A 57,671-nucleotide genomic window follows, 5' to 3' on the forward strand; every position below is an offset into this window, starting at 1 on the left:
CGGGCCTCGGCCAGCTGGGCACCGGCCAGGACGTCGTGGGCAAGACCCTCGCGGGCCTGCCGGCGGTCGTCGAGGGCGCGGGCGCGACGGTCTCGACGACCGGCGTCGCGCTCGCCTCGATCGCCGAGGGCACGCCCCTGGGCAGCGTCACGGACGTGGCCGGCAACGTGCTGGGCCGCGTGGGCGATGGCGTCGGCGTCCTCGCCGACCGGCTCGACACCGTGACCGGCGCCGACGTGGTGCGCCAGATCACGGGCGGCGCGAGCCAGGTCGTCGCGCGCATCGACAGCGTGCCCACCCTCACGCAGCGCCTGGGCGACGCCACGGGCATCGGCCAGCCGGTGGACGGGCTGCTCGACGGCGTGGGCAACCGGCTCCAGCAGCTGCCCGTGGGCGGGCTCACCGCGCTCACCCAGCCCGTGGGGGCGACGGTGGCGAGCGTCGGGGGCCTCGTGACCGCGACGGGTGCGGGCGGCGCGGGTGGTATCGGTGGCGCGACGGCCGGCGGCCTGGTCGGCGGCGCGGTCGCCGGGCTGCCGACGGCCATCGGCACGGTCGCGGGCCTGGGCGGCGCCGGTGCGGCGAGCGGCGCGGGCGCGCTGGTGGGCACGGTGGGCACGGCCGCGGGCGTGGGCACCGGCGTGGCCTCGGGCGTGGTCGGCGGCGCGCTGGCCACGGTGGGCGGCATCGCCGGGGGCGTGCTCTCGGGCGGGGCGGGCGCGCCGGTGAGCCAGATCGCCTCGGGCGTGGCCGCGGTGGTGTCGCCAGTGGTGGCGACGGTGGCTTCGGTGCCGGTGGCCGCGACGGTCGCGAACGTCGCGGGCGGCGTGGGCACGGCCGTGGGCCAGACAGTGGGCACCCTTGGCACGGCCGTCGGAGGCCTCAGCGGGGGCTCGGCCACGGGCGGGGCCACCGGCGGCGGCCTGCTCGTGGGCGTGGGCGCCACGCTCGGCCTGGGCGGCCGCACGGTGTCGAGGTAAGCGACAGCATCGACCGGTCCTGCGACAAAACGCTTCTGAATCGAGGACCGGTCGTGCGTCGCGAACCCGAGCACCATCGACCGTGGAGCAATCGACAGTCTGCGACCGTGGCAGACGATCCTGTGGACCGAACGTGCCGATCAAGGCACCCTGACCGACGGTCCTGCGTCCACAGAGAATTTCCCTGCCAATACAAGATGATTTATGTTAACAGTCTTCTAAGCCGAAGGGTGTTCTGAACTCGTCCCTCGAAGGACGGCATCCCAAAAAGCCTCGCCAGCCTTACCCAGCGGCATGCTCGAGCGATAGAGCCGGATCTCGGTGGGAATGTCGAACCTGCCGTCGGTCGATGCCCTGACAAGGCGTCCGGAGGCCAAGTCGTCCTCGACGAGCGACAGGGGAAGCCAGGCGATGCCGCGTCCGTCGATGGACATCGTCCGGAGCACCGATGCGAGGTGCGCAGTCACCACGACGCGCGTCTTCAGAAGCGCGAGTTGCTGTCCCAGCACCGCCCGCATGATGCGCCCGATGCCGGAGTCGGTGCTGTATTGAAGGACCGGCACGGCATCGCTGCCTTCGTGCGCCAGGGTGAACACGGGATTTCCGTGTCGGTCTCCCGAACAAACTGGAACCAGGGTGTCCGTGCCCACACGACATGACACATAGGCCTCCGTCGGGAGCCCGCCTCTGCTCATCGGATGGGCATGACTCAGCAAGAACTGCGTCTTGTTCTGCTGAATCAAGGCTTCGCAGCGTTGAAGCACGTCGGACATCAACTGGACGGGGCGAACCGTCGTGTGCATTTCGAGCGGACGGAGCCAACGGGGCAGGAACGTGAACGACAGCGCGTGCGTGGAAGCAATCCGCAGGGTGGCCGAATGCGCCTCCGAAATGGCATGTGCTTCCTCGGGAAGGACTGCGAGTCGCTCCATGAGCTCGTCCGCGACATCGCTGAACCACTCGCCACTGATGGTCAACTTGGCCGGCTGAGAACTGCGATCGAACAGCTCGACCCCCAGCCAAGCCTCCAGCGCCCGGATGCGGCGGCTGAAGGCAGGCTGGGTCACGTTTCTTTCCTGCGCGGCTCTGGAAAAGCTCCCGGTCGCGGCGAGTGCCTTGAAGTCGGCGAGCCACAGAAAGTTCATGTCGGTGCTTTCAAAGCATGGATAGCGAGAAAAAGAGCATTGGCCGCGAAGTCCGAAACATCGGACGATCGTTCGACCCAATCACTCAAGAGGCACAAACATGAAGATCGTCGAGATCCGCGAGAAGACCCTTCCCATCAGTTCGCCCATCCGCAATGCCTACATCGACTTTAGCAAGATGACCCTCAGCCTGGTCGCCGTGATCACCGACGTGATCCGCGACGGCAAGCCGGTCGTGGGCTACGGCTTCAACTCCAACGGCCGCTACGGACAGGGCAAGCTCATGCGCGAGCGTTTCATCCCGCGCATCATGGAAGCCGACCCGGCTTCGCTGGTCGACGACGCCGGCACCAACCTCGATCCGCACCGGATCTGGAACACGATGTTCACCAACGAGAAGCCCGGCGGCCACGGCGAGCGCTCGGTGGCCATCGGCACGATCGACATGGCGGTCTGGGACGCGGTCGCCAAGATCGAGGGCAAACCGCTGTTCCAGCTGCTGGCCGACCGCTACGGCAATGGCACCGCCGACCGCAAGATCTTCGTCTATGCCGCCGGCGGCTACTACTACCCGGGGCAGGACCACAAGAAGCTGCAGGACGAGATGCGCAGCTACATCGACCGGGGCTACACGGTGGTGAAGAAGAAGATCGGCGGCGCCTCGCTCGACGAGGACCTGCGCCGCATCGATTCGATCATGGAGGTGCTGCAGGACGGGCAGAAGCTGTGCGTGGACGCCAACGGCCGCTTCGACCTGGAGACCGCCATCGCCTACGCCAAGGCGCTGTCGCAGTACGACCTGTTCTGGTACGAGGAGCCGGGCGACCCGCTGGACTTCGAGCTGCAGGCCGCGCTGCGCAACTTCTACAAGAACCCCATGGCCACCGGCGAGGACCTGTTCTCCATGCAGGACGCGCGCAACCTGATCCGCTACGGCGGCATGCGGCCCGACCGCGACTGGCTGCAGTTCGACTGCGCGCTCAGCTACGGCCTGGTCGAGTACCTGCGCACGCTGGACATGCTCAAGGAGCACGGCTGGTCGGCGCGCCGCTGCATCCCGCACGGCGGCCACCAGATGTCGCTCAACATCGCCGCCGGCCTGGGGCTGGGCGGCAACGAGAGCTACCCCGACCTGTTCCAGCCCTTCGGCGGGTTCCCCGACGGCGTGAAGGTCGAGAACGGCTTCGTCACGTTGCCCGAGCTGGCGGGCATCGGCTTCGAGGGCAAGGCCGACCTGTACCGCGAGATGCAGGCCCTGTCGGCCTGACATCCAGCGCGCCACGACAAAAAACGGAGACAAGACATGAACCTGCTTTGGCGTTACACCGCCGGCCTGGCCCTGGCTGGCGCTGCCACCCTGGCGTGCGCCGAGTTCCCGGACAAGCCGGTCACGCTCGTCGTGCCCTTCGCCGCCGGCGGCCCTACCGACAAGATCGCCCGCGACCTGGCCGAGGCGCTGCGCAAGCCGCTGGGCCAGACGGTCGTGGTGGACAACGCGCTCGGCGCGGGCGGCACCATCGGCGCGGCCAAGGTGGCGCGGGCCACGCCCGACGGCTACACGCTGCTGGTGCACCACATCGGCATGGCGACGGCGCCGGCGCTCTACCGCAAGCTCGGCTTCAAGGTCCCGGACGACTTCGAGCCGCTCGGCCTCATCAACGAGGCGCCGTCCGTGCTGATCGGCACGCCCGGCCTCAAGGCCGCCAACTTCGCGGAGCTGCGCCAGTACCTCGCGGCCAACGGCAACAAGGTCAACCTGGCCAACGCCGGCCTGGGTTCGGCGTCGCACCTGTGCGGCCTGATGTTCCAGAACGCGCTGAAGGTCACCCTGACCCCCGTGCCCTACAAGGGCACCGCGCCGGCCATGACCGACCTCATCGGCGGCCAGGTGGACCTGATGTGCGAGCAGGCCGTCAACGCCGTGCCGCAGATCGAGGGCGGCAAGGTCAAGGTCTACGGGATCACGAGCCTGCAGCGCCTGCCCCTGCCGGCACTGAAGGACACGCCCACCCTGTCGGAAGCCGGCCTGAAGGATTTCAACGTCCAGGTTTGGCACGGGCTGTACGCGCCGCGCGGCACGCCGCCGGCCGTGCTGGCTAAGCTGAACGCGGCGCTGCGCGCCGCGCTGAAGGACCCCGAGCTCATCAAGCGCGAGGAAGCCCTGGGCCTGACGGTGGTGACCGACGAGCGACTCGACCCGGCCGTTCACCGGAAGTTCGTCGAGGCGGAGAAGACCCGCTGGGCCCAGGTGATCAAGGACGCGGGCGAGTACGCCGACTGAGCGTTCATCGACGTGAAGAATCCGCAGGCCGCGAGGCCTGCGTTTCGCGCCGGCTTCGCTCCCACGGCACAGCTTGAAGATCCGCCGAGCCAGCCGTGGTGATCGGCGATCGCTTCGTTCATCCAGACCTTGGGCGTCAATTCGAACTCAGACCCGGCGAGCGGACCTGCACGCCAAGGCGCAGCCAACGGCCTTTCAGTTTCCCCGGATCACTTTCACGTCCACTTCCGAAGCGAATGCGCAGCATCGCTTCTCCCGCGAAAGGCGGGCGACCGACCTCACGACGGCACCCCGAGGCGGATCACCGATGCCCGCCGTCCGCCCGCACCCGTGCCACGTCCTTCTCCAAGTCTTTCCACGGCCCGGCCTGCGGCGCGAAGCGCGCACGCATGTAGCCGGCGAGTTCGGCGATCTGCGCATCGTCCAGCGCGTCGCGAAAAGCCGGCATGAAACCGATGTCCTTCGTTGCCGGCGCACGCACGCCGTCGAGGATGGTGCGCAGCAGGTTGTCGGGGCGGTCGCTCGTCAGGTTGCCGTTGAGCGCGAGCGGCCGGTTGACGCCGAGCAGCGTGGGGCCGTCGCCGTCGTGGTGGCAGGCGGCGCAGGCGCTGTCGAACATGCGTTGCGCGGGACCGAGCAGCCGGTCTTTCGTGACGGCGGCGGCCTGCACGCGCTGGGACGCCCGGGCCGCCATCGCTGCCTCCGTGATCGCGGGCGCGGATGTGGATGCGGACGAAGCCTCGCCGCCGGTCGTGCCGACCGACGCCAGGTAGGTCGCCATCGCCCGCACGTCCGCATCGGGCACCTGCTGGAGTTCGCGCACGACGTCCGCCATCGGCCCGCCCGCGATCCCATGCCATTCGGTGTGGCCGTCGCGCAGGTAGCGGTAGAGCGCGTCCGCGTTCCACGGCACGGCGGACTTCGACAACCCGCCGAGCGCCGGCGCCTCCCAGCCGTCGGCGACGGCGCCCGACAGGAACGCGGCGCCGCCCTGCTCCGCACCGAGCCCATTGCGCGGCGTGTGGCAGGCACCGCAGTGGCCGAGGCCGTTGACGAGGTAGGCGCCACGGTTCCATTCGGCGCTCTGCGCGGGGACGGCGGCGTACGGCGTTGCGTCGTGAAAGAGCGCATTCCAACCCGCCATCAGCGGGCGCATGCCGAACGGGAATTTCATGTCCGGCTTCGGCGTCTCGGCACGCACGGCCGGCTGCGACATGAAGTACGCATAGAGCGCCTGCAGGTCGTCGTCGCCGGTCTTGGCGAACGCGGTGTACGGAAAGGCCGGATACAGGTGATGGCCATCGCGCGAGATCCCTTCGCGCATCGCGCGCTGGAAGGCGCTGAACGACCAGCGGCCGAGGCCGGTGTCGGCATCGGGCGTGAGGTTGGTGGTGTAGACCGTGCCGAAAGGCGTCGCCATCGCACGGCCGCCTGCGTTGGGCGGGCCGCCTTCGGCCGTGTGGCAGACCGCGCAGTCGCCGATGGCGGCGAGCACGCGGCCGCGTTCGACGGTCGATGCGCTGTAGGCCGGCGTGGTGAAGGCGACGGGCGCGATGGTGGCGCGCCAGCCGAGCAGCCCGGCGACGACGCCCAGACCACCGATGGCGAGCGCGCTGGCGACGGCCCAGGCGCCTCTTGCCTTCGACCCTGTCCCTGTCCTGCTCCGCTTGCTTTCGGCGGGAAGCTGGGAAGGAGACGCCCCGATCTGCGCACCCGCTCCGTCGTCGCGCGCCTGCGGTTTCCCGCCCCCGCCCTCGCCCGGAGAGGACGTGAGCGGATTCAGCGCCGCGCGCACGACTTCGGCCGTGAAGGGCGGCGCACGGAACCGAACCCCCGTCGCATCGAAGATCGCATTCGCGATCGCTGCCGTCCCCGGCACCGACGACGACTCGCCCGCCCCCAGCGGCACTTCGCCCTGGCGCGGCATGTGCACCACCTCGATGACCGGCACCTGCCGGAAATTCAGGATCGGATAGCCACCCCACTCGCGGCTCGCGACCGCGCCCGGGGCCGGCCGTCCCGCGACCACTTCGCCGCCGGGCGCACCGCCGGCGCGCTGCGGCGTGAAACGCACCTCCTCCATCAGCGCGCGGCTGGTGGTCTGGATCACGTTGCCGTGCACCTGGTGCTCGACACCGGCGGGGTTGACCATCAGGCCCGCATCGTGGCCGACGACCACGCGCCGCACGTGCACTTCACCGGTCGTGCGGTTGACTTCCACGTCGGCGACCCACGCCGCCCAGGCCGCCCCGTAGCCCGGCCATTTGCTGTGGACGTAGCGCGCATACGCGAAGCCCTGCCCGAACAGGATGTCGCCGCCCGCGCCCAGCCCGCCGTCGGCGTTCTCCTTCGGCCCGGTGCGCGGGCGCCAGCCGGCCTTCCGCGCCGTCGCCTGCACCAGCTCGATCGCGCGCGGATCGCTCAGGTGCCGCAGCCGGAAAGCCACCGGATCGACGCCCGCCGCCGTCGCCAGTTCGTCGACGTAGGACTCGTGCGCGAACGAATTCGGCAGCGCCGAGACGCCGCGCAGCCACGACGCGCGCACGATCGGCGCCATGTCGTTGACCTTCACGCGCAGGTTCTCGTAGGCGTAGGGCGGGCGCGCCGTGCGGTCGCCCATCTCGTAGGCGTGCGGCACCGGCTCGACGGTGCGCGTGAGCAGCAGCGCGAGCGTCGGCGCGCCGTTCGACGGGTAGGAGGTCTCGAAGTCGTAGGCGGCGACCTGACCGTCGGCCGTCAGGCCGCCGTCGATCTCCATCAGCTGCGCCGCGCCCTTCGGTTCCCACGCATGCTCCTGCTCGCGCGACAGTTGCACGCGCACCGGGGCACCCACCGCGCGCGACAACAGGGCCGCGTCGGCCGCCACGTCGTCGGCGCCATTGCGGCCGTAGCAACCGGCGGCCTCCATGCGCACCACGTCGACCTGCAGTTCGTCCAGCGCCATGAGCCGGGCCAGGTCGGCACGCAGCACGTGCGGGCTCTGCGAGCCGGCCCAGACGCGCAGTTGCTTCCCGTCGACCGCATCGCCCTGCCAGTCGGCCAGCGCGCACGACGGCCCGATCGACGCATGCAGCTGGTAGGGCCAGACATAGGTGCGGCGCATCGGCTGCGCGACCCCGCGCATCGCGCCGTCGACATCGCCTTCGTCGACCAGCAGCCGCTGCGTCGACGGGTTGTCGCGCAGCGCCTGCGCCAGGTCCGTGAGGTCGGGCATGCCGGGCCACGGCTTCCAGCTCACGCGCAGTTCGCGCATCGCCTGCTCGGCATGCTCTTCGCGCTCGGCGACGACGCCGACGAAGTCGCGCAGCACCACCACTGCGCGAAGGCCGGGCACATGGGCGACCGACGATTCGTCGACCGACTCCAGCGTGTTGCCGATGAAGTCGCCGTGGTCCGCGCCCGCGTACGGCGGCCGCACCACGCGGCCGTGCAGCATGCCGGGCACGCGCATGTCGTGCACGAAGACGAGTTCGCCCGCGAGCTTGGCCGGGATGTCGACGCGCGGCTGCGGCCTGCCGACCAGTCGGTAGTCCGCCGCCAGCTTGGTCGGCGTGAACGGGTCGAGTCGCATCACGACGCGCTGGCCGGCGACCAGCGCCCCGACGGCGACGTGCCGCGACGGATCGTCGCGCTGCGACACGATGCCGCCGTCGATGCGCAATGCTTCAGGCGATGCACCGAGCACGGTCGCGGCCCGCGCGAGCAGCCAGTGCCGCGCCTGCGCCGCTGCCGCGCGCAGCGGCACCGCGTGCACCTGGATCGACGCACTCGCGATCGTGCCGCCCTGGTTCGGCGCGCGTGCCGTGTCGCCGAGCACCATGTTCACCGCATCGAAGGCGACGTCGAGTTCCTCGGCGGCGATCTGCGCGAGCGCGGTGCGGATGCCGGTGCCGAGGTCGACGTGGCCGTGCAGCGCCGTGACGCTGCCGTCGTCCCAGACCGCGATCAACACCTCGTCGCCCTCGGCCGGATTGCCCGACACCGCGACCGGCTGGCCGCGCACCGGTGCGGGCGGCGGCGGTGTCGGGCGCACGACGACCAGCACGCCGTCGGCCGAGAGGAAGTCGCCGCGCGTGCGCGGCAGGTCGGCGCGGCGCAGGGTCATCGCCGGCTCATTCGGTCGCGGCTGCAGCGGTGCCGCCGGCCAGCCGCGACGCGGCCAGCTGCACGGCGCGCACGATCTCGACATGCGTGCCGCAGCGGCACAGGTTGCCCGAGAGTTCGGCGCGGATGCGGGCCTCGTCGGGCTGCGGGTCGCGCGCCAGCAAGGCCGCCGCCTGCATCACCATGCCGTTCAGGCAATAGCCGCACTGCGCGGCCTGCGTGTCCTCGAAGGCCTGCTGCACGGGATGCCAGTCGCCGCGCGACCCGAGCCCTTCGAGCGTCGTGATGCTGCGCCCCGCCACGCCGTGCGCCGGGATCACGCAACTGCGCGCCGCGATGCCGTCGACCCACACGGTGCAGGCGCCGCACTGACCCAGGCCGCAGCCGTACTTCGGCCCGTTGAGGCCCAGGTCGTTGCGCAGCAGGTGGAGCAAGGACGCCTCTCGCGACACGGCGCACTCGGCCGCGCGACCGTTGACCGTGAGCGCGAGAGCGGTGGCTGCGGACACGGTCTCAGGCGCCCGGGATGTCCGTGGATCGGATGCGCCTGATCCTGGTGGCCGCGAAAAGCCCGGACGACGGTGCGGCCGGACCGAGCGCGACGCCGGCGCGAAGGAGGGTTCTGCGATGCATGGCAACGTCCTCGTCCGTGGTGATGTCAGACGGAGAGATAGGCCCGGCGAACCTCGTCGTTGGCCGCGAGGTCGGCCATCGACGCCTGGTAGCGGATCTGGCCCTTCTCCAGCACGTAGGCCCGGTCGGAGACCAGCTCGGCGAAGTGCATGTTCTGCTCCGACAGCAGGATGCTCACGCCCTGCGCCTTGAGCTCGAGGATCATGTTGGCCATCTGCTCGACGATGACGGGAGCCACGCCCTCGGACGGCTCGTCGAGCAGCACCAGGTACGGGTTGCCCATCAGCGTGCGCGCCACGGTCAGCATCTGCTGCTCGCCCCCGCTCATGCGCCCGCCGGGGCGCTGCGGCATCTCGCCGAGGTTGGGGAAGAGCTTGAACAGCCGCTCGGTGGTCCACACCGGCGCGTCGGTGCCGTCGCTCCAGCGCCGTGCGGGTTGCCTGCCGACCTCGAGGTTCTCCATCACCGTCAGGTCGGTGAACACCCGCCGGTCTTCCGGCACGAAGCCCAGGCCGAGTCGGCCCGCGACGTGCGGCTCGCTCCTGGAGATGTCCTGGCCCATGAAGTGCACCGCGCCGCGCCGCTTCGTCAACATGCCGATCAGCGCCTTGAGCGTGGTCGACTTTCCGGCGCCGTTGCGGCCCATCAGCGCGACGACCTCGCCGCGCTGCACCTTCAGGTCGACGTCGTAGAGGATCTGCGCCGCGCCGTACCAGGCGCACAGGCCCTTCGCGTCGAGCAATGTGCCCTGCGCGCTCATGAGGACGCTTCCAGGTTCACGGCCGCATTCACCTGCGCCGCCTTCCGCGCGATCTTCTCGAAGGTCTTTCCGCTGCCGAAATAGACCTCCTGCACCTTCGGGTCGTCGCGGATCTCCAGCGGCTTGCCCTGTGCGATGAGTCGTCCGCGCGCCAGCACGATCATGCGATCGGCATAGGCGAACACCACGTCCATGCTGTGCTCGGTGAAGAGCACCGCCATGCCGCGGTCGATGACCAGCTGCTTGGTCAGCGCCATGAGCGAATTGCGCTCCTTCGGCGCCATGCCGGCGGTGGGTTCGTCCATGAGCAGCAGCTTCGGGCTGTTGGCCATCGCGATGGCGAGTTCGACGCGCTTCACGTCGCCATAAGCCAACACGCTGCAGGGCCGATCGGCCTGCGCCTTCATGCCGACCTGGTCGAGCAGCGCGAGCGCGTCGTCGCGCCGATGGTCGGCGGCGCGGTGCCAGGTCGAGAACAGCTTGCCGTCGTGCGAGAGCAGCGCCATCTGCACGTTCTCGATCACGGTCAGCGAGGCGAAGGTCTCGGCGATCTGGAAGGTGCGGCCCACGCCCTGGCGCCAGATCTCGCGCGGCCTGCGGCCGACGAGTTCCTGGCCGTCGAGGAGGATCGAGCCCTGGTCGGCCTTGAGCTGCCCGTTGACCATGTTGAAGGTCGTCGACTTGCCCGCGCCGTTGGGCCCGATCAGCGCCAGCAGTTCACCGGCCGCGAGGTCGAAGGTGATGCCGTCCACGGCCTTCACGCCGCCGAACGATTTGCCCAGGTTGTGGACTTTGAGCAGGCTCATGATTTCACTCCGACACGCAGGCGCTCGGCCATCAGCTTGACGGACCCCGCGATCCCCTGCGGGAACAGCAGCACCAGCAGCAGGATGATTCCGCCGAGCATCGCGCGCCAGTAGTCGGTGTTGCGCGCCACCGTGTCGTGCAGCCACGTGAAGGTCACCGCGCCGACGACGGGCCCGGCCAGCGTCTGGATGCCACCCAGGAGCACCATCACCAGGCCGTCGACCGACTTGCCCACGCTCATGCTCTCCGGCGAGATGCTGCCTTTGGAGAACGCATACAGCGCACCCGCCATCCCGGCCGCCGTGCCGGCGATCACGAAGGCCGCCCACTGCATGCGCTTCACGTCGATGCCGATCGCGTCGGCACGCAGCACCGAATCGCGGCCCGCGCGCAGCGCATAGCCGAACGGCGAGAACAGCACGCGGCGCAGCCACAGCACGCCCGCGCCGACCAGCGCCAGCGTGAGCCAGTAATAGATCCGCTTGTCCGACAGCCACTCCGCCGGCCAGACCCCGGTCAGCCCGTTGCTGCCGCCCGTGAAGGCATCCCACTGGTAGGTGATCGCCCAGGTGATCTGCGCGAAGGCCAGCGTGAGCATCGCGAGGTAGACGCCCGACAGCCGCACCGCGAACCAGCCGTAGACGAAGGCGCCGAGGGCCGCCACCAGCGGGGCGAGCACCAGCGCGGCTTCCATCGGCAGGCCGCTCGCCCGCACCAGCAGCGCGGCCCCGTACGCACCGAGCCCGAAGTAGGCGGCATGGCCGAACGAATGCATGCCGGCCGGTCCCATGATGAAGTGCAGGCTGGCCGCGAACAGCGTGGCGATCAGCAGGTCGATCATCAGCACCGTGGTGTAGGGCGAGCCGGCCGTGAGCAGCGGCATCGCCACCAGCACCAGGCCGAACACGGCGGCGGCGATCAGGTACGGCTTGCCGGCACGGCGCAGCGGTTCCTCCTGCATGCCCACGTGGCGGCTCGGCGCCTGCGGCTTGCCGAACAGGCCCCACGGACGCCAGACCAGCACGATCGCCATCACCAGGAAGTCGACCACCAGGGTCAGCTTGGAGAACGACACGCTGTAACCGAAGACCTCCACCACGCCGAGCCAGATGCAGATCGCCTTGATCTCCGCGATCAGCAATGCGGCCGCGTAGGCGCCGGGAATCGAGCCCATGCCGCCGACCACCACCACCACGAAGGCCGAGCCGATGGTGTTCAGATCCATCTCCAGCGTGGCCGGCTCGCGCGGCAGCTGCAGCGCGCCGCCGAGCCCGGCCAGCAGCGCGCCGAGTCCGAACACCGCCGTGAAGAGCCAGGCCTGGTTGATGCCCAGCGCGCTGACCATCTCGCGGTCCTGCGTCGCGGCGCGCACCAGCGTGCCGAAGCGCGTGCGCGTGAGCAGCAGCCAGACCAGCGCCAGCACGACCGGGCCGACGACGATCAGGAACAGGTCGTAGCTCGGAAACTGGCGCCCGAGGATCTGCACCGAGCCCGACAGCCCCGGCGCGCGCGGGCCGAGCAGCTCGTCCGGCCCCCAGAGCCACAGCACCGCGTCCTTGATGACCAGCACCAGCGCGAAGGTCGCGAGCAGCTGGAACAGCTCGGGCGCCTTGTAGATGCGCCGCAGCAGCACCACCTCGATCAACGCGCCGAGCACGCCCACCCCGACCGCCGCGAGCACCAGTGCGGGCCAGAAACCCAGACCGGTGCCGAGCTTCTCGACCAGCGTGTACGCCAGGTAGATGCCCACCATGAAGAACGAGCCGTGCGCGAAGTTGACGATGCGCGTGACACCGAAGATCAGCGACAACCCCGCCGCCACGAGGAACAGCGAAGAGGCACCGGCCAGCCCGTTGAGCAGCTGGACGATGAAACCGGAAAAACTCATGGTGGCTGGGTCCGCGTGAGGCTGGCGAACGGTCAATCCGCGCTGCGCGACTTCTTCACGTCGGCGGGCGATGGCTGGAACTTCGCGCCGTCGAAGTACGTGTAGTCGACCATCACGCCGCGGCCGTTGTCGTTCTTCGTCTTCCCGACGAAGGCGCCCATCGTCGACTGATGGTCTTCGGCGCGGTAGGTGATGCGGCCGAACGGGGTGTCGACCTGCAGACCCTTGAACGCTTCGGCCAGCTTCGCGCTGTCGGTGCTCTTCGCCTTGGCGATGCCCGCTGCCGCCGACTTGATCATCGCGTAGCCGACGACCGAGCCGAGGCGCGGATAGTCCTTGTATTTGCCTTGATACGCGAGGAAGAAGGCCTTGTGCTCGGGCGTCTGGATGCCGTACCACGGGTAGCCGGTGACGATCCATCCGTTGGGCGTCTCGTCCTTGAGCGGGTCGAGGTATTCGGGCTCGCCGGTCAGCACGCTGACCACCGCGCGGTCCTTGAACAGGCCGCGCGTGTTGCCCTCGCGCACGAACTTCGACAGGTCGGCGCCGAACAGCACGTTGAAGATCGCGTCGGGCTTGGCATCGGCCAGCGCCTGCGCGACGCTGCCGGCATCGACCTTGCCCAGCGGCGGCGCCTGCTCGGCGACGAATTCCACGTCGGGTTGCGCGGCCTTCAGCAGCGTCTTGAAGGCCGCGGCGGCCGACTGGCCGTACTCGTAGTTGGGGTACACGACCGCCCAGCGCTTCGCCTTGAGCTTGACGGCTTCGGGCACCAGCATCGCAGCCTGCATGTAGGTGCCCGGACGCAGGCGGTAGGTGTAGGCGTTGCCGCCCTGCCAGGTCAGCTTGTCGGTCAGCGGTTCGCCGGCCAGGAAGAAGAACTTCTTCTGCTTGGCGAAGTCGGCCACGGCCAGCCCGGTGTTGGACAGGAACGTGCCGGTCAGCACGTCGATCTTCTCGCGCGACACCAGCTCCTCGGCCACGCGCACGGCATCGCCCGGGTTGGCGTTGTCGTCGCGCGTGATCAGCTCGACCTTCCGGCCGTCGATGCCGCCCTTGGCGTTGATCTCCACGACCGCGAGCTCCATGCCCTTCTTGTAGGGCTCGAGGAACGCGGGCTGCGCCTTGTAGCTGTTGATCTCGCCGATCTTGATCGTGCCCTGCGCGTGCGCGGGGACGAGCACGACAGCGAGCGAGGCGACCGCGGCGGCGGTGAAGACGTGACGCATGGGATTCATCGACAAACTCCTTGGAATTGCTGGGACTGGATTGAAAGGACGATGTTGCGGACGCTCAACGCAGCCCGTCTTCACCCTTGACCGCGCCATGCTGCAGGCCGCCGATGCGCGCCAGCGGACGTCCGCTGTCGGTCACCGCGACCGCGACGACGATCTCGTTGGCGCGCGGCGCATCGGACACGCGCGCTTCGATCGCGTCGAAATGGCTGCGCACGAAGGCCGCGTCCTTGTGGCCGAGCGGCACGTCGATGGCGGTCCCGAGCGTGCCGCGCTTCTTGGCCGACGGCACCAGCGCCGCGCCCTTCTCCACCGCCGTGCGCAAGGGCGCGCCGAGCTTCGGGTGCAGGATCGCCGCCGCATGCTCGAGCTCGCCGTTCTCGCCGACGATCGCGGCCTTGCCGTAGCTCTGCGCCTCGGCCGGCGCGATGCCGAGCGCCGCGACCGCCTTCTGCCCGAGCAGCGCGCCGAGCTCCTCGCCGATGGCGATCAGCGCGTCGAGGTTCTCGCTGTAGCGGCCCGCGTACGGGTTGTCGATGACGGCGATGGCGACGGCGCGGCGCGCCGGCGGCTCGATGGTCTGGCCCATTTCCTTGCGGACCTCGTCGACCTGGACGATGAGTTTGCGGATGTTGGCTGGCATGGTGTCGGTTCCTTCTTGTCGGGGATTCAGCGCAGGCCGTCCCACTTCGAAATGTTCTCGGCGAGCAGCCCGCCGACGCGCGCATGCACGCGGTAGCCGGTGCTCATCGCGAGGATGAAGACGATCTCGTCGGCGGCGGGCGCGCCGGGCACGCGCACTTCGATGGCGTCGAACTGGCCGCGCACGTAGCTGGCGTTGATGTTGGTCATCGGCACGTCGAGCGCGGCGCCGGGCGGGCCGACCTTCTTGGTCGATGGCACGATCGACAGGGCATTGCCGGGCTGGTTCTCGGCCTGGCCGGTCTTGGCCTCGCCCTTGCCTTGCGCATAGGCCGCCCGGTCGCCCTTCCAGCCGAGCAACTCGCGCATCGCGTAGCCGCCGGGCACGTGCCACAGCGCGCCGTGCTCCAGTTCGCCGGCCGCGCCGACGATGGCGCCCTTGCCGTAGCCGGCGATGCGTTCGAGCGGCACGTCAATCGCCGCGTGCAGGCGGCGTGCCATGTCGACCCCGACCGCGTCGAGCAACGTCATCATCGGCAGGATGTCGGGTTCGTAGCGCCCGGCGAACGGGTTGGTCAGCACCGCGCCGATGGCGCCGCGCACCAGCGGCGTCTCGGCGCGCGGACCGAATTCGTGATGGATGTGCTCCACATGCGTGAAGACGCGTCGTATGTCGATCATGGGAATTGAACCTCAGGCAAAACAGGCCGCATGGGCGGTCGGGTGGATCGGCGCCGCGCCGATGGCGAAGGTACACGCCGACGGTGGCTCGACCCGTCGCCACCGGCCCTGGCACACCAGCGCCACGGCCCACACGTGGCCGGCGCGCTGCAGCGCGCGCGCGCAGGCGGCGCCCGCATCGAGCGCATCGTGCACCGCGCCGGGCGAGAGCGATGGAACGTCGCGCGTCACCGGCAGGTCGCCGAGGTCACTGTCATCCTTGCATTCGCTCGCGGGGCGGCGAACGATCGCCGCGTCGTCGGTGTTCACCGCATTGGCGATCACGGTGGCGGCGGCATCGGCCTGCGCGGCGGTTGCGGCCAGCACCGTGACGCTGTCGGCGATGCCGAGCGAGAAACTGCGGCCGCGCCAGCCGCTGGTCGCGATGCCGCGCACCGGCTGCGCCGCATCGACGGTGAATTGCGCATCGGTGTCGAGCGGCGCGCCGCTGCCGATGTCGAAGCGCGCGAGGTCGGCGAACAGTCCGACGCGCGCCGAACGTCCGGGCGCGAGGTGCAGCGCGATGTCGCCACCGTTGTTGATCCAGGCGCGTTCGACGCCGGGACGTTCGTAGCAGGCCACGAGCTCCTGCGCCACCGCGCCGGCCACCGCCGCCATCGGCGTGATGAACTGCGCGCTCGCGAACGGTGCGCAGGCATGCCACATGCGGCGCGCGACCGGCCCATGCAATGCATGGCATGCCGATCCGTCCGCCGTCACCGGTCGACGCAGCAGCGCGAGTTCGCCGACCAGCGCGTCGAGCACGCCGTCGAAGCACCGCCACGCGTCGCGGTGCGCATCGGCCACGGCATCGGCGTCACCTTCCGCCGAGATCAGCACGTCGATCGGACCGTGGCTGAAGTGCCAGCGTCCATCGCCGAGGAGCGTGCGTTGCGCGCGCATGGATCAGCCCAGCATCGGCGGTTGGCCGAGCGGCCACGGATTGGCATCGTCGGCACGCTGCCACCGCAATGCGAGCGGTGCGCCGTCGTCCTGCCAGGCGCCGCGTGCGAGCGCCTGCGCGAGCGGGAACACATGGTCGACGTGGCCGCCCAGCGCGGCGTAGTCGGACAGCCGCATGCTGAACTCGATCGGCGCGACGATGGCCGGCGTCGGCACGGTGCCGAAGCTGTTGTCGGGCATGCGCATGACGTCGGCCATCACCGTGATGCCGCCACCGGGCCACACGTAGGCCGGCGCGCCGCCACAGGTCACGTTGACCAGCGCGCGCTTGATGGCGCGCGTGAGCAGCACCGGATTCTCGGTGACGCCGGCGCGCAGGCTGCCCCCGGCACCGCCGAGGAACAGCACGCTGCACAGCGACGGCTCGCAGTTCTCGCCGATGCGCTCGACGATGCGGCGCACCTCCTCGGGCATCGGCTGCTCGACCGGGCGCAGCGCTTCGTCCAGCACGTACCACTGCGCATGCTCGCCGGTGGTCGATGTCATCAGCAGGCGCAGGCCGGGCCGGGCGACACCCTCTTCCCAGCTTTCGATGATCGACAGCGGATCGGCGATGTCGGTGCCGCCCCAGCCGTCACCCGGATTGGCGACCTGGAAGTAGCGGCCCGGCGTCGACTTGCGCCCATGCATGTGGATGCCCGAGGGCGGCATGTCCAGGCAGCGGCCGGCCTGGTGCTCGGTCAGCACGCCGGTGATGTGGTCATCGACCACCACCACCTCGTCGGCCACGCCCGCGAACTGCCGCGCGAAGATGCCGACCGCCGCCGAACCGCAGCCCACGCGCATGCGCTGCTCCTCGACGCCGTTGACGATCGGCGCGCGGCCGGCCTGCACGACCAGGTTCGCGCCGCCGTCGATGGTGCATTCGACCGGCTGCTTGTTGCCAAGCTTCTGCATCAGCTCGACCGTCATGCGGCCTTCCTTCTTGCTGCCGCCGGTGAGGTGGTGCACGCCGCCGAGCGACAGCATCTGCGAGCCGTATTCGGCCGTGGTCACGTGGCCGACGACCTCGCCGCGGTAGCGCACGTTGGCCTGTTCGGCGCCGAGGAAGCGGTCGGTGTCGATCTTCACCTTGAAGCTGCAGTAGCTGAAGATGCCTTCGGTGACGACGGTGACCATGTCGACACCCCGGGCCTGCGAGCCGACGATGAACGGCGCGGGCTTGTAGTCGGGATAGGTGGTGGACGAACCGACGCCGGTGACGAAGACCCCGTCGGCATGCAGCAGGTCGCCGCGCCAGGCCGGCGCGTCGCCGTCGCGCGCCTCCTCGCCGCCGGCGCGCAGGAACGGCACCAGCGCCGGTTCATCGGCGGCGAGCTCGCGGCGCAGCAGCACGACCGGGTCGACGCGCACCAGCACACCGTCGCGGTTCGCATAGCGGTCGCAGGCGCCGGTGCGCCCGTCCGAGATCTGGCAGAGCACCGGGCAGGCATTGCACTCGACCTTGGCGACGCTCATGCGGTCGTTGCGCGGCGGTGCCTTGCCGAGGCCGATGTCGGCGTTCGGCGGCAGGTCCATCGCTGGCAATCCGTCGGTCTTGGTGTGTTCGGTCATCGTGGTTCGTCGTGGCCCATCGGTTCATCGCACCTCGCGGCACACCAGACGCCTGCAACGAACATGCCAGCATCGCCCTTGTGCGCGAATTGTCAGGTGTGTAGCATCCGCTCCACGTTCATGTGGTGTTCACTACATCGGATGCCTGCAATGTAGCGGCGCGGCCCGATGCTTGCATGGGTGTTTTCCCAGTGCGGGACATTTCCCTCACGGTCCTTTTTCCTGCGAGTCGTCCATGAGTGCATTCAACGAAGAGCGAGTTCTTTCCGTCCATCACTGGACCGACCGCCTGTTCACGTTCACCACCACGCGCGACCCGTCGCTGCGCTTCTCCAACGGCCATTTCACGATGATCGGCCTGAAGGTCAACGACAAGCCGCTGCTGCGCGCCTACAGCATCGCCAGCGCCAACTACGAGGAATACCTCGAGTTCCTGAGCATCAAGGTCGACGACGGCCCGCTGACCTCGCGGCTGCAGCACATCCAGGTCGGCGACACCGTCATCGTCGGGCGCAAACCCACGGGCACGCTGCTGATCGACTACACCCTGCCCGGCAAGCGCCTGTACCTGTTCGGCACCGGGACCGGGCTCGCACCATTCATGAGCATCATCCGCGACCCCGAGACCTACGAGAAGTTCGAGAAGGTCATCCTGGTGCATGGCGTGCGCCAGATCGACGAGCTGGCCTATCACGACCTGGTGACCGATCACCTGCCCAGGCACGAACTGCTCGGCGAGACGATCGCCAACCAGTTGCTCTACTACCCGACCGTGACGCGCGAGGATTTCCGCAACATGGGCCGCATCACCGAACTGGTCGAGAGCGGCAAGCTCACCGACGACCTCGGCCTGCCGCCCATCGACCCCGCCGAGGACCGCGTGATGCTGTGCGGCAGCCCCGGCATGCTGGTCGACCTGAAGCACATGCTCGAAGCCAAGGGGTTCAAGGAAGGCAACACCTCCACCCCCGGCGACTTCGTCGTCGAGCGCGCCTTCGCCGAAAAATGAGCCGCGTCTGATCGTGGCCAGCCGCACCGCCGCCAAGCCCCAACGCAAGACCGGCGTGCGCGAGGCGTCCGCGCAGGCCACGCGCGACGCCATCCTCAAGGCGGCCACCAAGGTGTTCGCGAAGTACGGCTACGACGGCGGCAGCGTCGAGAAGATCTCGAAGGCCGCGAATTCGGTCGACCGGATGATCTATTACTACTTCGGCAGCAAGGAAGGCCTGTTCATCGCGGTGCTCGAAGGCATCTACCAGCGCATGGACGATGCCGAGGCCGCGCTGGCCATCGACGTCGCCGAGCCGCTCGAGGCCCTGACGACGGTGATCCGCTTCGTGCTCGGCTACTACCGCAAGAACCCCGAGTTCGTCACGCTCCTGAACACCGAAAACCTGCACCAGGGCCGGCACATCTCGAAGTCGCTGCGGGCGCGCCAGTACTCGTCGCAGGCCGTGACGATCGTCGCGGACATCCTGCGCAGCGGCGCACGCCAGGGCCTGTTCCGCAGCACGCTGGTCGCACGCGATGTCTACCTGCTGATCGCCGCGACCGGCTACTTCTACACGGCCAACCGCCACACGCTCACGGCCTTTCTCGGCGAGCCGATGGCGTCGCCCGAAGCCGTCGCGCACTGGCAGGATTTCGTGATCGAGACGGTGCTGCGCACGGTGCGCGCCGACCAACCGCATCCAGAAACATCCACCCACGAGGACATCACATGGCAGAAATCGCAGCCGGCGAAAAGTCGGGCAAGGTCGTCATCCGCAACATAGGACTGCTGCTCTCGGGCGACATCGACCGACCCATCCTGGACGCCGACACCATCGTCGTGCAGGACGGGCTGATCGTCGCGGTCGGCAAGGAGAAGGACTGCGACACCGAAGGTGCGAAGACCGTCGTCGATTGCCGCCGGACCTGCGTCGCGCCGGGCCTCATCGACAGCCACGTGCATCCGGTCTTCGGCGACTGGACGCCGCGCCAGAGCCAGCTCGGCTGGATCGATTCGACGATGAACGGCGGCGTGACGACGATGATCTCAGCCGGCGAAGTGCACCTGCCCGGCCGTCCGAAGGACATCGTCGGCCTGAAGGCGCTGGCCATCACCGCGCAGCGCGCCTACGACAACTTCCGCCCGAGTGGCGTGAAGGTGCTGGCCGGCGCGCCGGTGATCGAGAAGGGCATGGTCGAGAGCGATTTCAAGGAACTGGCCGACGCGGGCGTGCGCCTGCTGGGCGAGGTCGGCCTGGGCTCGGTGAAGGCCGGCTACGAGGCCAAGGAGATGGTGGGCTGGGCGCGCAAGCACGGCATCCAGAGCACGATCCACACCGGCGGGCCGTCCATTCCGGGTTCCGGCCTGATCGACAAGGACGTGGTGCTCGAAGCCGACGCCGACATCATCGGCCACATCAACGGCGGCCATACCTCGCTGCCCGAGGCGCACGTCTGCGAGCTGTGCGAGAAATCGTCCCGCGCGATCGAGATCGTGCACAACGGCAACGAGAAGACGGCCATCGCCGCCGCCCGCGCGGCGATCGAGCTCAAATGCCCGCACCGCGTGATCCTGGGCACCGACGGCCCGGCGGGCTCCGGCGTGCAGCCGCTGGGCATCCTGCGCATGGTGGCGTTCATCTCGGCGTTCGCGGACATCCCGCCGGAGCAGGTGTTCTGCTTCGCGACCGGCAACACGGCGCGCATCCGGGCGCTCAACTGCGGGCTGATCGAGGTCGGCCGCGACGCCGACTTCGTCTTCATGGACCGTGCCCAGCATTCGCCGGCCGCCGGGTTGCTCGAAAGCGTGGCGCTGGGCGACATTCCCGGCGTCGGGATGGTGATGATCGACGGGCTGGTCCGCTGCGGCCGCAGCCGCAACACGCCGCCCGCGACCGAAGTGCCCGTAGTGGTCGCGGCGACACGCTAGCCGACGACGTCGTGACGGTGCGCGGTCGTCGACCCGTGCGCCGATGGTCGGCGAAGGGGCGCTCCCGCACCGCGCCGGACGACGCCGGGCGCCGTGTCGACGACCCTCAGGACGGCCGTGGCCGGGTCGCGCCCGCGCCCGCGCCTTCGAACTGCTGGCTGATGACCCCCAGCTGCGCTTCCAGGAATTCCAGGAACATGCCCATGGCGACCGTCGTGCTCTGGCCGCTGCGCTGGTACAGGCAGTCGTGGGACCAGGCGCCGGTGTCGGCCAGGCCCTGCCACGCCAGCACGCCGGCCGCGACGTCCTCGGCCACGTTCTCGGGGATGAGGAAGCCGATGCCGACGCCGCTGCGCACCAGGCGCCGCACCATCGCGACCGAGCTGGTCTCGACCATGGGGCGCGCCTTGCGATGTTCGCGGTGGTCGATCTGGTCGACCATCGCGCGCAGTTCGGTGTCGGGTGTCATGAGGATCAGCGGGTGGTCCAGGCAGTCGCGCAGCCGTGGCACGCGTCCCAGTGCCGTGAGCGCGTGTCCGGGTGGCGTGATCACGCCCAGCTGCTGCGGAAAGCGCCGCACCTCCTCCACGCCCGGCGGCGGCTTGCGGCGCAGGCAGAAACCGATGTCGGCCTCGCCGTTGGCCACCCACTTCAGGATGTTCTCGCCACTGCCCGAGCGCACGCCGTAGGTCACGCCGGGGTAGCGCGCCACCGCGACCCGGATGACGTCGGGCACCAGCTGCTCGGCCGAGGAGTGCGACACCGCCAGGCTGACGTGCCCCCGGCGCAGCGCGCGCAGGTCCTCGACGTGCGACAGCGCGCTGTCGAAGTCGCGCTGGCTGCGGCGCACCGCGGCCACGACGATCTCGCCGGCGCTGGTGAGCTGCATGCCCCGGGGCAGCCGGTCGAACAGCGGCGTGCCCACCTGCTCCTCCAGGTTGAGGATCTGCTGGTGCACCGCGGCGGCCGTCAGGTGGAGCGCGTCGGCGGCCTTGCGGATCGAGCCGCGTCGCGCGACCTCGTCGAAGCAGCGGAAGGACTGGGAAATGGCGGCCATCCGCGCACTGTACGGATTTTGCGAACGCGGCGTTCGAAAAAATCATGTTTTCCAGACGCCGACAAGCGCCTAGATTCGACGTTCATCGACGGCCGCAACCGTGCGGCCGTCCCACCCAGGAGCGCGTCATGACCACCACCGTCGACCAGATCACCCAACGCCGGCGCGGCGTCGGCCTCATCGCCCACGACCCGGCGGCCTCGGCCGGCGGCTACACGCTGATCGCGCCGCAGACGGCCGACGGCAACGTCTACCTCGTCGCGATGGACGGCGAGGTGGTGCATCACTGGAAGATGCCGCTGCGCGCCGGCCGCCACGCGGTCATCCTGCCCAACGGCAACATGGCCTACAACGGCAACCACGCGAACTCGCCGGACCTCTACCCGGCCTGGTCGATGTGGCACGGCGGGGATTTCTCCGAAGTGACGCCCGAGGGCGAGGTGGTCTGGCACCACGAGGACCCGGCCCACCACCACGACGCCAAGTGGCTCGCCAACGGCCACCTGCTCTACGCGGCCTGCGCCCCGGTGCCGGCCGGCTTCGCCGAGCGCGTGCCCGGCGGCACGGCGCACGGCCCGGACGAGACCATGTACGGCGACGTGATCCGCGAGGTGAACCGGGCCGGCGAGCTGGTCTGGGAATGGAAGTCCTGGGAGCACCTCGCGCCGGCCGACTTCCCGATCCACCCGGGCTTCGGCCGCTACCATTGGCCGCTGGTCAACGGCCTGGACATCGACGGCGAAGGCCGCGTGCTGATGAGCCTGCGCACCACGGCCGGCATCATCGGCGTGGACCGGGCGAGCGGCGACGTGACGCTGCACATCCCGCCGAGCGTGGTGTCGCACCAGCACGCGCCGATGGCGCTGGCCAACGGTCACATCCTCGCCTTCGACAACGGCAACTTCCGCACCGGCAGCCACGTGCCGTTCTCGCGCGTGGTCGAGATCGACCCGAAGACGCAGGCGGTCGTCTGGTCGTACGCCGACGAGATGGTCAACGCGTTCTTCACCGCCTTCATGGGCAACGCCCAGCGCCTGTGGAACGGCAACACGCACGTAACCGAGTCGGCCACCGGCCGCCTGTTCGAGGTCAATCCCGAAGGCGAGGTGGTCTGGGAATACATCCTGCCGTGGTTCGCCGAATACCCCGACGCGGCCGCCCGCAAGACCGGCCCCGGCCGCCTCAACAGCGTGTTCCAGACCTGGCGCTACCAGGCGTCGCAGCTGCCGTGGCTGGGCGCCTGAGGCGACCGGCCGCGCCTTCCTCCACGCTTCCCCCGATCGGTGTCCCCATGTCCACAGCCCTCCTTCCCGCACCCTCCCCGCGCCGGCGCCGCGCCACGCTCGCGCTCCTGCTGGCGCTGCCGCTGGCGGCCTTCGCGCAGCCGGCCGCCTGGCCCGCCGAGCCGATCACCGCCGTCGTGCCGTTCTCCGCGGGCGGCAGCGTCGACGTGGCCGCGCGCATCCTCATGCCCCGGCTGGCCGAGCGGCTGCACCAGGGCGTCGTGATCGAGAACACCGTCGGCGCCTCCGGCACGATCGCGACGCAGCGCGTCATCCGCGCGCGGCCCGACGGCTACACCCTGCTCTTCGGCGTCGCCAGTCCGGTCAGCGTCGCGCCGCTGGTCTCGCCCAACGTCTACCGGTACGACGCACTGAAGGAACTGGTGCCCGTCGTTCCGGTGGCCGCGTCGCCCTTCGTGCTCGTGGGCCGGCCCGACCTGCCGGCACGCACGGCGGCCGACCTCGTCCGGCTCGCGCGCAGCCAGCCGGGCAAGCTCAACTTCGGCACCGACGGCGTCGGCACCGGCCTGCACGTGACGGCGGAGATGATCAAGCAGCAGGCCGGGCTGGACATGGTGCACGTGCCCTACAAGTCGGGGCCGCAGGTGCTGACCGAACTCGCCGGCGGGCAGATCGACCTGGCGGTGCTGCCGGTCGCGCTGGTGCAGGCGTTCGTCCGCGACGGCAAGGTCCGCGGCTACGGCGTGACCTCGCGCCAGCGCTGGGCGACGCTGCCGGACGTGCCGAGCCTGTCGGAGACGGCCGAGTTCAAGGCGCTGGACGTCGAGGCGTGGCAGGGCCTGCTGGTGCCGGCGAAGACCGATCCGGCGATCGTGGAGCGGCTGGCGCGCGAGATGTCGGCGGTGCTGGCGGAGCCGGCCACGGTGCGCCGCCTCGCCGAGGCCGGCTTCAAGCCGATGTCGATGACGCCCGCGCAGTTCGCGGCCTACCTGGCCGACGAGCGCCGCGAACTGGCCCGCATCGTCACCTCGGCCGGGATCAAGGTCGACTGAGGCCGGCGGGCCGGCCGGCCCGGCGCGTCGCGCCGGGTCGCGTGGGACCGGCAGGAGGCGACCCGCCGGCGGCCTTTCCGCGCGCGGGAAGGCGCTTCGAGGATTCGTTCACAGACGGCGCACGGGCCCCTGCCTACACTCGGCGACCGGTCCGGCGGTCGATCGCCCGTGACGCCGCGCGCACGGCGGCGGCGCCGCAGGACCGGCTTCGATCGCCCATCGACCCGCTGGATCGAGCGGGCCCGGTACCTTCCAGCCGACCGCCTCATGACCGTACTCTGCGACACCTGCCACGCGGCCAACCGGGACCGGGCGATGTTCTGTGGCGGTTGCGCCCGCCGCCTCCAGGCGTTCGTGGCGAACGGCCCGTCGATGCTCTCGACGCTGGACGTGTCGGGCTGGAAGCGGCGCCGGGAGCCCGGCGCGCGCGCCACGAACCCGCCGGGGCCGCTGGACGAACGCGCCCGTCGCCGCGCCCGGCGGCGCCGCTGGCTGGCCGGCGCGATGCTCGCCGTCTCGGGCACGGTCATGGCCACCCTCTGGCACGCGCCTCCGCCGCCGTACACGGCGGAGCCCGACACCCGGGCGCCGGCCGGCTCGCCGGCGGACGCGCCCATCGACGACGGCGCGCGAACGGCCGTGACGGCAACGGCGCCGATGGAGGCGCCACCGACCGCCGCGCCCGCCGCCGTGGACGAGCACTCCGTCAGGACCCGCCGGCCCGGCGGCAAGCCGACGGGCACGGCCATCGAGCGGAACCCGTCTCCCAGCGCGCCGAACCCGCCACCGCCGGTCCCCTCGCGGGCCCGCCCGAGCGCCGCCGTGCTTCCGCCGGCGTCCGTCGACGCACCGGACGATCCGCGCGTGGGATGCGAGCACCTGTTCTTCGCGTTCGCCGCGCGCTGCGAAGCGAACCACTGTTCGAAGGCGGCCTACGCGGGTCACCCGCACTGCGACGCCGTGCGCGCGGAAGGCCGCAGGGACGACGCCCGGCGCGACCGGATCGCCAACTGAGCAAACGGGTCGCGACCACGGGCGGGCCCCCGGCCGCCGGCCGTCCCCGCGGCTACACCACGACCGGCGTCGCCGCACCGTCTATCGACAGCACGGCACCCGAGATGTAGCTCGCGCGGGGCGAGCAGAGGAACACCGCCGCATCGGCGATCTCCTCCGGGGTCGCCGGACGGCCCAGCGGCAGGCGCTCGCTGGTGCGGGCCAGGACCTCCTCCTTGGTGGCGCCGGTCCGGCGGGCCTCGGCGGCCAGCCCCTCGTCCATGCGGTCGGTCCGGGTGATGCCCGGATTGAGGGCGTTGACCCGCACGCCCCGGCCGCCGTAGGCCGCCGCCAGCCCGACGCTCGCGAGCATCAGGGCCGCGTTGGCGGCACCGCCGGCGAGGTGCGTCGGCGTGGCCATCTTGCCGCCCATCCCGACGATGTTGAGGATCGCCCCCCGACCGCGCGCGGCCATGGCCTTGACGACGGGGTCGATGACGTGGATGTAGGTGAAATATTTGGCGTCCATGCCGTCGTGCCAGTGCTGGGGCGTCAATTCGTCCGGTGCGGTGCGTCGGGCGGCGCCGGCCGAATTGACCAGGACGTCGAGGGGCCCGAAATCCACTTCCGCCCGCGTCACCGCGGCGGCCGCGTCGTCCGCCCGCGTCAGGTCGGCGGCGACCGCCTGGACGCGCGAGGCCGGAAACGCGTCCCGCAGCCGGCCGCACTCGGCCTGCAGGCGCGCCGCGTCGCGGGCCACCAGCGTGACGTTCGCGCCCTCTTCGAGAAACGCCCGGGCGCAGGCGAGGCCGATCCCCTTGCTGCCGCCGGTGATGAGCACGTGTCGATTCTTGAGTTGCAGGTCCATGACGAGTGAAGTGGGTGGGATGCGTGGAGGAAACCGGCCGCCGCGGGCGACCGCCTAGCCGCCATGGTCGCGCATCCAGCGCCACAGCGTCGAACGGCTCACCCCGAGCTGGCGCGCCGCGACCAGGCGATTGCCCTGCCCGGCCGCCAGCGCGGCGTTCACGCGCGCCGCGCTCAGACGCCCCGCCCCGGGTGCGTCGGGCGCGCCGGGCGCGCCGGGCGCCGAGAGTTCCGGCAGCTCCTGCAGCAGGTCGTCATGGGGCACGTCCTCCAGCCGGTCGAACTGGACCAGGAACACCGCGATGCGCTCGCTGAGGTTCTCCAGCTCGCGCACGTTGCCCGGCCAGGCGTGAGCGAGTATGCGCGCCTGCAATGGCGCCAGGGCGCGCACCGGGTCGAGACCGCAGTCCAGCCGCCGCAGGCATGCGCCAAGCAGCCGTTGCGCCAGGGGCACGATGTCTTCGGGCCGCTCGCGCAGGGCCGGCAGCGGCAGGCGCAGCGTGTTGAGGCGGTAGAAGAGGTCCTGGCGGAAGCGCCGCTGCGCGATCAGGTCGGCCAGCGACCGGTGGGTGGCCGCGATCACTCGCACGTCGACCGGAATGGCCGCGGTCGCGCCGAGCCGGGTGATCTCGCGCTCCTGCAGCACCCGCAGCAGCCGCGTCTGCAGCGGCATCGGCATGTCGCCGATCTCGTCGAGGAACAGCGTGCCGGTGTGGGCGGTCTCGAACAGGCCGGGTCTGCCGCCGCGACGCGCGCCGGTGAAGGCGCCTTCCTCGTGGCCGAACAACTCGCTCTCCAGCAGCGACTCGGCGAAGGAGGCGCAATTGACCGCCACGAACGGCCGGCCCGCCCGTGCGCTCTCGTTGTGGATCGATTGGGCGAAGAGTTCCTTGCCGACACCGCTCTCGCCCATGATCAGCACCGTGAGGTCCGTGCGCGCGTAACGCCGGGCGGTCCGCACCGCGCGCAGGAACACCGGGCTCGCGCCGACCAGTTCGCCGAAACGGTGGCGCGCGGTGCCCTGGCGCCGACGCTGCTGGATCCGCAGGCGGGTGTCCGCCTCCTGGATGGAGCGGGCGTCGTAGAGCGTCAGGGCGGCACCGACGATCCCCCCGCGCTCGCGGATCGGCGTGCGGTTCACGACCCAGTCGCGTCCGGCGAAACGCTGCACCACGCCGCGCTCGACCCGGCCGTCGTCCAGCGTCGGCTGCAGCGAGAGTTCGGGCTCGATCGCCGCGAGCGACCGGCCGAGGAGCTGCGCGTGCGCCGGGCCGAGCAGTTGCTGCATGGGCGGATTGACGGCGATGACGCGGTCGTCGCGGTCGACGGCCAGCACCGCCTCCTGCAGGTTGTGCAGCACCCCGTTGAGCTGCTCGTAGCGTCCCGCCTCGAGCCTCGCCACGCGGGCGAGTTCGATCGCGTCCTCGAAGCCCTTGCGCACGCTGGCGAGCGAATAGGCCAGCAACCCCTGCAGACCGGCCTGCTCGGCCAGTTCCACCACCAGGCTCGAGCCGACGATCACCTCGAAGCCGTCGTGGCGCAGGCGCTCGAAGCGCTGGCGGGCGTCCTCGGGCGTGCGGTAGGCGTATTGCGTCACCTCGATGTTGAGCAGTTCCTTCACCTCGTCGAGCTCCGGAATGGTCTGTCCGTACATCACGACCCCCACCCGGTTGGCGAGGCGCCGCGCCCGGATCAGCGCCTGGAGCAGGTCGAAGCCGCTCAGCAGGATCGTCGCCACCGGTGCCTCGAGCCCCGCCCGCAGGATGCTGGCGTTGGAGCCGGCGCTCACGAAGGCGTCGACCTCGCCGCGCGCGAGGCGATCGCGCGCCAGCGCCAAGGCGTCGCCGAACGTGCCGTCCACGACCTCGATGCGCGCGCGTCCCGCGTACTCGGCCACCACCGGCAGGGCGAATTCGCGGATGCGGCGGTAGCTCATGAAGCACAGCCGTGGCAGTTCGCCCGGGCGCGACGGCGGGGCGGATGGGGGCGGGGCGACGGGTTCGATCACGATGCGTCATTGAAACACGGATGCGTCGCAAGAACGTTTCAATGAAACGTCCGAAGGGTGGCCAGGAAATCGATTTTCCTTACGGATCAATGACTTGGCCGTGTCGCGGCGTTTGGCACGTGTCCTGCGATGTCATGGCATCGAATCTTGTGGAGACAACGCCCATGGCCCTCGAACACATCACCGTCCTGGACCTCACGCACATGCTGTCGGGCCCCTACGGCACCATGCTGCTGGCCGACCTCGGCGCGCGCACGATCAAGGTCGAGCCCCCGGGCAGCGGGGAAGGCACCCGCCGCCTGCTCGAGCACGATCCCGAGCATTCGCGCGACGGCATGGGGGCGTACTACCTCACCCTCAACCGCAACAAGCACAGCGTGTGCATCGACCTCAAGACCGCCACCGGCCTGGCCGTCTTCCTGGACCTGGTGCGCGTCGCCGACGTCGTGTTCGACAATTTCAGCGTCGGCGTGACCGGACGCCTGGGCATCGACCACGCCTCGCTCGCCCGCGTCAATCCGCGCATCGTCACCTGCTCGGTCACCGGCTTCGGCCAGACCGGCCCGCACACGCAACGCCCGGCCTTCGATCAGGTGGTGCAGGCGATGGGCGGCGGGATGTCGATCACCGGGACGCCGGAGACCGGACCGACGCGCAGCGGCATTCCGATCGGCGACCTCGGCGGCGGCATGTTCGGCGCGATGGGGGTGCTCGCCGCGCTGGTCGAGCGCGAGCGCACGGGCCGGGGCCAGCACGTCGACATCTCGATGCTGGACGCCCAGATCTCGCTGCTCAACTACATGGCCACGATGCACCTGCTCTCGGGCCGCGTGCCGCAAGGCATCGGCAACGGGCATTTCGTGCACGTGCCCTACAACAGCTATCCGACGGCGGACGGCCACGTGATCATCGCGTGCATCGGCGACCCCTTCTTCGAACGCTTCGTCGAGTTCATCGACCTGCCGGCGCTGCGCGACCCGGCGTACCGGCAGCAGCCGGTGCGCTTCGCGGCCAAGGCCGAGATCGACGCCCTGATCGGCGACGCGCTGCGCCGGCACGCGACCGCGCACTGGCTCGAACGCCTGCGCGAGGCCCGCATTCCCTGCGCGCCGGTCAACGATTTCCATCAGGCACTGAACGACCCGCAGGTGCTGGCGCGCGAGATGGTGGTGGAGATCGCCCTGCGCAGCGGCGAGCGCGTGCGCATGCCCGGCAATCCGATCAAGCTGTCGGGCCGGGCCGAGGCCACCGTCTACACCCGTCCACCGGCGCTGGGCGAAGACACGCGCAGCGTGCTCGGCGCCCTGGACGGCTACCCGCCGGAACGGCTGGACGCGCTGCATGCCGAGGGCGCCATCGCATGAACGCCGGCGATGCGCTCCACATCACCGACGTCGCGCCGCGCGACGGCCTGCAGAACCAGGCCGTCCTCGTGGGCACCGACGACAAGCTGCGGCTGATCGCGCTGCTCGCCGCGGCCGGGCTGCGCAGCGTCGAGGCGACCAGCTTCGTGTCACCCAGGGCGGTGCCGCAGATGGCGGACGCGGCAGACCTGCTGCCGCGCGTGGCGGCCGGGTTTCCGGAATTGCGCACGTCCGTGCTCGTGCCCAACCTCAAGGGGCTCGAGCGCGCGCGCGCGGCGGGCGCCCGGGAGATCGCGGTCGTGCTCTCGGCCACCGAGACCATGAACCGCCGGAACATCAACATGGGGCTGGACCAGGCGCTCGCGGTGTGCGAGCAGACCCTGGCCACCGCGCGCGCCGACGGGCTGCGCACCCGCGCCTACGTGGCCGTCGCCTTCGACTGCCCGTTCGAGGGCGAGACGCCGCTGGACGTGGTGGTGCGGCTGGCCGCGCGCATGCACGCCGCCGGGGCCGACGAGGTCGTCGTCGCCGACACCATCGGCTCGGCCTCGCCGGGACAGGTCAAGGCGCGCTTCGCCGCCTTGCGCGACGCGGTGCCGGTCGAGCGACTCGCCGTGCACTTTCACGACACGCGCGGCCTGGCCGTAGCCAATGCGTGGGCGGCGATCGAGGCCGGGGTGCGGCGCTTCGACGCCAGCGTCGGCGGCATCGGCGGCTGCCCGTTCGCGCCCGGCGCGGCCGGCAACGTCGCCACCGAGGACCTCGTGCTGATGGCCGAGCGCAGCGGCCTGTCCACCGGGATCTCCCTGACGGGCCTGCTGGACGCGGTGGATTTCGCGCAGGAGGCGTTGCGTCGACCGCTCGGTGGCCACGCCGTCACCTGGCTGCGCCGCCAGCGCGATCAGGATTCCCAGACCCCACGACGGAGACTTTCATGACCACGTGTCGCGACCTTCATCCCAACCGCCGCCGGCTCCTCGGTGGCCTCGCGGCACTGGCCGCCATCGGCACCATCGACCCCGCGTCCGCGCTGGGCGCGTCCTTCCCCGTCAAGCCGGTCACCCTGGTGGTGCCCTACTCCGCCGGCGGTGGCACCGACATCGTGGGTCGCCTCATGGCGCAGCACCTGTCGGCGCTGTGGGGCCAGTCGGTGATCGTGGACAACCGCACCGGCGCCAACGGCGTGATCGGTTCCAGCACGGTCGCCCGCGCCCAGCCCGACGGCCACACCCTGGTGCTGGTGGTGGGCTCGCACGCGGTCAACCCCGTGCTCATGAAATCGCTGCCCTACGACACCGTGAAGGCCTTCACGCCCATCACCAACATCGCGAGTTCGCCGTGCGTGCTGGTGGTGCAGGGCCAGGGGCCCTACAAGACGCTGGCCGACGTGCTCGCGGCCGCGCGCCAGGACGAACTCGGCTGCGGCTATTCGGAGGGGCAGACCCGCCTGACCGCCGAACTCATGCGCCAGGTCGGCCATCTGAAGCTGACCGGCGTGCCCTACAAGGGAGGCGCCCCGGTGATGGTCGACATCATCGGCGGGCACCTGCCCATGGGGGTGACGAGCGTGCTGACCGCCCTGCCCCACGTGCGCTCCGGCGCGCTGCGCGTGGTGGGCGTCGCGGACGTGCGCCGCATGCCGTTGTTCCCGGAGGCCATGACCTTCAAGGAAGCCGGGCTGGACGGCGTCGAGTCGCTGAGCTGGTATGGACTGTTCGGGCCGGCGGGCCTGCCCGCGACGATCGTCGCGCAGATCAACCAGGCCCTGCGCACGGTCACCGCCGACCCGGTGGTGCAAAAGCAGATGCACGACCAGGGCGCGGACATCATGCTCACGCCGCCGGCGGATTTCGAGCGCTTCCTCGCCAGCGAGACGAGGAAGTGGGCCGTGGTCGCGCAGCGCGGCGGCATCAAGGCGGAGTGACCCCATGGCCGATCCCATCCTCCGGCGCAAGCTCGATCGCGGCGAGTTCATCGTGGCGCCGGGACTGCACGACATGATCGCCGCCACGGTGGCCAACAAGGTCGGTTTCGACATCGTCTACGGCACCGGCTACTGGCTCACCGCGTCCAGCCTCGGCCTGCCCGACGCCGGCATCGCGACGTACACGCAGATGGTCGAGCGCATGGCGACGCTGGTGCGGACGAGCCGTGGCGCCGTGATCGCGGACGCCGACACCGGCTATGGCGGCCTGCTCAACGTGCACCACACGGTGCGCGGCTACGAAGCGGCCGGCGTCACGGCCATCCAGCTCGAGGACCAGGAATTCCCCAAGAAATGCGGCCACACGCCCGGCAAGCGCTGCGTGCCGACACGGGACATGGTCGAGAAGATCAAGGTGGCCGTCGAGGCACGCGAGGACGACGAGAACTTCCTGATCATCGCCCGCACGGACGCGCGCGCCTCGCTCGGCGTGGACGAGGCGATGCGACGACTGGAGGCCTACGCCGAGGCCGGCGCCGACATCCTTTTCTTCGAGGCGCCGCAGTCCGAGGAGGAGATGCGCAGGGCCTGCGCCGCGTTCGACCGGCCGATGCTGGCCAACATGGCCGACGGCGGCAAGACCCCCATCCTGCCGGCCAGGGTGCTGGAGGAGATCGGCTTCGCCCTGGCCATCTACCCGTCGCTCACCAGCCTGGCCGCCGCGGCGGCGATGGAACGCGCCCTGGTCGGTCTCAAGGCCGGCGGGGTCGGCGGCGCGCCGGACGTGCCGCTGTTCGACTTCGACGAGTTCTGCCGCCTGATCGGCTTCGAGCAGGTCTGGGAGTTCGACCGGCGCTGGGCGCGTTGACCGCGCGCCTTTCGACAAGAAAAACAGACAGGAGACATCCGCATGACCCCATCGTCCGCATCGAACCCGCGCCGCCGCGTGCTCCGGATCGCCCTGGCGGGCGCCGGCGCGCTCGGCCTGGCCGGCCTCGCCACCGCCACGCGCGCGCAGCAGGACTTCCCCACCAAGCCGATCCGGCTCGTGGTGCCCTTCACCCCCGGCGGGGTCACCGACACAGGGGCACGCGTCGTGGCCGATCGGCTCGGCGCCCGGCTCGGCCAGCAGGTGGTGGTCGACAACCGCCCCGGCGCGTCCGGCAACATCGGCACCCAGATGGTGGCCGCCGCCGCACCCGACGGCTACACGCTGGTGCTGGGCTTCGACGGCACGATGGTGATCAACCCCCACGTGTTCTCGAAGGTGCCCTTCGACACGGTCAGGGACTTCGCCCCGATCGGCAAGATCGGCGACGCCGTGCTCGTCATCGTCACGCACCCGTCGGTGCCCGTGAAGACCCTGCCCGAACTGATCGCCCACTCCAGATCGAATCCGGGCGGACTGTCGTACGGCAGTTCGGGCACCGGCGGCACGCCGCACATCGCCGCCGAGATGCTCAAGGCCCGGACCGGAGCGAACTTCGTGCACGTCCCCTACAAGGGAGGCGGTCAGGCCCTGACCGACGTGGTAGGCGGCCAGCTGCCCATGCTCTACACGGCCGTGGCCGGCGCGCTGCCCTTCATCGAGAAGGGCCAGGTCCGGGCCATCGCGGTGTCCAGCGCGCAGCGACTGGCCTCGCTGCCGGACGTGCCGACCGTCGCCGAGTCGCTGCCCGGCTTCGAAGCCAGTTCGTGGATCGGCCTGCTCGCGCCCGCGCGCACGCCGGCGCCCGTCGTCGAGCGTCTGCAGCGGGAACTGGCCGCCGTGGTGAGGGAGCCCGCGATCCGGGAGCGACTGGCCCGGCTCGGGATCATGGCCGTGGGCAACACGTCCACCGAATTCGGCCAGCAGATCGAGGCCGACCTGAGGAAGTACGCCGACGTCGTGCGGGCCGCCGGCATCCGAGTCGACTGAGGGGCGCCGGCCCGGCCGGTCACTTGAATTCGAGGATGCGCCGGGGGTCGAGACGCCCGCGCGCCAGGTCCCACAACGCGAGCAGGTTGCCTTTCAGGCGGCCGCGCCGGTCGACCCACGGTTCGGGCCGCAGCGTGCGCGCGGTGTTGGCCAGCATGTTCCTCGACATGTGCGTGCGGGCCAGCGGCCAGGCCATGGTGCCCTTGCGCGCCAGATAGATCGGGTTGGCGACCTGCGAATAGCCCAGGCGGACGCCGGGGCTGCGACCGGATTTCTTCACGCCCAGGTGCACGCCGCGCAGGCGGGGCGCCTGGACGATGGTGCCGTGCGCGGCGGCCTGGCGCGAGAAATCCAGGTCCTCCAGCCAGGCGTAGAGCGGGAGGTTCTCGTCGAAGCGCAGGCCCCGCTCGCGCACCGGCCGCATCCGCACGGCCATGTTGCAGCCGTAGCCGTTGTAGGTCGGACGGGTCGCGCGGGACGCGTCGTTCGGCCCCGCGTCCTCGATGATGCGCACGCCCTCCTGGTGGTCCAGGCCCGGGCCGAGGATGCCGTCGGCCAGGACCTGGCCGGTCGCGATGACCACGTCGGGCATCGCATCGAACAGGAGCTCGAGTTCCGCGAGGTAGTCGTCGCAGGGCAGGAAGTCGTCGTCGAAGAAGACCACCACGTCGGCCGTCGACGCCGCGAGCAGCACGTTTCGCTGGCACGGCAGTCCCACGGGACCGGCCAGCACGCGGGCTTCGCCTCCGTAGGCGTCCAGGCAGGCCGCGTCGAAATCCTGCGGCTTCGCCGGACAGATCAGGAGCGCGTCGGCCATGCGCGACTGCCTCGACAGGCGCAGGATGGTGTCGGTCATCACGTCCCGGCGGCCGGCGGTGGCGATCGCGATCGCGATTGTGAGTTTCATGGTCGGGCGTCCTCGAAGGTGCAGCCGCGTCGCGCGGCGAAAGTGCGATGCCGGATCGGAATGACGAGGCCCGCCTCAGACGGCGGGAACGGGATCGGTGGCCGCCTCGCCCTGTCGCGAGGGCGCCCCGAGCACCGCGTCCAGCAGCTGGCGCGCGGCCCGCTCCCAGGTGAATTGCGCCGCGTGCGCCCGGCCGCGGGCGCGCGTCTCGGCATGGAGGCCGGGCTCGTCGCGCAGCCGCACGATCTGGCGCACCCATTGCGCGGGGTCGTGCGCGTCGGCCCACAGGGCGGCCTCGCCGCACACCTCGGGCAGCGCGCCGCAGGGCGCGACGACCGTCGGGCAACCGAGCGCCATCGCCTCCAGCGGCGGCAGGCCGAAGCCCTCGGTGGTCGAGGGGAAGGCCAGCGCGAGGGCCTGCGTCAGCAGGCCGGCGAGCTGGGCGTCGTTCACGAAGCCGAGGAACTTGACGTTGGGAGGAACGCGGCAGCCCTGGCGCTCGAAGTCCTCGCGCGTCGCCGGTCCGAACAGCGCCAGCGTGACGTCCCGCAGGGCCGGCGCGGCGAAGGCCTCCAGGAGCACCTGGATGTTCTTGTGCTGCTGGCGGTTCGACAGCGCCAGCACGTAGGCGCCGCCCGCGAGCCCGGCGGCGCCTGCCGCCGCGAGGTCGGGCGCGTGGCGCAGCACGTGGTCGCACCCGTTGTGGATCACGGTGATGTTGCCGGCATCAGCCACGCCGAACTTGTCGAGCTGGTCCCGGGAGTACCGCGACACGGTCAGCAGGCCGCGATGGCGGCGTCCCAGCCGGGGCAGGACGAACCGGTACCAGCTGCGGAACAGGCGCGAGTAGGAGCGTGGCGAGGTGTACACCTGCGCATCGTGGACCATGGTGAACGCGTTGCGCGCCAGGACGGGTCCGATGTTGCAGAGGCTGACGATCGTCTCGTCGCGCGCGCGGCGCGGCAGCTGCGTCTGCTCCCACAGCACGCCCGTCAGGCGGCGGCGCAGCGGCGACATCGTGCGCGGACCCGCGTCGTGCTCGACACGGATGTGCGAGAGGCGCAGGTCGACGTCGTGGCGCCCCGGCACCAGCACGCGGCAGTGCAGCCTGCCGGCCAGGGCCTTGTCGTTGGCGAGCACCTTGTCCAGGGCCACCAGCATTTCCCGGGCGACGCGGTAGACGCCCGAGCGGCTGGTCGAGGGTTGAAGGAATTTGCCGTTGATGACGAGCCTCGGCAGCTCGGCACGCTCGGCCATGAACACCGTGTCAGGTGGATTGATCGGCATAACGCCCTCCCAGGGCAATCTCGTTGGGGTTGACGGTCATCGCGGCGCCCTCACGGCGCGCCGGGCCGGCGGGGCCGCAGGCGCCGGGCCAGCCGGTCGAGCGCGTGGCGTTCGAGGCCGGCCGGCCGGCCGGCCAGGCGCCAGGCCAGCCAGGCGAAGAAAAGGTAGGCGAGCAGGTAGGCACCGCCCAGGGGCACCGCCCGCCCCAGCAGCGCGGGCAGCGTGGCGGCCGCCAGCACCCAGGGGGCGCCGAGGTAGAGGACGGCACCGGCCGCCAGCAGCACGCACATCGGCCTGACCAGCGCCATGGCCTGCGGCACCAGCCCGACGTCGACCAGCCGGCGCACGATGCACATGCCGGTGAAGGTGCCGGCGGCGGTGGCGATGGCGCTCCCGGCGATGGCGCCGGGGATGCCGAAGCGCACCGCGCCCCACCAGACCAGCGGCAGCCGGATCACCAGTTCGACCAGCGTGCGCGCCGCCACCCAGCGCGTGCGGTCCAGCGTCATCGCTAGCGGCCCCATCAGGATGGCCGGCAGACCCAGGACCGCGACCGCGCTGATCCAGCGCAGCCACTGGGCGGCGGGCTCCCACGAGGGCCCGAGCGCCACGCGCACCAGGATGTCCGGCCAGAGCATCGGCACGCCCATCACCCCGACCATCACCAGCCCGATGGCATTGCTCAGCTGCACGTAGCGGGAACGCCGGTCCGCGTCGGCGGCGACCATCGCGCTCATGGCCGGGCGGAACAGCGGCTGGATCAGGGCCTGCATCGGGATCTCCGAGATCTGCTTGCCCATCGCGTACTGGCCGAACATGGCGGTCGTGGTCAGGCGCGGCAGGATCAGCCGGTCGATCTGCCAGTTGAGCGCGGCACCCGCCTGGGACAGGAAGTTCCAGCCGATGAGGTCGGAGAAATAGGGCCACCGGCTCAGGGTCAGCCGGGGACGCAGCGGTGCGATCACGTACGACATCACGGTGGTCGTCAGGGGGCCGCCCACCGTCGCCGCCGCGATCGCCCAGTAGCTCCCGGTCGTCGCCGCGATGCCGATCGACAGCACCAGCGCCACCGCCTTGCCCGACAGTTCCATGCGGGCGTCGGGGCGGAAATTGAAGACCCGCGCGTACTCCACCATCCGTGGACTGACCAGGCCGCGCAGGGCCGGCGCCAGGGCCAGCACCGCCAGCAGCGCCCGCAGGCGCGGCTCGTCGTTGAAGGCGGCCAGCGGCCAGGCCAGGGCCAGCAGCAGGAGGGCGATGACCAGGCCGCGCAGGAGGCTGAGCGTGAACGCCGTGTGCAGCATGTCCGGCGTCAGCGCCGGCGCGCGGATCAGCGCCGCGGCCATCGGCAGCTCGAACAGGGCTTCGACGATGAACACCGCCGCCATGGCCATCGCGACCAGCCCGAACTCCGCCGGCCCCAGGAACCGCGCCAGCGTCACCAGCATCACCAGATCGATCAGCTTGGTCGCCAGCCGGGTGCCCACCGTCCAGAGTCCGGCGCCCAGGGCGCGCCCGGCCATGCTCGCGGGCTCAGCCAAGGCGGGCACCATCGCCGATGACGGCACGCGGCGCGCGCGCGATCGAGCCGGACCCGGCGCGCACCGCGGCGACGGGGAACGCCCGGCGGGGGGTCGGCTGCTGCAGCAGCGCGATCGAGAAGCCGTAGAGCCAGGCGTTCAGCACGCCGAAGTCGGGCGTGGTACCGATCGTCAGTCCGGCCAGGAAGGGCGCGAAGTAGGCCCACCGCACCGCCGACATCAGGGCCCCGCCCTGCGCGTCGTCGCGCCCGCCGCGCCGCAGGAAGAGGCACTGGGCGACGAACAGCGCGTAGAGCAGGGCCCCGACGATGCCGACGTTGCTCGCCAGCGCGACCGCGAAGTTCGACGCGCGCGTGCCGCCCAGCCCGACCCCCAGACCGTGCGTCTCCCACAGGGCGCGCCAGGACACCTGCGTCCACATGGTGCGTTCCTCGTAGGAGAGCGAACTCGTCTTCTGGAGCACCATGGTGTCGAACATCTGCTGCATCGGCGCGAACAGGCGTGGCACCGCGACGAACAGCAGCACCAGCAGCGCGAGCGCCGCCAGGCTCAGGCGCAGTTCGCGGGCCAGGCCGTGCCGGAGGTAGGGATTGCGGCCGGCGGCCACCGAGCGCCAGCACCATTCCGCCACCATCGCGCCGCCGAGCACGCCGAGACCCAGGTAGGCCGCCGAGGACGTGGACAGCGCGATCAGCGCCAGCAGCGACGCCATCAGCGCCGGGACCAGCCACTGCCGCACGAAGCCGGCGGCCATCGCGCGCCGGAAGAAGTACAGCAGCGAGAGGAAGGACAGCGCCAGCGTCCCGAACGAGGACGCCTCGGGCATCAGACCCACGACGCGTTTGCTGTCGAGGATCTCGTCGTTCGTGAGCAGTGCGTAGGTGGCGGTGCGGAACAGGTCGAGCAGCGGCTCCAGCGGCACGTAGCGCGCGCAGAAGTCGAGCACGCCGGTGAGCGCGGTGATCGCCGCGCCCAGGCACAGCGCGTTCAGGGCCCGTTCACGGCTCCCCGGTTCCGTGAGCAGGTCGGCGAAGGCGAACGTCGCGAGCACCGAAATGCTGATGTAGACGAACTGCGAGACGTTCTGCAGCGTCGGGCGCAGCAGCGCGAAATCCGCCTGCGAGACCGCGATGACGACGACCTCCCCGGCGAAGAAGCGCGGCATGAACAGCGTCGTGACGCTCGCCACGATCCAGAAGGCCAGCAGCAGCAGCGCGACAGAGGGCGTCAGGGCGGCGTCCACGGCGCGGGCCAGGCCGCCCTTGCGGCCCAGTTGCCGCGCGATCACCAGCAACGCGACGATGGGCGCGGGGGTCAGCGTCAGGCCCGCCGTCAGGCTCGTCGGTATCACCGCGAGCGAGCCGAACGGCAGCGACGCGAAGAACAGCGGCAGCAGCGCCTGCCGGTGACGCAGCGACACCCAGGCCACCAGGATCCAGAAGACGGCGATCGGAACGGCTTCCATGGCGTCAACCCGCGGCGGCCGGACCGGCCGGGGTGCCGGATCGGGCGGCGATCAGCGACGCGATGAGACCGCCCAGGCGATCCCTGAAGACATCCATCCCGAACGAGCGCGCGTGGGCCTGCAGCACGGCGGGATCGAAGGCGTGGGCCATGGCCTCGAAACGCCCGATCGCCTCCATCATCGCCTCGGTCTTCTGTTCGTGGAAGAACAGGCCCGTGTGCCCCGCGACGACGGTCTCCAGCGCGCCACCCTTGGCGAACGCGACCACGGGCCGACCGCTCGCCATCACCTCCAGCGGAACGATGCCGAAGTCCTCGACACCCGGAAACAGCAGCGCGCGGCAGCGCGAGAAGTGGCGCGTCATGGTCGCGTCGTCGACCGCGCCGAGGAACTCGACCGTCGGACCCGCCAGCCGCCTGAGCGCGGGGCCGGCGCCGGCCCCGATGACCGTCAGGCGCCGGCCCAGGCGCGTGCACGCCTCGACCGCGATCTCGATCTTCTTGTAGGGCGTGATCTGGCCGGCGCACAGGTAGTGGTCGTCCACCACACCCGCCGGTGCGAAGCGCGACAGGTCGACGGGGGGATGCACGACGTGGGCATCGCGGCGGTAATACCGGTTGATCCGGCGCGCCACGTACGCCGAATTGGCGATGAAGTGATCGACCCGGTGCGACGTGCTCACGTCCCACCGGCGCAATGCGGGCGCGGTCAGCGACATCAGCACCCGCGTCACCGGCCCGGCCGACGCCCGGTACTGGGGATACAGGTCCCAGATGTAGCGCATGGGCGAGTGGCAGTAGCAGATGTGGATCGCGTCCGGTCCGGGAATGACGCCCTTGGCCGGACCGGCCTCGCTGGAGATCACGAGGTCGTAGCCGGTCAGGTCGAACGACTCCAGGGCATGCGGCATCAGCGGCAGCATCTTCTGGTAGTGCCGCCGTCCGCCGATCTTCTGCAGGAACGACGTCGTGATCCGGTGGCGCCGGAGCTTGTCCGAAATCGCGGCCTCGTCGCACACCAGCGTGAAGATGTCGGCCTCCGGATAGAGGTCGGACAGCACTTCGAGCACCTTCTCGCCGCCGCGCATGCCCACGAGCCAGTAATGGACCAGCGCGACCTTCACGGCACGGCTCTGGCGAGTCGGGAAGGCCGGTCGCCGGACGAGCCGGTCGCGCGGTCCGGAGTCAAACGCGGGAATTCCACGGTAGACATGGCGTTGCTCGATGCTTTAGGGCGCTGCGGATCGCCTGAAAATTGCATCGCACAAACGATGCCCACGACGACCGATGACCCCATGCGTGCTGATCTGAAATAACATGACACAATTAGTTCGCCTTGTAATTCTAATGGCTTCGTGTGCGACTCGGCACTGCCGGGTAGTAATTTTTTATTAACCTGTCGAAACGGAATTGGGTGGATTTTCACGGCTCCGATTCCAACCGACGCTATTTCTTTTTCATTCGGGATTCACGGTTCATCACGGCATTTCCAAAGCAGAACACAGACGGGAATTCGATCTTCCAGTTCAACGGACCACCATGAGAATTACCATCTGCACGCTGTTCGAGGACCACTATCACTACGGGGTCGCCGGCCTCACCAATTCCCTCGTCGCCGCCGGCTACCACGGTACCGTGTGGGTCGGCCACCGGGGTCCGTTGCCCGCCTGGATGGCGAACCACGCGGAATTCGACGGTGATTTCTGCAGCCTGCGCGTGACCGAGACCGTGCAACTCCGGATGGTTCGGCTCAATCCGCCGGTCAGCCTGAATTATCACAAGCCGACCTTCATGCTGGACGTGCTGAACACGTTCGAGCCCGGCGCCACGGCGGTGTGCTACATGGACCCGGACATGGTCGTGAAATGCCGGTGGTCGGCCATCGAGGCGTGGGTGCGGCCGGACGGCATCGCCCTGGTGGAGGACGCGAACGCGTCGTTGCCTTCCACGCACCCGAAGCGGGCGCGATGGGCGTCCTTCTTCGCCGCGCACGGCATGGTGCCCGGACGGGACATCGAGCGTTTCTACAACGCCGGCTTCGTGGGCATCTCGCGGGACCGGATCGCGGTCATCGAGACCTGGCAACGGGTCTGCGCGCTCGTGGCGCGCCACAACGGCGGATCGCTGCAGCAACGCCGGGTCGGTCACAGCGACCACATCTTCCATTCGGCCGACGAGGACGCGTTGAACTTCACGCTCGGCCTGTGCGACGCACGGCTCGACGCGTGCGGCCCGGAGGCCATGGACCTGGCGCCCGGCGGCCAGCTGCTCTCTCACGCCGTCGGCTCCGTCAAGCCGTGGGAAGGCCGGCACGTGCGGCGCGCGCTGCGCGGCGAGCCTCCGAACCTGGCGAGCCAGTCGTTCTACCGGTTCGCGACCGGTCCCGTGGTGCCCTTCTCGCCGGTCAGGCTGATGAAGCGAAGGTGCTCGATGTGGATCGCCTCCGTGCTGGGCACCCTGATCTTCAGAAGAAAAGCAGGGCTGTCCCCGTCCTCTCACTCGGTCTGAGCGCACCGCTTCGGCCTGGCGGTCGGCGCGAATCACCGAATCCGCGGTGATTCGCAAGTTGGCCGCGCGCAACGAATCACGCATCATCTTTTAGGAGCATTGAAATGGTTTTCGGACATCCGATCGGCATGCGGGCGGTCCCTCCGGGGATCGCGGCGCGCGCGTCGCACCGCGGCGGCTCGCACCTCAGGGTCTTCTCGGACGCGTGCCGGCGCGTCCTCGCCGTGCTCTCGCTCGTCGCCTGCGCGTCCTTCGGGGCGCACGCAGCGGACGGCACGAGCGGCAATCGCACGTTCGGCGATTCGGTGGGATTGGGCGTCAAGTTCATCCAGGGCCAGTCCCTGGACACCCTCCCGATGCTCAAGGACCTCAAGGTCAAGTGGGCGCGCGAACACGTCAACTGGCGCGACATCGAGACCTCGCCCGGCACCTACGGCGCCCTGCCCGCCAACCTGCGCCGGCAGCTCGCCTACTACCGCGAGAACGACATCGGGCTGGTCGGCATCCTGACGCTCTCGCGCGCCGGGACCACGCCCACGTCGCCCGAGGAGATCGCCGTGGGTTCCAACGCGGAAGCCTTCGGGCGCTTCGCGGCCCGGGCCGCGCAGCTGCTGAAGGCCGAGGGCGTGCGCTTCGTGCTGGAGGTCGGCAACGAGCCGCACAACTCTCACCTCGTCAAGGCATTGGGAGGCCAGTGGAACGGACGCCCCCCTTCCCCCTGGCTCGATCACTACGTGCAGATGGTCAATGCCGCGGTCAGGAACGTGAAGGCCGACGACCCGTCGGTCAAGGTACTCGCCGGCGACGACATGTGGGTCGTCGACTACTGGATGCTGGAAGCCGGACTCGACCCCCGCCTGGACGGCCTGACGGTGCATCCCTACGCCCGTGGCATCCCGGAGATCGCCGCGGTGGCCAACGACACCGACTGGGTGCGTCCGTTTGTGGCCGTCGACGCGGACCGCTCGCTCCAGTCGGGCGTGAAGCGCCTGCGTGCGGCGGCGCTCCAGAAGTTCGGCCGTCCCGTCGAGATCTGGATCACGGAGATGGGCTGGCCGGTGGCCGAGGGCGAGCGTGCCGTCGACAACGCGACGCCGGAGCGGACCGTCGCCTCCTACATCCCGCGTTCCTTCATCCTGGCGGCCGAGGCCGGTGTGGAGGGCTTCTGCTGGTTCTCCTCGCAGGACGCGGTCGACGGTCCCATGGGCCTGACCCGCAACGACTGGTCCCAGCGCCTGACCTACAGCGCCTTCCGCACCATGACCGAGCAGCTGGGCGACCTGAAGTTCGTGCACCGCCTGCAGGGAGAGAAAGGGACGGACGCCGCCGTGCAGGCGTTCCTCTTCGCCAACCGCGATCGCAGCGTGGTCGTGGCCTGGAACGCGCGCGGCACCGAGGACATGCAGTTCGTGCTTCCCCAGTACCGTCCCAACGACCTGGCGGTGATCGACCTCGTGGGCAATCGCAAGCTGGTCCCGGCCAGGAACCGGCGCTTCTCCGTGCCGATCAACGGCGAGCCGGTCTACATCCAGCTCTTCTCCCGCAGCGAGTGGGCATCGGCGTTCCGCATCAAGTGACGCGTCGCCCGTCCGCCGGCGCCGCCCCGTGGCCACGCTCCGCCGCCGGACCAATGCGCGCGGGCCCCTGTTCACGCGCCTTTTCCCGGGAGGCGTTTGCAGGATCGCGTGCGGGCGGATCGGTCGCGGACGGAGCGCATGGTCAGGCTACCGATCCGCGAAGTTGAGTTCGGCGGCGCGCTGCTGAGTGCCTAATGCCGCCGCCAGCGACGGCTGGCGCGCATCGGTCGCGTGCGTCCGACCCATGTCGTCCACCGACGTGAAGCCGAACAGGTCGGCGAAGGGCTTCAACTTGGCGGCCGAACCGCGGGTGTAGATCACCTCGCGCGACTGCAGCGCGCCTATGATCAGGCCGTGGAGCCGACCCGTGACGATCCAGTGCGCGTGTCCGTAGGGCGCCAGCAGGCCGTCCGCGACGCCGTCCGAAACGATCAGACTGACCTCGACGGGGAGTTCCCGGTCGATCGTGGCGCCCAGCGCCCGGCAGAACGACAGGCCGAAGTCCTCCCTCAGATCGTGCGAGACGATCAGCACGCGCTTCAGGCCTTCCCGCTCGTGGAGCCAGCGCAGCGCCGTCAGGATTTCCTTCGGATCCTCGTTCCTGGATTCGCCGGAATCGATGCCCGGCGACACCAGGCAGGTGTCGGACGCGTTCAGGTCCGGTCGAAGCGGCAGGCAACCCTTCAGGAACGCCAGGTCGCCCGTCTGCTTCATCTTGGCGGCCGAGGTCGGGAATTCGGCTTGCAACACGGACAACGACACGGCATCGCGCAGATTGATCTCCGTGCACCGGTCAAAGATCAGCTGGAAACAGAACTTCTTCCATCGCGACCGGATGGACGTGGCACCCGCCCCGACGACGGCCGCGCAATGCCCGCAGACGACCGCCCAGAAACAGACCGCCACGGTAAACGCCAGCCATCCGAGCGAGACCTCGTTGCGGATCGCATGGCCGCCGCCGATGCGGATGGAACTCCACAGGCAGGCCCGGAAGGCTCGCGCGGGATTGGCGCGGATCGGGACGATCTTCAGTCCGGCCGTCTCGAACTCCTCGCGAATCTTGTCGCTGGGCGTCTTGTAGGGCATCAGGACGCACTGGCGGCCGTCCTGCACGAGGCGACGGCCCGCCGCGAGCGAGAGCATGGCATCGCCCAGATTCACGAAATCTCCTGGCAGCAGGACTGTCTTCATTCTCATTCGATGGGTCGCAAGGGATTCGGAAAACCGCGAAGGCGGCGATGGCGGACCCGACGACGGCGAGGGGTCTTCGGTGATCGGCACGCGGAGGTCGCCGACCGGGTCATCGGCGCCCGCCTTCGCGTTCGCCGCTTCGGCCGACCGGGGCACGCGTCGTGGTGGAACCGGGCGTCAGACACTGCCTGCCGGCCGGCGTCGATGCCAGGGCGACACGTCGCATGCGCCGTCACACGCCGACATCGGCCGGTTCATTGACCCTGCGCGATCCGTGGCGCGTCGGAGGGCGTCGGCACATAGCGATAGCTCCGGTGCCGGTAGCAGTACCGGCTGTTGTAGCGCTTGTCCAGGTTCATGCCGTTGAACACCACGCCTTCGACGGCGCTTCCGACCTGGTTCAGGCGACGCACGCTTTCGTTGAGCTCGGCGAGCTGGCTGTGCTCGGCGCGTGCGACGAGCAGCACCACGTCGCAGGACAGCGCCACCGTCATCGCATCGGCGGCCACGAGCACCGGCGCGGCGTCGATGAGGACGACGTCGTAGTTCGCGGACAGGCGATCGAGCGTGCGCCGGAAACCGTCGGTCTCCAGCATGTCGGTCGGGAAATCGGGCAGGCGGCCGGTGGGCAGGAGGTCGAGATTCGGTCGCACGCCGGCGCGGATGACGTCTGCGTCACGGACCTGCCCGCTGAGCAGTTCGGACAGGCCCGGCGCGTTCTCCAGGCCGAATTCGAAGTTCTTGCGACCTCGGCGCAGGTCGGCATTGACGAGCAGCACACGCCGTCCGGATTGCGCCAGCACGGCGGCCAGGTTGCCGGCGACGAAGCTTTTCCCGACGCCCGGTGTCGCGCCCGTGATGAGGATCCGGTTGTTGACGGCCTGCTCCTGCAGTGCCCTCAACATGACCCGCAGGCTGCGCAGGGCCTCGATGGGCTCGCTGTGCGGGTACACATCGGCCAGGAGCGGCGAGCCGGACGCGGCGCCGGCACCACCCTGCTCCAGCAGCTTCTGCTGGGGCGCGTGAGGCAGCACGGCATACACGCTCAGGCCGGTCGACGACTCGATCTCGTCGGGATTGCGCACGCCGGGCTTGTTGCGCGTGCGCAGGATCGCCCAACCTGGGCCGGTCAGCAGACCGAGGGTCAACGCCAACGCCATGATGAGCGACTTCTGCGGTTTGACGGGCTCTTCGGCCAGCTCCGCCCGGTCGAGCAACCGGACGTTGCCGATCTTCCCTTCCTTCACCAGGCGCATCTGCAGCATGTTGTTCTGCATCGACTGGTAGAGCGCGCTGTTCACGTTGACGTCGCGTTCCAGGCGCAAGGCATCGCGCTGGATGTTGGGCATGCTGGCGATGCGTGCATTGAGCGCCTTGAGCTCGCTCTGGACCGCGCCGATCTGACGATCCAGCATCAGGGTCCGCGGGCTCTGGTCGGTGAAGTTGACTTCCGTGGCCCGGCGCTGCTGCTGCAGATCGAGCAGGCCGCCTTGCAGCGCCGCCGTCCGGGCGAGCCACACCTTCGCCTCTTCCTGGTAGGCGACGCTGCCGTTCTGGTTCCTGAACTTGGCGAAGGCGTCCTCGGATGCCTGCAATTGCCGCTCGAACACCGGCAATTGCGCATCGAGGAACGCCAATGTCTTCTCGGCTTCGGCGGACTTGCGCGCCATGTTCTGCGTGACGTACTGACGACCGATGGCATTGAGCGACCACGTCAGGCGTTGCGGATCGGTGTCGTCGAGGACCACCGAGATGACGTTCGACTGCTTTCCCTGTTCGGTCAATTGCAGCCTGGACTGCAATTGCTCGATGGCACGCATGCGGGAAGCGACGGAGACGGTGAAGGCCGCGCCCGCCAGGCCATCGAGTCGCGTCATCACGATCTCGAATTCGCCGTCGGGCGTCGATTGCTTCAACGGCACGCCGACCTGGCCCTCGAGCGGGGTCGCGAGCAGCTTGTGGCGCACCAGGTAGCGGCCGTCGCCCCGCGCCAGCACGGTGAACGGACTGCTGTTCTCGAATGCCGCGGGCACCTGGAACCGCGCGACCTCGATGCGCTCGGTGCCGTGGACGTGATTCCCGAAACCCATGACACCGGGCTGCGACAGCGTCGTCGACATCCCGGCGAGCCAGGCGCCCACCACGGGCAGGTAGCGCGGGCGAGCGCTGATCCGCAATCCCACTTCGTCGACCGCCGCGCCCAGGACGAGCCGGGAGCCGAGCACCTGGATCTCGCCGGTGGCGGGTGTCTTGATGTCGAAGAGACCGGACGTCTCGTTGAGGAAGGTCTTGCTGTCGGGCGCGGACTCCTCGACCTGGATCAGCAGATTGCCCCGATAGACCGGCACGGCCAGTGTGACATAGAGCAGTCCGGCGACCAGCGCGAGCGCGACGATCGCGAGGATCGACCACTTGTGGTCGATGAGGATGTCCTTGTAATCCGACAGTCGCGGAACATTCTCCGATTCGACCACCAGGACGTCGGATTCATTGCGATGGGTCTGACGGATCACTGGATTCATGCGACAAGTTGAGTATCAGGAACCGACGCGGAAGGCCGGCGTTCGAGCGTAGATCATCGCGTGCATCTGTGGGCGATGACTTTGCCGCTGCCGTGTGATCGGACGATTCAAACATGGGAGACGGCATAGCAATTAAGAAGTTTCTGCCGGAAGGCCGAAGACTCGAATCGCGCGCGCGCGCTCGCCCTCGCATTCCGCCCGATGCGATGCCTGAGCGTGGCATCGTCGATCAACTGCGCGATGGTCCGGACCATCTCTTCCTCGGACGCGCAAAGGAACCCCGTCTTCCCGTGCTCGACGACGTAGCGATGCTGGGGACAATCCAGCACGACGCTCGGCAACCCGGCGGCGAGCGCCTGGATCAGCGGCAACGGATACCCCTGGGTCTTTCGGGGGACCACGTAGATCCAGCCCCTCGACAGCTTGTCCGCATGGACCAGGCGATCGCCGACCTCCGTGATCCGGACACCGGCCGCCTGGAAGCACTCCGTCATCGCGGCCGATGCGTCACCCAGCCATTCGAAGCCGATCCTCAGCTCCTCCGCGCTCAGCAGCACGGCGATCTGCGCGAGGTTGTCGGCAGTTCGTCGGTCGGCATCGCCGCCACCGCTGAGGACGGTCGGACTCGCCGACTCATTGCGCGGACCATTGAGGAAGGCCTCGTCCACCGGACTGCCCACCAGGTAGGTCGAGCCCCATGGCTCGGGCGGAAACGTCGCGTTGGCGGCCGCCTTCATGGGAAGCATGAGCGAGCGTGCGGCGTTGGCGCGCCGCCCATGACTCAATGGGAGGGTCGTGATTGAGCAGGAGTCGAGCGCGGAATAGACGACCTTCGATCTTGCGCCCGAATTCCTCAGGGCGAGCAGACCGATCACGTAAGAAGTGATGCCATGCAGGTGCAATGTGGAGGGCGGGCGTTCTGCGATCTCTCGGCAGCAGGCACGGTAGAAATTCCAGAATTTGAAATTCGCCTTACCATTTTTTACAAGCACCAGCGCGGCGTGCTCACGCAATGACTGAATGCCGTTCGAGCCGCTTCGATCGTCGATCGCCACGATCGTCTGGCGATGTCCGCTGCCCGACAGTTCGCAGGTCGCAGCCGCGAGGAAACTGCGCACCTTGTCGGTGGAATTGAATACCAGGTGCAATGTTCTGGACGAGGCGCCCGAATGGGAAGGCATTGAGGCCATGGGTGGCCGGACTCAGCGAGCGCCTTCTCTGAGCAATACCACCTTCACGGTCTTGAAAAGAATCGCGACATCGGAAAAGAAGGAATGGCTCTCGACGTACAGACGATCCAGCGCCACACGCTCCTCGTAGGTGGTGTTGTTGCGTCCGCTCACCTGCCAGAGCCCCGTCATGCCCGGCTTGACGCTGACGTAGTGCCAGCGGCTGGTCCCGTATTTCGACAGTTCGGCCACCGTGACCGGACGCGGACCCACCAGGTTCATTTCGCCGCGCAGGACGTTCATGAGCTGCGGCAGTTCGTCCAGGCTCGTCTTCCGAATGAAATGGCCCACGCCGGTGATGCGCGGATCGTTGACGAGCTTGCGGTCCCTTTGCCATTCGAGCCGCGCCTTGGGGTCGTTCTCGAGCAATTCGGCCAAGACCCGATCGGAATCCTGGCGCATGGAACGGAATTTCATGCACTTGAAAAGCCGACCGTCCTTACCGACCCGGTAATGGGCAAAGATGAAAGGTCCGCCATCCACGCGCCAGACGAGAAACGCGATGATCAGGAAGGTCGGCGCCAATGGCACCAGGAGGAGCAAGGCCAGAAACTGATTCAAATGAAGTTCGAAAGCGGCCTTCAATGCCGTCGAACCGGTGTCAATGCGTTTTTTCGTACGAGTTCGCTCGGAAATAAACTCAGCGACGTTGGCCATAAATGATTTAAGAAATTTGAAATCGATGGATAAGAATAAGACTTGCACCAGAAACCAGTGAAGTCCTACGTTGTCCAGAAGCACCAGTCGTGCTCAGTTGTCACAAGGTATATGAGTTGGATGAAATTATCGTCATTTGCGGTAGTTATAAAGTTTTAATTCTTACAAAATTTTACTATTTACCCGGCACTTACTACTTATGCATTACTTCCAGGGTTTATGGAATTGCCGTCACTAATTTGAGGCATTTTTAAATCCCTGCCTCGGCAAGTTTTCGCAATGACGACAGGCTTGCTCAATTCGCGAAGTCCAGTCTCCGAGCCGCTCGACCACGGCGTTGCCGATGCCCGGCCCGATCGGATGGACGGAAATGCGCCTGCAATCGAGAACGACACGAGGCCTCGATTCGCTAGACCAATGAAGCACCGAATGGCGCGGCTCGCACACCGCGCTTCATGTGCGAGCACTCGTGCGATGTCGGGATGCAGTGGCCACCGGTCACCGCCGTGGCACGCGCCACTTCGGAAAGGTGCGGGGCTGGAAACTCGCGGAAACGCCAGCCATCACCCCCCACGCATTGCGCCGGCCGTGCGGGCCCGTGCGCAGCATCCGGGTGATTGCGTTCCTCGTTTCGGGCATTCCCGTCCAAGCTTGCCCGAGTGCATCGCGCCACGGCACTGCCGGCGTGCACTGAGGTCGGCGAGGCGGCAGCATGTGGGGCATCGCACGAAAGTGGTGCGAACGCACTCGCCGCTCATTGCGATGGCGGTGCCTGTCAGCGGTCCAGCAGGTGGACGTCGAAGGTCTCGTCGGTGCAGCACACGGGCCCGAAGCTCGCCAGGCGCCGGGTCGCCGAGAGGAAGTCGGCCACCTGCGCGGGCGTGGTGGAGAACGTCCAGTTGTAGCCCTCGGTCACCGTCGCCGCGGGCGCGGGCGCGGCCGCGTCCAGGCGGTGCGCGAGCAGGATGATCACCGGGCGCTGCGTCTCGGCGCGCAGGCGCCGCGCGTCGGCCAGCACCTCGTCCAGGCCGAGCGCCAGGCGGGCCTTGCGCGTGAACATGACGACGTTGCCGAAGCGCTGCTCGCGCAGCAGGTAGATGCGGTTGGGCAGGTAGTGGGCGACCGACTCCACCAGGTAATCGGGGTCGGCCACGATGATGGCGTCGCGCAGTTCGGGCCGGCTCGCGACGAGCCGCACGAGATCACGGCTGCGGCTTTCGGGCGCCTGGACGTTGGTCATCGCCGCAACGCGGGAGGCACCCAATGCGACCTGCAGGGCCAGCAGGAGACAGAAGCACGTGAAGCCCGCCCGACGTGCCACGAGCCGGGCACGCGACGGTTCCGACGCGGGTGCGGACGCATCCGCGATCCAGTAGAGGCTCACGAGGAAAACCAGCCAGAGCGCTTGATGGCGGTAGTCGCCCCCATAGATCAGCGAGAAGAACACCGAGAGTCCGAGCAATGCGACGCCACCGGCGATGGCCGCCGCCGGTCTCGCCGCCAGACCGAGGACGCTGCCCACGAGCAGCAGCGACATCGCCACGTGCACGGCCAGCACCTGCGGGGCGTGCAGCAGCGACATCGACTTCAACCCCGCTTCCCAGACTGGATAGCCGGAGAGCTTCGGAAAGCCCATGGAGGGCAGCATCAGGGCCTTGGCCAGTGCCGCCAGGCTCCAGCCGCTCGCGTCCACGCGGGCGGCGTCGTTGAAGGGCGGGTAGATGGTGGCCGCGCACACCACCACTCCCAGCACCGCCAGCGCGGCGTTGACCCAGAAGTTGCGCCACGCCCCCGCGCGCAGCCCCGCCCCGCGCCAGCGCAGGTCGAGCAGCCAGAACAGGCTCAGCGCCCCGGCCAGGATGGCCGAGTGCACGTTGCAGTTGGCCAGCAGCGCCAGCACCACCCCCAGCGCCACCCCCCGGTCGCGATGGCGCTCGTAGAGCGCGGCGAACGCGAACATCAGCAGCATGGCGATGCCGTAGTTGCGCGCCATCACCGAGTACTCGTAGAGCGCCGGGCGCCCCAGCATGAACACCCCCACCAGCACCGCGCCGAACGGCGAGCGCCGCACCAGCAGCACCATCGCCGCCACCGCCACCGTCACCGAGACCACCGGCAGCAGCGCCGTCGCCGGCACCACCGTGGCGCCCGCGCGCAGCAGCAGGTACCACAGCGCGGGGTGGCCCTCCCCGTGCAGCCCCCGCAGCATCCCCAGCACCCCCTCGCCCTGCAGCGCCAGCGACAGCGCGCGCACCTCGTCGCGCCACACCACGTGCCGCGTCAGCAGCGCCAGCACCAGCGACAGCCAGACGGCCAGCAGCAGGACCTGGGTGCGCGCGCGCAACCGCGCCCGATCCTGAACCGGCTTGAGGCGATCGGTCTTCATCGTCTTCGGTGGAACCCTCTGATGTCCATGTGGCCTTGGCTTTCGCAGGTGCGCCGACACAAGCAAGAATCGGACGATTCTCAGTCTATCGACAGTCGGGAAAGTCGCCAGCACGCAGAACCGGATTGCCACGCATCGATGACCGATGCTAGGAACATGCGCGGTTTCAGACTTTGACTGCGCGGCATGCATGCGCCCGTCGACCGTCGCGGTCCGCGACGACCGCCGCTCCTTCTGCGGATGTCGGGTCGACCCCGACCCCACGTGCGACGCACGCTCTGGATGTCCAGCGTCGCAGCCGCCTAGCCCGCGGCGGCTTCGGCCAACGCGCGCTGTCCGAGGATCGCGCCCATCAGCCCGGGAAACCGGGCGTCCAGTTCGGCACGCCGCAATTGGTTCATGTGCGTCGTGCCGGCGCATTCGGTCCGGATCAGCCCGGCCTCGCGCAGCACCCGGAAATGATGCGACACGGTCGACTTCGGCCGGCCGCCGTCCAGGTCGCTGCAGCGCGCACCGGACACATCGGCCAGGCGACGCACGATGTCCAGGCGCACCGGGTCGCTCAATGCGTAGAGCACCCGCTCGAGGATCAGCTCGTCGGCGGCGGGATGTTTCAGGGGACGCATGGTCCTGATCATAGACCTCGGGTTAGACTCAGTCGATAGTTCGATAACTATCGAACTTACGAAACACGTCTTTTTTTTCCATCACGTCCGAGGAAGTTCCATGTCCGCCTTGTTCCAACCCTTCACGCTCAAATCGGTCACGCTGCGAAACCGGATCGCCGTCCCGCCCATGTGTCAGTACTCGGCCGTCGATGGCCGGGTCGGCGAATGGCACCTGAGCCACTACGCCTCCCTGGCCCGCGGCGGCGCCGGTCTGGTCGTCGTCGAAGCCACCGCCGTCGCACCCGAAGGCCGCATCACGCCCGGCTGCGCGGGCATCTGGAGCGACGACCTCGCGCAGGCGTTCGTGCCGATCGTGCGGCAGATCAAGGCCGGCGGCGCCGTCCCCGGCATCCAGATCGCGCACGCAGGCCGCAAGGCGAGCGCCAATCGCCCCTGGGAAGGCGACGACCACATCGCCGAAAGCGATTCGCGCGGATGGCCCACGATCGCACCGTCAGCGATCGCCTATGGTCCCGGACTTGAGCGGCAGCCGCGCGCCATGACGCTCGACGACATCGACCGCGTGCGCCAGGACTTCGTCGATGCCGCGAAGCGGGCGCGAGACGTCGGCTTCGAATGGCTGGAACTGCATTTTGCGCACGGCTACCTGGCGCAGAGCTTCTTCGCCGCCGCATCGAACCAGCGCGACGACCGCTACGGTGGCAGCGCCGAGAACCGTGGCCGCTTCCTGCTCGAGACGCTTGCGGCGGTGCGCGAGGTCTGGCCCGACCACCTGCCGTTGACGGTGCGTTTCGGCGTGCTGGAATTCGACGGGCGCGACGAGCAGACCCTGATAGAGTCGATCGAATTGACGCGCGGGTTCAAGGCGGCCGGACTCGACATGCTGAGCGTCAGCATCGGCTTCTCGACGCCGACGGCCAAGATCCCGTGGGCGACCCCCGCGTTCCTGGGCCCGATCGCCGAGCGCGTGCGCCGCGAGGCCGACCTTCCCGTGTCGTCGGCGTGGGGCTTCGGCACCCCGGCCTTGGCCGAGCAGGCCGTGCGCGACGGGCAGCTCGACGTGGTCATGGTCGGCAAGGCGCATCTGGCCAACCCGCACTGGGCCTATGCGGCCGCCAGGGAACTGGGCGTCGAACGCGCTTCGTGGACGCTCCCGGCCCCGTACGCGCACTGGCTCGAGCGGTACTGAAGCTGCGCGGCGTGCGTCGCGGGTCGCGGGTCGTCGGACATCCGACGCGTTTCCGCGCCTCACCCGTGTCGTCACCCGATGCACACTCCGTGCTCCGGTCGACGTCCCACTCCGCGATCCGGCCGGGTCGGCAAGTCATCCGTTTTTTTTGTCCGACGGCATTGGCATCGCCCGGGCATTGAAATGGACGGCGCCGACATGGCGCGACAAATGACGCGCGGCATGGCCAATGCGGCAATTCCCGATCACGCCGTCCGACTCGACGAAAGCGTGGAACGGATCGGTCGAAACCGTCGGTGGTGCTTGGGACGCAAAGTCCGCATCGCGCGATCGCATGGAGAAGCGATGTCGACGCCATCGTCTCGATGCCGGTAAGTGGGCACGCGCCGACACCGCGGTGCGCCGGCCATCGGCCGCACTGGATGGGCGCGCTGCCATCGGCAGGCCATGGAATGCAAGCCCTGGAATTCGCGCGACTCCCCCGATCGTCTCCATAGGAAAACTTACGTTCGAGAAACAAATCGCCGTCAAATTCCGGGGGCGCATCTTTTCTAATTCCTTATCGCCATCGGCGCATGCCAATTCGTTCCGCACGACGGAAAGTCCGATCAATGGATGCAACGCTAAACCGCATAGACTCGGCGCTCCGCTCAACTCAAACTCAGGTGATCATGACGAAGACCTACGCCCAACTTACCCGCGAGATCCAGGCCCTGCAGGCGCAAGCCGACAAACTCCATCAATCGGAGAAGAAGGACGTGATTGCCAGACTCAACGAGTCGATCGCGCAATTCGGGTTGAGTGCGCAGGACCTTCGTTTTCCGGGCACCTCGGCGGCGTCATCGTCTTCCGTCGCGTCGTCGGCATCGACGCGTTCGCGTGCCTCGTCGCGTTCGGCGGCCTCGGCCAACGAGGTCAAGTACAGCGACGGTCCGGGACGCGTCTGGGGTGGTCGGGGTCCGCGCCCCGCCTGGTTGCGTGAGGCGATCGCCCAGGGCCGCAGCCTGGAGAGCTTCGCCGTGGGCGCCGGCAAGTCCGCGCGCCGCGCCGTCGGTGCGAGCGCCCCGGCCAAGGTGTCGCTGCCGCCGCGCTACGGCCACCCCAAGACCGGCCAGACCTGGAGCGGACGGGGCCCGAAGCCCACCTGGCTCAAGCAGGGCCTGAAGAAACGCGGCGCGTCGATCGACGACTTCCTGCTCTCCGCGACCGCGTCGCCGCAGGCCCAGGCACCGTCCGATGCGTCACGCAAGCCCGCGCCGGTCCAAAAGGCAACGGCACCGCGTGCGGGCGCCGCCAACGCCAGCACCACGAAAGCGCCCACGGCCGGCACCGGCGGCAAGGCACCCTCGCCGAAGCCGAGGGCTGAACAAATCGGCGGGAGCGCCCAGGCCACGCCCGCCGCCGCCAGCAAGACCCGCGTCGCCGCGCCGGCGAACAAGTCGGTCGCCGCCCCGTCCCCGGCCAAGCCCCGCAAAGCGCCGGGCCAGGTGGCGTCCAACACGCCCGCCGGCGCCACCGCGACCCCCCGTGACGGCGAGAAGCCGACCCCTGCGAGCCCGGCCGGATCGGTGAAGAAACCCGCTTCCGCGAAGCGTGCCGCGGCCGCCGCGCCCACCTCGGCCGTCAAGCGCGCCCCGGCGCCAGCGAAGAAGGCCGCGCCGGCCCGGAAGAACCTTCCCGCGTCCATGGCGCCAACCACCGAACCGGCGCCTGCGTCCGCGAACGTGAACGGACAGACCTCGCCCGCGCCCGCGCCCACGATCCCGTCGGGCGAGGCCGAGGACCGGGCAACGACCGCGGGTCACTGAGCGCGCACGCGACTCGGTCCCGTGGCGAGGACGACACCTCGTCTTCGCGCGGCCCTTGCAACGCCGATCCGTCGTCGCCTCAAGATGCCGCGAGCTTGTCCTGCGTTCGGGTGTCGAAGTCGGTGGCGTCGTGGCGCTCGTGGAGCTGGCCCGAAGGCTCGCCCCCCGTGCGGTTGACCATGCGACCACGCTGGACGGCCGGACGCGCCGCGATCCGGTCCGTCCAGCGCTGCACGTTGGCATAGGCCTCGACCTGGAGGAACTCGCCCGCCCCGTAGAGCTGTCCCTTGGCGAGGGCGCCGTACCAGGGCCAGACGGCCATGTCGGCGATCGTGTAGTCGTCGCCCGCGAGAAAGGCGCTTTCGGCCAGGCGCCGGTCGAGCACATCGAGCTGTCGCTTGACCTCCATGGCGTACCGGTCGATCGCGTACTCGATCTTCGACGGCGCATAGGCGTAGAAATGGCCGAAGCCGCCGCCCAGGAAAGGCGCACTGCCCATCTGCCAGAACAGCCACGACAGGCACTCGGCGCGTCCGGCACCATGCGCTGGCAGGAACGCGCCGAACTTCTCGGCCAGGTACAGCAGGATCGCGCCGGATTCGAACACCCGCACCGGCGTCGGGCCGCCATGGTCCACCAGCACCGGGATCTTGGAATTCGGGTTGGCCGCGACGAAGCCGCTGCCGAACTGGTCGCCGTCGTTGATCCGGATCAGCCAGGCGTCGTACTCCGCCGCGCCATGGCCGAGCGCCAGGAGTTCCTCCAGCATCACCGTCACCTTGACGCCGTTGGGCGTGGCCAGCGAGTACAGCTGCAGGGGATGGCGGCCGACCGGCAGGTCCTTGTCGTGCGTCGCGCCCGCCGTCGGGCGGTTGATGCTCGCGAAGCGGCCGCCGGTGGCGGGCTTCCAGGTCCAGACGTTCGGCGGGGTGTAGGCAGGCAAATCGTTCATCGATCGGTTTCCTCGGCAGCGACGCGTGCGACACCGGCGCCGTCGCGGCGCATCCGCATCGGGCCTGTCGCATCGAAAGGTTCCAGGCTAACAGTTGCGGCACCGTGGAGAAAGGCGCTGGCGGCGCCCGCTCGCCCCCCACACCGCCCGGTCGGGAACCGACGTCACCCTTCGCCGCGCAAAACCGGCGCCGTCGCGGCGGCCAGGGCCGGCGCGCGTTCGCGCGGTGCTTCGGCGACGGGACCGGTGCGCTCCGGGGACGGGCTGTACGGGGTGCGGCCGCATCCGGATTGGCCGTGCCTGCCGCGCCTGCGCTCGTCGCATGACCGCACGCAGCCCCGCGACCGGGCCGGGTCCGGGCAACGCCCTCACGCGGCCTGCAGCGCCCGGGTGCGCACGACCTTGCGCACTACCCAGTCGCGGGTGAGGGTGTCGAACGCATGGAAGTGCGCCGACGCCAGGTGCGCCGAGATGGCCGCGGAGTCGTCGTAGAGCTCGTACAGGAAGAATGCACCCGCGTCGCCGGGGTCGCGGCAGACGTCGAAGCGCCTGCAGCCGGGCTCCTCGCGCAGCGACGTGCGGGCGTTGAGCGCGATGGCGTCGGCGAAGGCTTCCGCGTGGTCGGGATGGACCTGGAAGTCCACCAGCAGGGCTTGGGTCATGTCGAAGGTCCTCGCGTCCGGGCGGATGCGCCCGGCAGGGTGTGCCACATCGGCGAAACGCCCGATCTTGCCCCGGATGCGGACACCCCGGCGCGGTGCACGGGCTCCGGCTCGCGGGAACGGCCTCCTGGGCGGGACCCGGACGACGCGCGGCGCGACGTCCCGGAGGTCGCGCGGCTCAGGGTGCCAGGTGCGACAGCACCAGCCCACGCAGGACCGGCAAGCGGCCGGTGAAGAAGTGATCGGCGCCCGGCACCACGACCACGGGCTGGCCATGAGGCCGCGCCCAGTCCAGCACGGCGGCGAGGGCCACGCGCTCGTCGCGCTCGCCATGCACCACCAGCGCGTCGGCGAGGCCCTGCGGCGGCGCGAACGCACGCCCGTCGCCAACGGGACCCGAGGGCATGCCGGCGAGGCAGACCCGCCACGCCGGCACGCCCTGGTCCTCCAGCGCGCGGGCCACGCGGGCCTGCACGAAGGCGCCGAAGGAAAAGCCGACCAGCGCGAGCCGGGCGCCGGGGTGCGCGTCGCGCAGCGCGGCCTGCAAGGCGACGACGTCCCCGGCCTCCCCGACGCCTCCGTCGTGGACGCCGGCGCTGCGTCCCACGCCCCGGAAGTTCGGGCGCGCCACGGCCCAGCCGACCTCGCTCAGCGCGCGTGCGAGCACCTGCGGCACCTTGTGCAGGGCATGCCCACCGAGCAGGGGCTGCGGATGCGCGACGATGGCGATGCCGCCGTGCACCGGGCCGCGCGCGGCGTCGACGACCACCTCCATCGGGCCCGCGGGTCCTTCGATCACTTGCACGCCGGAACGCGCGAGGTCGGGCGGCGTCACCGGGGTCGCTCCGTCGTCGACGCAGCGCCCGGGGCCAGGTGCCGCAGGGCGTGCGCGGCACGGTGGGCGAGGGACGACGCCTTGCCGGCGACGCCCAGGCCATCGCGCGTCACGGCACGAGGCCCGGTCTCGTTCGGCAGCGGCATCGTCATGGGCGACGTGGCTCCATGGTGTTGGGAGCACCGATCGATCCGGCCGTGACGAGTCACATCGCCCCCCCGGCCGCGATCGCCGCTCCAGGCCGAGCGTCCTACGGCATGACCATGTCGAGGCGCGTGGCACGGGTCCGACGCGCGAGATGCTGCACCGCGTGCGATACCCGCACCGACCGACAATCGCCTTCCCATGCGAGAGTGCAGGGCCGGTGGTGGCGGCTGCCGAGGTTTCTGCCAGCCCATCAGTCGGGTCCCCGCGGCAGGTGATCCCCACATACAAGGTGCAGTCGCCCCATCCGGCGCGCCGCGTGCGCGCTGTCCCGGAAGGTGCCTGCGATCAGGCGCAGGCCGCCCGCCCGGCCACCTGCGCGCAGCCATCCGATCGCGGCGTAGTACCGGCCGCCCGGCTCCCGCTCGACGGTCACGACGACGATCTCTGGCTCCGCGGACATGGGTGACTCCTGGCGTTGAATGCTTTTTAATTCTGCTTGAATCCTGTAGGAAAAAACCTTCATTTCCGACGAAAAATAACGCTTTCGACCCCCACGCGACGATCCGTGGCGAATCCCGGACCGCCCTTTCTTCCTGAACGAAGCAGCACATGCTTTCCACCTCCGATGCTCACGCCGGTATCGAGCGCGTCGAGTCCCTGCTCGCGTCGGCCCGCGATGCCATGAGCGACCTCGCCGCGCAGATGGCGCTTCTGAACCTCCATCTGCTCGCACTGGACCGCGACGCCCCTCAAAGCGACGCCGTCATGTCGCAGGCGCCGCCCGATCCGGCCGGACGCGCCGGCGCACGACCGGACTGACGGCGCCGCGGGCTGCGTGCCCCGGCTCCGGGCGGACCGCGACGGCGAGGCACAGTGCGTCCAGTCCCCGCCGTCCGACCTGCCCCCGCGTGGATCCGGCGGAGGCCCGGGCATCGCGACAGCCGACCCGGGCTGCTCAGGATTCCAGTGCGATCACGCTCAAGGCGATGATCGAGAACACCACCCAGGCCACGACGTTCAAAGGGTCCGCGGGCAGGACGCGCTGGACCTGCTCGTTCAGTCGATTCGATTCCGTGATCAGGTCGTCGAGGCGCACCGGATCGCCGAGAAGGGCCTCGGCG

50 protein-coding genes and 1 pseudogene (2 of these 51 cut by a window edge) are annotated in these 57,671 nt (G+C 69.5%); 19 read left to right on the top strand and 32 right to left on the bottom strand.

Annotated elements, in window-relative coordinates:
• Positions 1–980, top strand: partial view of a collagen-like triple helix repeat-containing protein gene (locus NF681_19160; protein UST56011.1) — the 3' portion only. Its footprint begins 28 nt before the window's first position; 980 of the gene's 1,008 nt are visible here — the last part of the coding sequence; its start codon lies beyond the left edge, outside the window; it ends in the stop codon at positions 978–980.
• Between the two features lie 218 nt (positions 981–1,198).
• Here NF681_19160 and NF681_19165 read toward each other — a convergent pair whose 3' ends face one another.
• A complete protein-coding gene (locus tag NF681_19165; GenBank protein ID UST55989.1) occupies positions 1,199–2,125 on the bottom strand; it encodes a LysR substrate-binding domain-containing protein in 927 nt (308 codons plus the stop codon).
• A gap of 100 nt (positions 2,126–2,225) precedes the next feature.
• Between NF681_19165 and NF681_19170 the strand changes: the two genes are divergently transcribed.
• Both NF681_19170 and NF681_19175 read left to right on the top strand, forming a co-directional pair.
• Entirely contained in the window at positions 2,226–3,392 is a 1,167-nt protein-coding gene (locus tag NF681_19170) for a mandelate racemase/muconate lactonizing enzyme family protein (GenBank protein ID UST55990.1), read from the top strand.
• A gap of 36 nt (positions 3,393–3,428) precedes the next feature.
• Positions 3,429–4,406, top strand: coding sequence for a tripartite tricarboxylate transporter substrate-binding protein (locus NF681_19175; protein UST55991.1), 978 nt, complete (start codon positions 3,429–3,431; stop codon positions 4,404–4,406).
• Between the two features lie 301 nt (positions 4,407–4,707).
• On the opposite strand, the gene NF681_19180 is transcribed toward NF681_19175, so the two are convergent.
• The 10 genes from NF681_19180 to NF681_19225 form a co-directional block, all read right to left on the bottom strand.
• On the bottom strand, positions 4,708–8,511 hold the full coding sequence (locus NF681_19180; GenBank protein ID UST55992.1) for a molybdopterin-dependent oxidoreductase: 3,804 nt from the start codon (positions 8,509–8,511) through the stop codon (positions 4,708–4,710).
• Between the two features lie 7 nt (positions 8,512–8,518).
• Entirely contained in the window at positions 8,519–8,962 is a 444-nt protein-coding gene (locus tag NF681_19185; protein ID UST56012.1) for a (2Fe-2S)-binding protein, read from the bottom strand.
• 206 nt (positions 8,963–9,168) lie between these two features.
• Positions 9,169–9,903 (bottom strand): ABC transporter ATP-binding protein, encoded by a 735-nt coding sequence (locus NF681_19190; protein ID UST55993.1) that lies wholly within the window; start codon positions 9,901–9,903, stop codon positions 9,169–9,171.
• Positions 9,900–10,709 carry an ABC transporter ATP-binding protein gene (locus NF681_19195; GenBank protein UST55994.1) on the bottom strand — a complete coding sequence of 270 codons (810 nt, stop codon included), beginning with the start codon at positions 10,707–10,709 and terminating at the stop codon, positions 9,900–9,902. Before NF681_19195 ends, NF681_19190 begins: the two co-directional genes overlap by 4 nt.
• Entirely contained in the window at positions 10,706–12,598 is a 1,893-nt protein-coding gene (locus NF681_19200; GenBank protein ID UST55995.1) for an ABC transporter permease, read from the bottom strand. Before NF681_19200 ends, NF681_19195 begins: the two co-directional genes overlap by 4 nt.
• A 32-nt stretch (positions 12,599–12,630) precedes the next feature.
• Positions 12,631–13,836, bottom strand: coding sequence for an ABC transporter substrate-binding protein (locus NF681_19205; protein UST55996.1), 1,206 nt, complete (start codon positions 13,834–13,836; stop codon positions 12,631–12,633).
• A gap of 55 nt (positions 13,837–13,891) precedes the next feature.
• Positions 13,892–14,476: an amino acid synthesis family protein gene (locus tag NF681_19210; protein UST55997.1), complete on the bottom strand. Its 585-nt coding sequence runs from the start codon at positions 14,474–14,476 to the stop codon at positions 13,892–13,894.
• Positions 14,477–14,502: 26 nt separating this feature from the next.
• Positions 14,503–15,156 (bottom strand): amino acid synthesis family protein, encoded by a 654-nt coding sequence (locus NF681_19215; GenBank protein ID UST55998.1) that lies wholly within the window; start codon positions 15,154–15,156, stop codon positions 14,503–14,505.
• A gap of 12 nt (positions 15,157–15,168) precedes the next feature.
• The gene (locus NF681_19220; GenBank protein UST55999.1) at positions 15,169–16,098 is read right to left on the bottom strand and encodes a UPF0280 family protein; all 930 of its coding nucleotides are present in this window, start codon (positions 16,096–16,098) and stop codon (positions 15,169–15,171) included.
• A gap of 3 nt (positions 16,099–16,101) precedes the next feature.
• Positions 16,102–17,712: a 6-hydroxynicotinate reductase gene (locus tag NF681_19225; protein UST56000.1), complete on the bottom strand. Its 1,611-nt coding sequence runs from the start codon at positions 17,710–17,712 to the stop codon at positions 16,102–16,104.
• A 235-nt stretch (positions 17,713–17,947) separates the two neighbouring features.
• Here NF681_19225 and NF681_19230 point away from each other — a divergent pair, with 235 nt between their 5' ends.
• From NF681_19230 to NF681_19240, 3 genes are read left to right on the top strand one after another with little or no spacing between them, the layout of a single operon-like run.
• Positions 17,948–18,721 carry a ferredoxin--NADP reductase gene (locus NF681_19230; protein UST56001.1) on the top strand — a complete coding sequence of 258 codons (774 nt, stop codon included), beginning with the start codon at positions 17,948–17,950 and terminating at the stop codon, positions 18,719–18,721.
• A gap of 10 nt (positions 18,722–18,731) precedes the next feature.
• Positions 18,732–19,487 (top strand): TetR family transcriptional regulator, encoded by a 756-nt coding sequence (locus NF681_19235; protein ID UST56013.1) that lies wholly within the window; start codon positions 18,732–18,734, stop codon positions 19,485–19,487.
• Complete coding sequence (locus NF681_19240) at positions 19,433–20,632, top strand: amidohydrolase family protein (GenBank protein ID UST56002.1); 1,200 nt, start codon at positions 19,433–19,435, stop codon at positions 20,630–20,632. The genes NF681_19235 and NF681_19240 overlap by 55 nt, the downstream gene beginning before the upstream one ends.
• A gap of 106 nt (positions 20,633–20,738) precedes the next feature.
• Here the strand turns inward: NF681_19240 and NF681_19245 are convergent, their stop codons facing one another.
• Positions 20,739–21,689 (bottom strand): LysR family transcriptional regulator, encoded by a 951-nt coding sequence (locus NF681_19245; GenBank protein UST56003.1) that lies wholly within the window; start codon positions 21,687–21,689, stop codon positions 20,739–20,741.
• Positions 21,690–21,817: 128 nt separating this feature from the next.
• On the opposite strand from NF681_19245, the gene NF681_19250 reads away from it, so the two are divergent.
• From NF681_19250 to NF681_19260, 3 genes are all read left to right on the top strand, one after another.
• Complete coding sequence (locus tag NF681_19250) at positions 21,818–22,933, top strand: aryl-sulfate sulfotransferase (protein UST56004.1); 1,116 nt, start codon at positions 21,818–21,820, stop codon at positions 22,931–22,933.
• Between the two features lie 47 nt (positions 22,934–22,980).
• Positions 22,981–23,985 carry a tripartite tricarboxylate transporter substrate binding protein gene (locus tag NF681_19255; GenBank protein ID UST55883.1) on the top strand — a complete coding sequence of 335 codons (1,005 nt, stop codon included), beginning with the start codon at positions 22,981–22,983 and terminating at the stop codon, positions 23,983–23,985.
• A gap of 267 nt (positions 23,986–24,252) precedes the next feature.
• The gene (locus NF681_19260) at positions 24,253–24,999 is read left to right on the top strand and encodes a hypothetical protein (protein UST55884.1); all 747 of its coding nucleotides are present in this window, start codon (positions 24,253–24,255) and stop codon (positions 24,997–24,999) included.
• Between the two features lie 52 nt (positions 25,000–25,051).
• Here the strand turns inward: NF681_19260 and NF681_19265 are convergent, their stop codons facing one another.
• Positions 25,052–25,846, bottom strand: a complete 795-nt coding sequence (locus tag NF681_19265) for an SDR family oxidoreductase (protein ID UST55885.1) — start codon at positions 25,844–25,846, stop codon at positions 25,052–25,054.
• Between the two features lie 54 nt (positions 25,847–25,900).
• A complete protein-coding gene (gene prpR / locus NF681_19270) occupies positions 25,901–27,781 on the bottom strand; it encodes a propionate catabolism operon regulatory protein PrpR (GenBank protein ID UST56014.1) in 1,881 nt (626 codons plus the stop codon).
• Between the two features lie 236 nt (positions 27,782–28,017).
• Between prpR and NF681_19275 the strand changes: the two genes are divergently transcribed.
• The 5 genes from NF681_19275 to NF681_19295 are packed head-to-tail and all read left to right on the top strand — an operon-like array spanning position 28,018 to position 33,059.
• The gene (locus tag NF681_19275; protein UST55886.1) at positions 28,018–29,217 is read left to right on the top strand and encodes a CoA transferase; all 1,200 of its coding nucleotides are present in this window, start codon (positions 28,018–28,020) and stop codon (positions 29,215–29,217) included.
• Positions 29,214–30,155 carry a hydroxymethylglutaryl-CoA lyase gene (locus tag NF681_19280; GenBank protein UST55887.1) on the top strand — a complete coding sequence of 314 codons (942 nt, stop codon included), beginning with the start codon at positions 29,214–29,216 and terminating at the stop codon, positions 30,153–30,155. Before NF681_19275 ends, NF681_19280 begins: the two co-directional genes overlap by 4 nt.
• Positions 30,152–31,141, top strand: a complete 990-nt coding sequence (locus tag NF681_19285; GenBank protein ID UST55888.1) for a tripartite tricarboxylate transporter substrate binding protein — start codon at positions 30,152–30,154, stop codon at positions 31,139–31,141. Before NF681_19280 ends, NF681_19285 begins: the two co-directional genes overlap by 4 nt.
• Positions 31,142–31,145: 4 nt before the next feature.
• Positions 31,146–32,009 (top strand): isocitrate lyase/PEP mutase family protein, encoded by an 864-nt coding sequence (locus tag NF681_19290; protein ID UST55889.1) that lies wholly within the window; start codon positions 31,146–31,148, stop codon positions 32,007–32,009.
• A gap of 42 nt (positions 32,010–32,051) precedes the next feature.
• On the top strand, positions 32,052–33,059 hold the full coding sequence (locus NF681_19295; protein UST55890.1) for a tripartite tricarboxylate transporter substrate binding protein: 1,008 nt from the start codon (positions 32,052–32,054) through the stop codon (positions 33,057–33,059).
• 19 nt (positions 33,060–33,078) lie between these two features.
• Here the strand turns inward: NF681_19295 and NF681_19300 are convergent, their stop codons facing one another.
• The 5 genes from NF681_19300 to NF681_19320 form a co-directional block, all read right to left on the bottom strand.
• Positions 33,079–33,966, bottom strand: coding sequence for a glycosyltransferase family 2 protein (locus NF681_19300; GenBank protein UST55891.1), 888 nt, complete (start codon positions 33,964–33,966; stop codon positions 33,079–33,081).
• 75 nt (positions 33,967–34,041) lie between these two features.
• On the bottom strand, positions 34,042–35,223 hold the full coding sequence (locus NF681_19305; protein ID UST55892.1) for a glycosyltransferase family 4 protein: 1,182 nt from the start codon (positions 35,221–35,223) through the stop codon (positions 34,042–34,044).
• Between the two features lie 80 nt (positions 35,224–35,303).
• The gene (locus NF681_19310; GenBank protein ID UST55893.1) at positions 35,304–36,794 is read right to left on the bottom strand and encodes an oligosaccharide flippase family protein; all 1,491 of its coding nucleotides are present in this window, start codon (positions 36,792–36,794) and stop codon (positions 35,304–35,306) included.
• Positions 36,787–38,259: a hypothetical protein gene (locus tag NF681_19315; GenBank protein ID UST55894.1), complete on the bottom strand. Its 1,473-nt coding sequence runs from the start codon at positions 38,257–38,259 to the stop codon at positions 36,787–36,789. Before NF681_19315 ends, NF681_19310 begins: the two co-directional genes overlap by 8 nt.
• A 4-nt stretch (positions 38,260–38,263) precedes the next feature.
• Entirely contained in the window at positions 38,264–39,382 is a 1,119-nt protein-coding gene (locus tag NF681_19320; protein ID UST55895.1) for a glycosyltransferase, read from the bottom strand.
• 415 nt (positions 39,383–39,797) lie between these two features.
• On the opposite strand from NF681_19320, the gene NF681_19325 reads away from it, so the two are divergent.
• Together NF681_19325 and NF681_19330 are read left to right on the top strand one after the other, a co-directional pair.
• Positions 39,798–40,766 (top strand): hypothetical protein, encoded by a 969-nt coding sequence (locus NF681_19325; protein ID UST55896.1) that lies wholly within the window; start codon positions 39,798–39,800, stop codon positions 40,764–40,766.
• 104 nt (positions 40,767–40,870) lie between these two features.
• The gene (locus tag NF681_19330) at positions 40,871–42,343 is read left to right on the top strand and encodes a hypothetical protein (GenBank protein UST55897.1); all 1,473 of its coding nucleotides are present in this window, start codon (positions 40,871–40,873) and stop codon (positions 42,341–42,343) included.
• A 147-nt stretch (positions 42,344–42,490) separates the two neighbouring features.
• Here NF681_19330 and NF681_19335 read toward each other — a convergent pair whose 3' ends face one another.
• The 6 genes from NF681_19335 to NF681_19360 all read right to left on the bottom strand — a co-directional run bounded on the left by NF681_19335 (position 42,491) and on the right by NF681_19360 (position 50,954).
• Positions 42,491–43,690 (bottom strand): polysaccharide pyruvyl transferase family protein, encoded by a 1,200-nt coding sequence (locus tag NF681_19335; GenBank protein UST55898.1) that lies wholly within the window; start codon positions 43,688–43,690, stop codon positions 42,491–42,493.
• Between the two features lie 98 nt (positions 43,691–43,788).
• Positions 43,789–46,056 (bottom strand): polysaccharide biosynthesis tyrosine autokinase, encoded by a 2,268-nt coding sequence (locus NF681_19340; protein ID UST55899.1) that lies wholly within the window; start codon positions 46,054–46,056, stop codon positions 43,789–43,791.
• A gap of 107 nt (positions 46,057–46,163) precedes the next feature.
• On the bottom strand, positions 46,164–47,237 hold the full coding sequence (locus NF681_19345) for a glycosyltransferase (GenBank protein UST55900.1): 1,074 nt from the start codon (positions 47,235–47,237) through the stop codon (positions 46,164–46,166).
• Positions 47,238–47,258: 21 nt separating this feature from the next.
• Positions 47,259–48,026, bottom strand: a complete 768-nt coding sequence (locus tag NF681_19350) for a sugar transferase (GenBank protein UST55901.1) — start codon at positions 48,024–48,026, stop codon at positions 47,259–47,261.
• Positions 48,027–48,717: 691 nt separating this feature from the next.
• Complete coding sequence (locus NF681_19355) at positions 48,718–50,328, bottom strand: hypothetical protein (GenBank protein ID UST55902.1); 1,611 nt, start codon at positions 50,326–50,328, stop codon at positions 48,718–48,720.
• A 302-nt stretch (positions 50,329–50,630) separates the two neighbouring features.
• Positions 50,631–50,954 carry a helix-turn-helix domain-containing protein gene (locus NF681_19360; GenBank protein ID UST55903.1) on the bottom strand — a complete coding sequence of 108 codons (324 nt, stop codon included), beginning with the start codon at positions 50,952–50,954 and terminating at the stop codon, positions 50,631–50,633.
• Between the two features lie 100 nt (positions 50,955–51,054).
• Here NF681_19360 and NF681_19365 point away from each other — a divergent pair, with 100 nt between their 5' ends.
• Positions 51,055–52,146 (top strand): NADH:flavin oxidoreductase/NADH oxidase, encoded by a 1,092-nt coding sequence (locus tag NF681_19365; GenBank protein UST56015.1) that lies wholly within the window; start codon positions 51,055–51,057, stop codon positions 52,144–52,146.
• A gap of 135 nt (positions 52,147–52,281) precedes the next feature.
• Here NF681_19365 and NF681_19370 read toward each other — a convergent pair whose 3' ends face one another.
• Positions 52,282–52,482, bottom strand: a complete 201-nt coding sequence (locus tag NF681_19370; protein UST55904.1) for a hypothetical protein — start codon at positions 52,480–52,482, stop codon at positions 52,282–52,284.
• 335 nt (positions 52,483–52,817) lie between these two features.
• Here NF681_19370 and NF681_19375 point away from each other — a divergent pair.
• Positions 52,818–53,260: pseudogene (locus tag NF681_19375) on the top strand (H-NS histone family protein).
• 773 nt (positions 53,261–54,033) lie between these two features.
• On the opposite strand, the gene yghU reads toward NF681_19375, so the two are convergent.
• The 5 genes from yghU to NF681_19400 all read right to left on the bottom strand — a co-directional run bounded on the left by yghU (position 54,034) and on the right by NF681_19400 (position 57,010).
• The gene (gene yghU / locus NF681_19380; protein UST55905.1) at positions 54,034–54,906 is read right to left on the bottom strand and encodes a glutathione-dependent disulfide-bond oxidoreductase; all 873 of its coding nucleotides are present in this window, start codon (positions 54,904–54,906) and stop codon (positions 54,034–54,036) included.
• 368 nt (positions 54,907–55,274) lie between these two features.
• Positions 55,275–55,568 (bottom strand): antibiotic biosynthesis monooxygenase, encoded by a 294-nt coding sequence (locus tag NF681_19385; protein ID UST55906.1) that lies wholly within the window; start codon positions 55,566–55,568, stop codon positions 55,275–55,277.
• A gap of 178 nt (positions 55,569–55,746) precedes the next feature.
• Positions 55,747–56,343, bottom strand: coding sequence for a hypothetical protein (locus tag NF681_19390; GenBank protein ID UST56016.1), 597 nt, complete (start codon positions 56,341–56,343; stop codon positions 55,747–55,749).
• Between the two features lie 56 nt (positions 56,344–56,399).
• A complete protein-coding gene (locus NF681_19395; GenBank protein ID UST55907.1) occupies positions 56,400–56,555 on the bottom strand; it encodes a hypothetical protein in 156 nt (51 codons plus the stop codon).
• Positions 56,556–56,800: 245 nt separating this feature from the next.
• Positions 56,801–57,010 (bottom strand): hypothetical protein, encoded by a 210-nt coding sequence (locus tag NF681_19400; protein UST55908.1) that lies wholly within the window; start codon positions 57,008–57,010, stop codon positions 56,801–56,803.
• Positions 57,011–57,159: 149 nt separating this feature from the next.
• Between NF681_19400 and NF681_19405 the strand changes: the two genes are divergently transcribed.
• Positions 57,160–57,369: a hypothetical protein gene (locus tag NF681_19405; protein UST55909.1), complete on the top strand. Its 210-nt coding sequence runs from the start codon at positions 57,160–57,162 to the stop codon at positions 57,367–57,369.
• 136 nt (positions 57,370–57,505) lie between these two features.
• On the opposite strand, the gene NF681_19410 is transcribed toward NF681_19405, so the two are convergent.
• A protein-coding gene (locus tag NF681_19410; GenBank protein ID UST55910.1) for a hypothetical protein crosses the window boundary here: on the bottom strand, positions 57,506–57,671 show its 3' portion. The gene runs 77 nt beyond the window's last position; 166 of the gene's 243 nt are visible here — the last part of the coding sequence; its start codon lies beyond the right edge, outside the window; its stop codon occupies positions 57,506–57,508.

It is taken from the genome of Comamonadaceae bacterium OTU4NAUVB1, from assembly GCA_024372625.1.
Taxonomy (GTDB): Bacteria; Pseudomonadota; Gammaproteobacteria; order Burkholderiales; family Burkholderiaceae_C; genus Variovorax.

Bases quoted from the DNA above. Each gene is read 5' to 3' on its own strand.
- NF681_19245 (UST56003.1), bottom strand. From the start codon at position 21,689: ATGGCCGCCATTTCCCAGTCCTTCCGCTGCTTCGACGAGGTCGCGCGA.
- NF681_19255 (UST55883.1), top strand. From the start codon at position 22,981: ATGTCCACAGCCCTCCTTCCCGCACCCTCCCCGCGCCGGCGCCGCGCC.
- NF681_19395 (UST55907.1), bottom strand. From the start codon at position 56,555: ATGACGATGCCGCTGCCGAACGAGACCGGGCCTCGTGCCGTGACGCGC.
- NF681_19360 (UST55903.1), bottom strand. From the start codon at position 50,954: ATGCGTCCCCTGAAACATCCCGCCGCCGACGAGCTGATCCTCGAGCGG.
- NF681_19295 (UST55890.1), top strand. From the start codon at position 32,052: ATGACCCCATCGTCCGCATCGAACCCGCGCCGCCGCGTGCTCCGGATC.
- prpR (UST56014.1), bottom strand. From the start codon at position 27,781: ATGAGCTACCGCCGCATCCGCGAATTCGCCCTGCCGGTGGTGGCCGAG.
- NF681_19280 (UST55887.1), top strand. From the start codon at position 29,214: ATGAACGCCGGCGATGCGCTCCACATCACCGACGTCGCGCCGCGCGAC.
- NF681_19370 (UST55904.1), bottom strand. From the start codon at position 52,482: ATGCGATCGCGCGATGCGGACTTTGCGTCCCAAGCACCACCGACGGTT.
- NF681_19215 (UST55998.1), bottom strand. From the start codon at position 15,156: ATGATCGACATACGACGCGTCTTCACGCATGTGGAGCACATCCATCAC.
- NF681_19365 (UST56015.1), top strand. From the start codon at position 51,055: ATGTCCGCCTTGTTCCAACCCTTCACGCTCAAATCGGTCACGCTGCGA.
- NF681_19325 (UST55896.1), top strand. From the start codon at position 39,798: ATGAGAATTACCATCTGCACGCTGTTCGAGGACCACTATCACTACGGG.
- NF681_19200 (UST55995.1), bottom strand. From the start codon at position 12,598: ATGAGTTTTTCCGGTTTCATCGTCCAGCTGCTCAACGGGCTGGCCGGT.
- NF681_19220 (UST55999.1), bottom strand. From the start codon at position 16,098: ATGCGCGCGCAACGCACGCTCCTCGGCGATGGACGCTGGCACTTCAGC.
- NF681_19205 (UST55996.1), bottom strand. From the start codon at position 13,836: ATGAATCCCATGCGTCACGTCTTCACCGCCGCCGCGGTCGCCTCGCTC.
- NF681_19300 (UST55891.1), bottom strand. From the start codon at position 33,966: ATGAAACTCACAATCGCGATCGCGATCGCCACCGCCGGCCGCCGGGAC.
- NF681_19290 (UST55889.1), top strand. From the start codon at position 31,146: ATGGCCGATCCCATCCTCCGGCGCAAGCTCGATCGCGGCGAGTTCATC.
- NF681_19330 (UST55897.1), top strand. From the start codon at position 40,871: ATGGTTTTCGGACATCCGATCGGCATGCGGGCGGTCCCTCCGGGGATC.
- NF681_19400 (UST55908.1), bottom strand. From the start codon at position 57,010: ATGTCCGCGGAGCCAGAGATCGTCGTCGTGACCGTCGAGCGGGAGCCG.
- NF681_19340 (UST55899.1), bottom strand. From the start codon at position 46,056: ATGAATCCAGTGATCCGTCAGACCCATCGCAATGAATCCGACGTCCTG.
- NF681_19260 (UST55884.1), top strand. From the start codon at position 24,253: ATGACCGTACTCTGCGACACCTGCCACGCGGCCAACCGGGACCGGGCG.
- NF681_19265 (UST55885.1), bottom strand. From the start codon at position 25,846: ATGGACCTGCAACTCAAGAATCGACACGTGCTCATCACCGGCGGCAGC.
- NF681_19190 (UST55993.1), bottom strand. From the start codon at position 9,903: ATGAGCGCGCAGGGCACATTGCTCGACGCGAAGGGCCTGTGCGCCTGG.
- NF681_19315 (UST55894.1), bottom strand. From the start codon at position 38,259: ATGGAAGCCGTTCCGATCGCCGTCTTCTGGATCCTGGTGGCCTGGGTG.
- NF681_19390 (UST56016.1), bottom strand. From the start codon at position 56,343: ATGGAGGTGGTCGTCGACGCCGCGCGCGGCCCGGTGCACGGCGGCATC.
- NF681_19250 (UST56004.1), top strand. From the start codon at position 21,818: ATGACCACCACCGTCGACCAGATCACCCAACGCCGGCGCGGCGTCGGC.
- NF681_19355 (UST55902.1), bottom strand. From the start codon at position 50,328: ATGAAGACCGATCGCCTCAAGCCGGTTCAGGATCGGGCGCGGTTGCGC.
- NF681_19180 (UST55992.1), bottom strand. From the start codon at position 8,511: ATGACCCTGCGCCGCGCCGACCTGCCGCGCACGCGCGGCGACTTCCTC.
- NF681_19175 (UST55991.1), top strand. From the start codon at position 3,429: ATGAACCTGCTTTGGCGTTACACCGCCGGCCTGGCCCTGGCTGGCGCT.
- NF681_19345 (UST55900.1), bottom strand. From the start codon at position 47,237: ATGCCTTCCCATTCGGGCGCCTCGTCCAGAACATTGCACCTGGTATTC.
- NF681_19305 (UST55892.1), bottom strand. From the start codon at position 35,223: ATGGCCGAGCGTGCCGAGCTGCCGAGGCTCGTCATCAACGGCAAATTC.
- yghU (UST55905.1), bottom strand. From the start codon at position 54,906: ATGAACGATTTGCCTGCCTACACCCCGCCGAACGTCTGGACCTGGAAG.
- NF681_19210 (UST55997.1), bottom strand. From the start codon at position 14,476: ATGCCAGCCAACATCCGCAAACTCATCGTCCAGGTCGACGAGGTCCGC.
- NF681_19405 (UST55909.1), top strand. From the start codon at position 57,160: ATGCTTTCCACCTCCGATGCTCACGCCGGTATCGAGCGCGTCGAGTCC.
- NF681_19275 (UST55886.1), top strand. From the start codon at position 28,018: ATGGCCCTCGAACACATCACCGTCCTGGACCTCACGCACATGCTGTCG.
- NF681_19385 (UST55906.1), bottom strand. From the start codon at position 55,568: ATGACCCAAGCCCTGCTGGTGGACTTCCAGGTCCATCCCGACCACGCG.
- NF681_19195 (UST55994.1), bottom strand. From the start codon at position 10,709: ATGAGCCTGCTCAAAGTCCACAACCTGGGCAAATCGTTCGGCGGCGTG.
- NF681_19165 (UST55989.1), bottom strand. From the start codon at position 2,125: ATGAACTTTCTGTGGCTCGCCGACTTCAAGGCACTCGCCGCGACCGGG.
- NF681_19170 (UST55990.1), top strand. From the start codon at position 2,226: ATGAAGATCGTCGAGATCCGCGAGAAGACCCTTCCCATCAGTTCGCCC.
- NF681_19230 (UST56001.1), top strand. From the start codon at position 17,948: ATGAGTGCATTCAACGAAGAGCGAGTTCTTTCCGTCCATCACTGGACC.
- NF681_19240 (UST56002.1), top strand. From the start codon at position 19,433: ATGGCAGAAATCGCAGCCGGCGAAAAGTCGGGCAAGGTCGTCATCCGC.
- NF681_19225 (UST56000.1), bottom strand. From the start codon at position 17,712: ATGACCGAACACACCAAGACCGACGGATTGCCAGCGATGGACCTGCCG.
- NF681_19285 (UST55888.1), top strand. From the start codon at position 30,152: ATGACCACGTGTCGCGACCTTCATCCCAACCGCCGCCGGCTCCTCGGT.